This window comes from Achromobacter sp. ISS7, from assembly GCF_056523125.1.
The window spans coordinates 2254748-2311515 of sequence record NZ_JAWRZD010000001.1 but is presented as its reverse complement, the minus strand read 5'-3'; the positions used below and the strand labels follow the sequence as shown (position 1 = coordinate 2311515).

Annotated in this window: 46 protein-coding genes (1 of these 46 cut by a window edge); 18 read left to right on the top strand and 28 right to left on the bottom strand. The window is 69.8% G+C overall.

Annotation, left to right across the window (positions count from 1 at the left end):
* Window positions 1–30 precede the first annotated feature (30 nt).
* Both AC1HFW_RS10385 and AC1HFW_RS10380 read right to left on the bottom strand, forming a co-directional pair.
* The gene (locus AC1HFW_RS10385) at window positions 31–1434 is read right to left on the bottom strand and encodes a dipeptidase (RefSeq protein WP_061070957.1); all 1404 of its coding nucleotides are present in this window, start codon (window positions 1432–1434) and stop codon (window positions 31–33) included.
* A 75-nt stretch (window positions 1435–1509) separates the two neighbouring features.
* Window positions 1510–2484, bottom strand: coding sequence for a tripartite tricarboxylate transporter substrate binding protein (locus AC1HFW_RS10380; protein ID WP_479283138.1), 975 nt, complete (start codon window positions 2482–2484; stop codon window positions 1510–1512).
* 132 nt (window positions 2485–2616) lie between these two features.
* Between AC1HFW_RS10380 and AC1HFW_RS10375 the strand changes: the two genes are divergently transcribed.
* Both AC1HFW_RS10375 and AC1HFW_RS10370 read left to right on the top strand, forming a co-directional pair.
* Window positions 2617–3516 carry a LysR family transcriptional regulator gene (locus AC1HFW_RS10375; protein WP_479283136.1) on the top strand — a complete coding sequence of 300 codons (900 nt, stop codon included), beginning with the start codon at window positions 2617–2619 and terminating at the stop codon, window positions 3514–3516.
* A 141-nt stretch (window positions 3517–3657) separates the two neighbouring features.
* Window positions 3658–4707: a D-cysteine desulfhydrase family protein gene (locus AC1HFW_RS10370; protein WP_479283134.1), complete on the top strand. Its 1050-nt coding sequence runs from the start codon at window positions 3658–3660 to the stop codon at window positions 4705–4707.
* 58 nt (window positions 4708–4765) lie between these two features.
* Here the strand turns inward: AC1HFW_RS10370 and AC1HFW_RS10365 are convergent, their stop codons facing one another.
* Genes AC1HFW_RS10365 through AC1HFW_RS10340 form a run of 6 tightly spaced genes read right to left on the bottom strand, consistent with a single transcriptional unit; the run spans window position 4766 to window position 13444 of the window.
* Entirely contained in the window at window positions 4766–5752 is a 987-nt protein-coding gene (locus AC1HFW_RS10365; protein ID WP_061070961.1) for a tripartite tricarboxylate transporter substrate binding protein, read from the bottom strand.
* Window positions 5753–5792: 40 nt separating this feature from the next.
* Entirely contained in the window at window positions 5793–7748 is a 1956-nt protein-coding gene (locus AC1HFW_RS10360; RefSeq protein WP_479283132.1) for an acyl-CoA synthetase, read from the bottom strand.
* A gap of 17 nt (window positions 7749–7765) precedes the next feature.
* Complete coding sequence (locus AC1HFW_RS10355) at window positions 7766–8899, bottom strand: acyl-CoA dehydrogenase family protein (protein WP_479283130.1); 1134 nt, start codon at window positions 8897–8899, stop codon at window positions 7766–7768.
* A 9-nt stretch (window positions 8900–8908) separates the two neighbouring features.
* Window positions 8909–10105, bottom strand: a complete 1197-nt coding sequence (locus tag AC1HFW_RS10350; protein ID WP_479283128.1) for an acyl-CoA dehydrogenase family protein — start codon at window positions 10103–10105, stop codon at window positions 8909–8911.
* An 11-nt stretch (window positions 10106–10116) separates the two neighbouring features.
* Window positions 10117–11298: an acetyl-CoA C-acyltransferase gene (locus AC1HFW_RS10345; protein ID WP_006395444.1), complete on the bottom strand. Its 1182-nt coding sequence runs from the start codon at window positions 11296–11298 to the stop codon at window positions 10117–10119.
* A gap of 25 nt (window positions 11299–11323) precedes the next feature.
* Entirely contained in the window at window positions 11324–13444 is a 2121-nt protein-coding gene (locus AC1HFW_RS10340) for a 3-hydroxyacyl-CoA dehydrogenase NAD-binding domain-containing protein (RefSeq protein WP_479283126.1), read from the bottom strand.
* Window positions 13445–13724: 280 nt separating this feature from the next.
* Between AC1HFW_RS10340 and AC1HFW_RS10335 the strand changes: the two genes are divergently transcribed.
* From AC1HFW_RS10335 to AC1HFW_RS10315, 5 genes are all read left to right on the top strand, one after another.
* Window positions 13725–14651: a LysR family transcriptional regulator gene (locus AC1HFW_RS10335; RefSeq protein ID WP_006395441.1), complete on the top strand. Its 927-nt coding sequence runs from the start codon at window positions 13725–13727 to the stop codon at window positions 14649–14651.
* Window positions 14652–14704: 53 nt separating this feature from the next.
* Entirely contained in the window at window positions 14705–15262 is a 558-nt protein-coding gene (locus tag AC1HFW_RS10330; RefSeq protein ID WP_479283123.1) for an SMI1/KNR4 family protein, read from the top strand.
* Window positions 15263–15498: 236 nt separating this feature from the next.
* The gene (locus AC1HFW_RS10325) at window positions 15499–16809 is read left to right on the top strand and encodes a hypothetical protein (RefSeq protein ID WP_006395439.1); all 1311 of its coding nucleotides are present in this window, start codon (window positions 15499–15501) and stop codon (window positions 16807–16809) included.
* Complete coding sequence (locus tag AC1HFW_RS10320; protein WP_479283121.1) at window positions 16791–17408, top strand: hypothetical protein; 618 nt, start codon at window positions 16791–16793, stop codon at window positions 17406–17408. Before AC1HFW_RS10325 ends, AC1HFW_RS10320 begins: the two co-directional genes overlap by 19 nt.
* A 102-nt stretch (window positions 17409–17510) precedes the next feature.
* Window positions 17511–18242, top strand: a complete 732-nt coding sequence (locus AC1HFW_RS10315; protein ID WP_479283120.1) for a hypothetical protein — start codon at window positions 17511–17513, stop codon at window positions 18240–18242.
* 22 nt (window positions 18243–18264) lie between these two features.
* Here the strand turns inward: AC1HFW_RS10315 and AC1HFW_RS10310 are convergent, their stop codons facing one another.
* Together AC1HFW_RS10310 and AC1HFW_RS10305 are read right to left on the bottom strand one after the other, a co-directional pair.
* Window positions 18265–18720 (bottom strand): DUF2000 domain-containing protein, encoded by a 456-nt coding sequence (locus tag AC1HFW_RS10310; RefSeq protein WP_479283118.1) that lies wholly within the window; start codon window positions 18718–18720, stop codon window positions 18265–18267.
* Window positions 18721–18792: 72 nt separating this feature from the next.
* Complete coding sequence (locus AC1HFW_RS10305; RefSeq protein ID WP_479283116.1) at window positions 18793–19476, bottom strand: HAD family hydrolase; 684 nt, start codon at window positions 19474–19476, stop codon at window positions 18793–18795.
* 111 nt (window positions 19477–19587) lie between these two features.
* Here AC1HFW_RS10305 and AC1HFW_RS10300 point away from each other — a divergent pair, with 111 nt between their 5' ends.
* Window positions 19588–20397, top strand: coding sequence for an AraC family transcriptional regulator (locus AC1HFW_RS10300; RefSeq protein WP_479283114.1), 810 nt, complete (start codon window positions 19588–19590; stop codon window positions 20395–20397).
* Window positions 20398–20401: 4 nt separating this feature from the next.
* Here the strand turns inward: AC1HFW_RS10300 and eno are convergent, their stop codons facing one another.
* Window positions 20402–21682, bottom strand: a complete 1281-nt coding sequence (eno, locus tag AC1HFW_RS10295; RefSeq protein WP_479283112.1) for a phosphopyruvate hydratase — start codon at window positions 21680–21682, stop codon at window positions 20402–20404.
* Window positions 21683–21888: 206 nt separating this feature from the next.
* Between eno and AC1HFW_RS10290 the strand changes: the two genes are divergently transcribed.
* The 3 genes from AC1HFW_RS10290 to sodC all read left to right on the top strand — a co-directional run bounded on the left by AC1HFW_RS10290 (window position 21889) and on the right by sodC (window position 24888).
* Complete coding sequence (locus tag AC1HFW_RS10290) at window positions 21889–22758, top strand: LysR substrate-binding domain-containing protein (protein ID WP_479283110.1); 870 nt, start codon at window positions 21889–21891, stop codon at window positions 22756–22758.
* Window positions 22759–22915: 157 nt separating this feature from the next.
* The gene (locus AC1HFW_RS10285) at window positions 22916–24160 is read left to right on the top strand and encodes a DUF445 domain-containing protein (RefSeq protein WP_479286487.1); all 1245 of its coding nucleotides are present in this window, start codon (window positions 22916–22918) and stop codon (window positions 24158–24160) included.
* 200 nt (window positions 24161–24360) lie between these two features.
* Window positions 24361–24888, top strand: a complete 528-nt coding sequence (gene sodC, locus AC1HFW_RS10280; protein WP_006395431.1) for a superoxide dismutase family protein — start codon at window positions 24361–24363, stop codon at window positions 24886–24888.
* Between the two features lie 16 nt (window positions 24889–24904).
* On the opposite strand, the gene AC1HFW_RS10275 is transcribed toward sodC, so the two are convergent.
* The 6 genes from AC1HFW_RS10275 to AC1HFW_RS10250 all read right to left on the bottom strand — a co-directional run bounded on the left by AC1HFW_RS10275 (window position 24905) and on the right by AC1HFW_RS10250 (window position 29592).
* Window positions 24905–25546, bottom strand: coding sequence for a glutathione S-transferase family protein (locus AC1HFW_RS10275; protein WP_061070975.1), 642 nt, complete (start codon window positions 25544–25546; stop codon window positions 24905–24907).
* A gap of 148 nt (window positions 25547–25694) precedes the next feature.
* A complete protein-coding gene (locus AC1HFW_RS10270; RefSeq protein WP_479283108.1) occupies window positions 25695–26915 on the bottom strand; it encodes an MFS transporter in 1221 nt (406 codons plus the stop codon).
* Window positions 26916–27016: 101 nt separating this feature from the next.
* Window positions 27017–27808: a type I methionyl aminopeptidase gene (map, locus tag AC1HFW_RS10265; protein ID WP_116521673.1), complete on the bottom strand. Its 792-nt coding sequence runs from the start codon at window positions 27806–27808 to the stop codon at window positions 27017–27019.
* Window positions 27809–28054 carry a ParD-like family protein gene (locus AC1HFW_RS10260; protein WP_054434814.1) on the bottom strand — a complete coding sequence of 82 codons (246 nt, stop codon included), beginning with the start codon at window positions 28052–28054 and terminating at the stop codon, window positions 27809–27811.
* A gap of 89 nt (window positions 28055–28143) precedes the next feature.
* Window positions 28144–29304: a PAAR domain-containing protein gene (locus AC1HFW_RS10255; protein WP_479283105.1), complete on the bottom strand. Its 1161-nt coding sequence runs from the start codon at window positions 29302–29304 to the stop codon at window positions 28144–28146.
* Window positions 29305–29340: 36 nt separating this feature from the next.
* Entirely contained in the window at window positions 29341–29592 is a 252-nt protein-coding gene (locus AC1HFW_RS10250; protein WP_006395424.1) for a hypothetical protein, read from the bottom strand.
* A 176-nt stretch (window positions 29593–29768) separates the two neighbouring features.
* Here AC1HFW_RS10250 and tssA point away from each other — a divergent pair, with 176 nt between their 5' ends.
* Window positions 29769–30881, top strand: coding sequence for a type VI secretion system protein TssA (tssA, locus tag AC1HFW_RS10245; protein ID WP_006395423.1), 1113 nt, complete (start codon window positions 29769–29771; stop codon window positions 30879–30881).
* Window positions 30882–31008: 127 nt separating this feature from the next.
* On the opposite strand, the gene AC1HFW_RS10240 is transcribed toward tssA, so the two are convergent.
* From AC1HFW_RS10240 to AC1HFW_RS10220, 5 genes are all read right to left on the bottom strand, one after another.
* Window positions 31009–31803 (bottom strand): OmpA family protein, encoded by a 795-nt coding sequence (locus AC1HFW_RS10240; protein WP_479283102.1) that lies wholly within the window; start codon window positions 31801–31803, stop codon window positions 31009–31011.
* Window positions 31804–31805: 2 nt separating this feature from the next.
* Window positions 31806–32789, bottom strand: a complete 984-nt coding sequence (gene tagF / locus AC1HFW_RS10235; RefSeq protein ID WP_006395421.1) for a type VI secretion system-associated protein TagF — start codon at window positions 32787–32789, stop codon at window positions 31806–31808.
* Window positions 32786–36499 (bottom strand): type VI secretion system membrane subunit TssM, encoded by a 3714-nt coding sequence (tssM, locus tag AC1HFW_RS10230; protein ID WP_241069061.1) that lies wholly within the window; start codon window positions 36497–36499, stop codon window positions 32786–32788. Before tssM ends, tagF begins: the two co-directional genes overlap by 4 nt.
* A gap of 120 nt (window positions 36500–36619) precedes the next feature.
* Window positions 36620–38011: a hypothetical protein gene (locus AC1HFW_RS10225; protein WP_479283100.1), complete on the bottom strand. Its 1392-nt coding sequence runs from the start codon at window positions 38009–38011 to the stop codon at window positions 36620–36622.
* 70 nt (window positions 38012–38081) lie between these two features.
* Window positions 38082–38933 carry a M15 family metallopeptidase gene (locus AC1HFW_RS10220; protein ID WP_054434048.1) on the bottom strand — a complete coding sequence of 284 codons (852 nt, stop codon included), beginning with the start codon at window positions 38931–38933 and terminating at the stop codon, window positions 38082–38084.
* A gap of 190 nt (window positions 38934–39123) precedes the next feature.
* On the opposite strand from AC1HFW_RS10220, the gene AC1HFW_RS10215 reads away from it, so the two are divergent.
* From AC1HFW_RS10215 to AC1HFW_RS10195, 5 genes are read left to right on the top strand one after another with little or no spacing between them, the layout of a single operon-like run.
* A complete protein-coding gene (locus AC1HFW_RS10215; RefSeq protein WP_238889846.1) occupies window positions 39124–40050 on the top strand; it encodes a hypothetical protein in 927 nt (308 codons plus the stop codon).
* A gap of 26 nt (window positions 40051–40076) precedes the next feature.
* Complete coding sequence (locus AC1HFW_RS10210; RefSeq protein WP_479283097.1) at window positions 40077–42953, top strand: type VI secretion system Vgr family protein; 2877 nt, start codon at window positions 40077–40079, stop codon at window positions 42951–42953.
* Window positions 42953–43927: a DUF4123 domain-containing protein gene (locus tag AC1HFW_RS10205; protein ID WP_240320303.1), complete on the top strand. Its 975-nt coding sequence runs from the start codon at window positions 42953–42955 to the stop codon at window positions 43925–43927. Before AC1HFW_RS10210 ends, AC1HFW_RS10205 begins: the two co-directional genes overlap by 1 nt.
* A complete protein-coding gene (locus AC1HFW_RS10200) occupies window positions 43924–44703 on the top strand; it encodes a DUF3304 domain-containing protein (RefSeq protein ID WP_061070982.1) in 780 nt (259 codons plus the stop codon). Before AC1HFW_RS10205 ends, AC1HFW_RS10200 begins: the two co-directional genes overlap by 4 nt.
* Complete coding sequence (locus AC1HFW_RS10195) at window positions 44696–47002, top strand: DUF2235 domain-containing protein (protein ID WP_479283094.1); 2307 nt, start codon at window positions 44696–44698, stop codon at window positions 47000–47002. The genes AC1HFW_RS10200 and AC1HFW_RS10195 overlap by 8 nt, the downstream gene beginning before the upstream one ends.
* Before the next feature lie 17 nt (window positions 47003–47019).
* On the opposite strand, the gene AC1HFW_RS10190 is transcribed toward AC1HFW_RS10195, so the two are convergent.
* The 6 genes from AC1HFW_RS10190 to tssJ all read right to left on the bottom strand — a co-directional run bounded on the left by AC1HFW_RS10190 (window position 47020) and on the right by tssJ (window position 56222).
* Window positions 47020–47409, bottom strand: coding sequence for a hypothetical protein (locus tag AC1HFW_RS10190; protein WP_479283093.1), 390 nt, complete (start codon window positions 47407–47409; stop codon window positions 47020–47022).
* 37 nt (window positions 47410–47446) lie between these two features.
* Window positions 47447–48088, bottom strand: a complete 642-nt coding sequence (locus tag AC1HFW_RS10185; RefSeq protein ID WP_479283091.1) for a hypothetical protein — start codon at window positions 48086–48088, stop codon at window positions 47447–47449.
* Window positions 48069–53342: a type VI secretion system Vgr family protein gene (locus tag AC1HFW_RS10180; protein ID WP_479283089.1), complete on the bottom strand. Its 5274-nt coding sequence runs from the start codon at window positions 53340–53342 to the stop codon at window positions 48069–48071. The genes AC1HFW_RS10185 and AC1HFW_RS10180 overlap by 20 nt, the downstream gene beginning before the upstream one ends.
* A 25-nt stretch (window positions 53343–53367) precedes the next feature.
* A complete protein-coding gene (icmH, locus tag AC1HFW_RS10175; protein WP_225856627.1) occupies window positions 53368–54123 on the bottom strand; it encodes a type IVB secretion system protein IcmH/DotU in 756 nt (251 codons plus the stop codon).
* Window positions 54124–54184: 61 nt separating this feature from the next.
* Window positions 54185–55531, bottom strand: a complete 1347-nt coding sequence (tssK, locus tag AC1HFW_RS10170) for a type VI secretion system baseplate subunit TssK (RefSeq protein WP_006395409.1) — start codon at window positions 55529–55531, stop codon at window positions 54185–54187.
* 73 nt (window positions 55532–55604) lie between these two features.
* Window positions 55605–56222 (bottom strand): type VI secretion system lipoprotein TssJ, encoded by a 618-nt coding sequence (tssJ, locus tag AC1HFW_RS10165; RefSeq protein ID WP_081104960.1) that lies wholly within the window; start codon window positions 56220–56222, stop codon window positions 55605–55607.
* Between the two features lie 189 nt (window positions 56223–56411).
* On the opposite strand from tssJ, the gene AC1HFW_RS10160 reads away from it, so the two are divergent.
* On the top strand, window positions 56412–56768 hold the 5' end (the start) of the coding sequence (locus AC1HFW_RS10160) for a tetratricopeptide repeat protein (RefSeq protein ID WP_479283086.1). 402 nt of this gene lie beyond the right edge of the window; only the first 357 of its 759 coding nucleotides appear in the window; it begins with the start codon at window positions 56412–56414; its stop codon lies off the right edge, out of view.

Below are 56768 nucleotides of genomic sequence, written 5' to 3'. Positions count from 1 at the left end.
CCCGGGCGTGGCCCGGGCCCGCCGCCGCGGTCAGGCGCGGAACGCCGCTGGCTGATAACGGCCCAGGGCATCGAGCAGCCGGGTCCAGGCCCGCACGCCCTCGCGGATCGAACCGAGGCGGAAGAACTCGTTGGGCGCGTGCACGTCCTCGTCGGGCAGGTTGAAGCCGAACATCAGCGTGTCGATGCCCAGGGTTTCCTTGAATACCGACGTGATCGGCACGGTGGCGCCCAGCCGCACGTGGATCGGATCGCGGCCGTCCTCGGCCCGCAGCACCGCCTGAGCCGCGCGCACCAGCGGATGGTCCGGCGCCAGCGTCGAGGCCGGCGAGCCGTCGTGCATGGACACGACGTCCAGCGCGCATCCGGCCGGGCAGTGCGCCCGCAGGTGCGCCAGGACTGCCCGGATCACGCGCGCGGGGTCCTGGCCCTCGACCACGCGCACGGTCAGCTTGGCCGACGCCTCGCAGGCGATGATGGTCTTGGTGCCGGCGCCGGTGTAGCCGCCCCACATGCCGTTGACGTCCAGGGCCGGACGCAGCGTGATGCGTTCGCGCGGGCTGTAGCCGGGCTCGCCGTGGCTGGCCGCGCCCACGTCGCTGAAAAACGCCGCTTCGTCATAGGGAAACGCGGCGGTGTCCTGGCGCTGGCGAGGCGTGGGCGGCGTGGCGTCGTCGTCGAAGCCTGCCACCGCGACGCGGCCATCCGGCGTGTGCAGCGTGGCCAGCAGCGCGGCCATGTCGTGCAGCGCGTTGCGCACGCCGCCGCCGTAGCGGCCGGAATGCAGATCCTTGGCGGCCGTGCGCAGCCGCACCTCGAGCGCCGCATTGCCGCGCGCGCCGGTGTTGATGGTGGGCACCTGGGCGCTGGCGCGGCCGCCGTCCGCCGACAGCACCGCGTCGGCCGCCAGCAGGGGGCCGTGGCGCTCGATCAGCGTCCGCAAGGTGGGGCTGCCGGTTTCTTCCTCGCCCTCGATGAACACCTTGATATTGACCGGGCAATCGCGCACGGTGTTGAGGAAGGCGAACACGACTTCAAGCGCCACCGTGGTCGAGCCCTTGACGTCGGAGGCGCCGCGCGCGTACAGGCGGCCATCGATCTCGGCCGGCTCGAAGGGCGGCGTGCGCCATAGCGCCAACGGGTCGGCCGGCTGCACGTCGTAATGGCCGTAGATCAGCAGCGTGGGCCTGCCGGGCGCGCCCAGCCACTCGCCGTACACGGCGGGCTCGCCGCCGCCTTCCAGCAGCTGCACCTGCCGCAGGCCTTCCTGGCGCAGGCGCTGGCACAGGAATTCGCGGGCGTGCGCCATGTGATCGGCGTAGGCGGGGTCGGCGCTGACGCTGGGAATGCGCAGGAAGGCCTTGAGCCAATCCTCGATCAGCGGCTGGCGGGCGTCCAGGTGCGTCAGCACGGACTGGATGGCGGTGTCGGACATGCAAACTCCATCAATCGGGAAGAAAGGGGGCAGGTGGGAGGGGGGAGAGCGGTCGCGCCTGGCGAGCCGGGCCGGTCAGTCGGCCTTGAAGCCGCTGACGCGCACCAGTTCGGTCAGGCGCGCGGTCTGGTCGGCGTAGAAGGCCTCGCTTTCGGCCAGCGTCTGCGGCGGGAACAGGATCTTGCCCTGGGCCAGCAGCGTCTTGCGCGCGGCCGGGTCGGCCAGCGCGGCGGTGACCGCGTCGTGCAGCTTCTGCGCGACCGCGTCGGACGTGTCTTGCTTGACCATGTAGGCGGTCCAGATGGTGTAGTTGAAGTCCTTCAGGCCGGCGCTTTCCTGCACGCTGGGCACGTCGGGCAGCATCGGCAGGCGCTCGCGGTTGAGCGTGCCGATGATGCGGATGCGGCCTTCGCGGCGCAGGTCTTCGTAGTTCGCCTGGTACGGCACGATGGCGAAGTCGATCTGGCCGCCGGCGATATCGGTGAGCAGCGGCGAAGCGCCGCGATAGGGAATGTGCGTCAGCGTGACGCCGGTGCGCTGCGACAGCGCGGCGGTGATCAGGTGGATCATCGAACCGGCGCCGCCCGACCCATAGGTCAACGGAACCTTGCTTTGCCGCGCCAGGGCCAGCAACTCGTCGACGTTGGCCGCGCCCAGGTCGGCGCGGGTCATCACCACGTAGGGCGAGGTGGCCACCGGCGCGATCATCCGGAACGCCTGCGGCGCATAGGTGACGGACGCATTGGTCAGCCCGGCCAGGATCAGCTCGTTGGGCGACCCCTGGAACAGGTAATAGCCGTCGCCGCGCGCGCCCAGCACGCGGTTGGCGCCGAGCACGCCGTTGGCGCCGCCTAGGTTCTCGACGATGACCTGCCCGCCCAGCGCCTGCGTCATCGGCCCCTGCAACGCGCGGGCGGTGATGTCGCTGGCGCCGCCCGCGGGGTACGGCACCATCAGCGATACGGGGCGGACCGGGTAGTCGGCGGCGGCGGCGGGGCCGGCGCCCGTCAGGACAAGCAAGGTGGCGAGGGCGGTCAGCAGCTTTTTCATGGTGTCCCTTGTGATGTGGTGATGTTTTCTGGAATGCTAGAAGTGCCGGTTTCATCTGTCCAATCGATTGATTGGCTGATTACAATGTGTTTTATGCATGATTGATCGAGACACGGAGCGTCGGGAGTCCGCATGAATCTGTCGCAACTGGCCCACCTGGTGGCGCTGCTGGAAACCGGCTCCTTCACCCGGGCCGCCGAATCGCTGCATCTGTCGCAGCCGGCCTTCAGCCGCAGCATCCAGCTGCTGGAGACCGAGCTGGGCGCGCCCCTGGTGGACCGCATCGGCAAGCGCAACGAGGCCACGCCGCTGGGCCGCCAGGTGGCGCGGCGGGCGCGGCGGGTGCTGGCCGAGGTGCAGGAGATCCGGCGCGAGGCCGAACTGCTGGCGCAGGGCGAGGCCGGCGCGGTGGCGCTGGGCCTGGGGGCCGCGCCCAGTGCCCTGTTCAGCGTGCCGTTGATGCGCCACATGATGGCGGCCTACCCGCGCCTGCGCGTGCGGCTGTCGCGCGGGCCGACCGACGCGCTGCTGGCGAGCCTGCGCGAACGCGCGCTGGACGCGCTGGTGGTGCACGTGCGCACGCTGGACAACGAGGCCGATCTGGAGGTGGCGGCCATGCCGAGCCTGGCGTCGGGATTCGTCTGCCGGCCGGACCATCCGTTGCTCGCGGGGCCGGCGCCGTCGCTGCCGCAGGTGCTGGCGTATCCGGTGATGTCCACCGGGCTGTCGCCGGAGATCCGGCGGCGCGTCGCGGCCGCGCGGCCGGACGGCTTCGAACTGCACATGGAAAGCGAGGACATCGCCGGCCTGCTCGATATTGCCGCGCGCTCCGACGCGGTCTACCTCGGGGTGCTGGCGTCGGCCGCGGGGCCGGTGGCCGAGGGCTGGCTGGCGCAGGTGCCGCCGCCGCCGGATTTCGACATCGCGGCGCATTTCGCCTTCGTCACGCTGCGCGGGCGCAGCGAGAGCCCGGCCACCCGGATCGCGCGCGAGTTCTGTTTCGAGCAGATGCGGCAGGCGGCGCGGAGCTAGGCCGGATTCATGCCGCTTTCCGCACAATCGGCATGCCAGTCCTGATCAATCGGGCGCCTGTCTTGGCGTATCCTGCTGCGGTCAGCGTTTTCCACCGGCGGCTGGCGCCGTCGGTCCCCGCCCATTTTTCTGGAATTTTCCATGTCCACAGGCCTTTCATCCGCGTTGCAGCGCTTTCCCCGTTACGCCTTGCTCGACGGCCCCACGCCGATCCAGCGCCTGGCCGGACTGGAGGCGGCCCTGGGCGCCGCGGCCAACGGCGTGCGCCTCTATGTGAAGCGCGACGACCACATGTCGCTGGGCGGCGGCGGCAACAAGCTGCGCAAGCTGGAGTTCCTGCTGGGCGAGGCGCGCGAACAGGGCGCGGACACGGTGGTGACGGTCGGTGGCCTGCAATCGAACCACGCGCGCCTGACCGCGGCGGCCGCGGCCCGGGCCGGCATGGCCTGCGAGCTGGTGCTGGGCCGGGTGGTGCCGCGCGACGACGTCGATTACGAGGAAAACGGCAACATGCTGCTGAACCGCCTGCTGGGCGCGACCGTGCACGCGTTGCCCGCGGGCGCAGACGCCATGGCCGCGGCGCTGGAGCGGGTGCGCGCGCTGGAGCTGGCGGGGCGCCGCGTCTACCTGGCGCCGCTGGGCGGCTCGACGCCCGTCGGCGCCTTGGGCTATGCCGCCTGCGCGCTGGAGATCCTGGCGCAGTCGCGTGAACTGGGCGTGGATTTCGCCCGCATCGTGGTGGCCAACGGCAGCGCCGGCACCCATGCCGGCCTGGCGGCGGGCGTGGTCGCGGCGGGCCTGCCCGCCACCCGCGTGCAGTCGTTCACCACGCTGGCCGACGCGGAAGTGGCCAAGGCGAAGACGGTCGACCTGACCGCCGCCACGCTGGCGCTGCTGGCCCAGGGCCAGGCGGCCGGCTTCGCGGCGCCGGCGCCGGCGCCCAACGACATCCTGGTCGATGGCAGCCAGCGCGGCCTGGCCTACGGCGTGCCGACACCGGCCATGCTGGAGGCGGTCGGCCTGCTGGCGCGCAGCGAAGGGCTGCTGCTCGATCCGGTGTATTCGGGCAAGGCCTTCGCCGGCCTGCTGGCCGACGTGCGCGCCGGCTGCCATGCGCCGGGCAGCGACGTGCTGTTCGTGATGACGGGCGGCGCGCCCGGCCTGTACGCCTACAAGCCCGCGTTCCAATGAAAAAACGGGCCGGCCGCTGCGAGGCGTCCGGCCCGTCCTGGACGAAGCGAAGGGGGCGTCAGTCCTTGGCCATCAGTCCCAGGTATTCGATCAGGCTTTTTTCCTTGACGTAGGTGGCCTGGGCCCAGGCCTTGTAGTCGGCGCTGTCGCGATAGGCCGGCTCCTGGTTCAGCTGCTTCATGATCTCGATGCTGGCCGGATCGAACAGCGCCTTCTTGAAGGCGTCGTGCAGCGTCTTGACCACCGCCGGGTCCATGCCCTTGGGGCCGGCCAGGCCATACGGCGAGGTCGACACGACCTTGTAGCCCAGCTCCTGCGCCGTGGGCACGTCGGGCCAGCGCGTGGTGCGCTTGTCGCCGAACGTCACCAGCAGCCGCATCTTGCCCGAGTCCACGAACTGGTCCCAGCCGGTGGCGTCGCTCTGCGCCATCACGTGGCCGCCCAGCAGCGCCTGCTGCATGTCGGCATTGCCCTTGTACGGCACGTGGTTCAGCTTGACCTTGGCGTTGATGGCCACTTCCTCGATCAGCAGGTGCGGCGACGAGCCCACGCCGGTCGAGCCGTAGTCGACGCTGCCGGGGTTCTTGCGGGCGGCCTCGATGTATTCGTTGAAGGTCTTGTAGGGCGAGTCGGCGCGCACCGTGAAGCCGAAGGTATAGCCCGACAGCCCCAGGATGAAGGTGAAGTCGTTGATCGGATCCCACGAGGTCTTCTGCATGTACGGCATGCGCAGCATCGCCAGCGTATACAGCGCGACGGTGTAGCCGTCGGGCTTGGCGGTGCGCGACATGGTGGCCGGGCCGAGCGTGCCGCCGACGCCGGGGCGGTTCTCGACGACCACCGGCTGTCCCAGGTACTTGGAGGCGTCCTGCGCCACGATGCGCATGTGGCGGTCGGTGGAGCCGCCGGCCGGGAACGGCACGATCAGGGTGATGGGGCGGTTGGGAAAGGCGCTTTGCGCCGATGCGGCGGGCGCCAGGGCGGCGCCGGCCAGCGCCAGCAGCAGGGCGCCGACGCAGGCGCGGCGCAGGGGTTGATGGGCCATGGGGGCTTGTCTCCAGTGTGGTTTTTTTATGGGGCGCCGGTCAGTCGCGCAGGGCGACCTTGACCGGCAGGCGGTGCAATGCCTCGCGCAACTGCTCCTTCAGCGGCGCGGGGAGGGCGGCGTCGGCTTGCACGGCGACGTCGGGTTGCGCGTCGGGATGCACGCGCAGCAAGGGGCTGTCCGGCGGCAGGCCGGCCTGTTCCAGCAGGCGCGCCACCAGCGCCTGCACCGAGACCGCGGTGGCCAGGCGGCGCAGGTCGGGCTTGTAGATCTTGCCGACGTTGGTCATGGGCATCGTCTCGAGCACGATCACGCGCTTGGGCCGGGCCGGCGCCTCGTCCACGTGCGCGGCGGCATAGGCCACCAGGTCGGCTTCGGACACCTCGGCGTCCTCGGCCAGCGTGACGAAGGCGATCGGCAGTTCGCCGGCGTAGGGGTCGGGCGCGCCGACGGCGGCGCAGATGCGCACCGCGGGGTGCGAGGCCAGCGCGTCCTCGATGGTCTTGGGATCGATGTTGTGGCCGCCGCGGATGATCAGGTCCTTGGCGCGGCCCTGCAGGTGCAGGCGGCCTTCCGTGTCCAGGAAACCGACGTCGCCGCTGATGAGCCAGCCATCCTCGGTGAAGGCGCGGGCGGTGTCCTCGGGGTCGAGAAAGCCCGGAATCACGTTGGGCGACTTGAACAGCAGCATGCCGGCCTGCCCGGGCGCCAGGTCGCGCGCCGGCTGGCCGGCGGGCGCATCCAGGCCGACCACGCGCACCTGCACGTAGGGCAGCGGAAAGCCCACGCAATTGACCGGGAAGTCCGAGCCGGGCGGCGTGATCGAGGTGATGCCGGCCATCTCCGTCATGCCCAGGCTTTCGTTCACGTGCAGGCCGAACAGGCGCTCGAAGCGCGCCGCCAGTTCCGCCGGCAGCGGCGCGGCGCCGGTGCGGCAGTAGCGCAGGGTGGAGATGTCGGCGCCGTCCAGCGGAATCTCGGCCAGCGCCGCCAGGATGGTGGGCACGCCCTGCAGCGAAGTGGCGCGGTGGCGTTCGACCAGCCGCCAGTAGTTGCGCAGCACCTCGCGGTTGCGCAGCAGCAGCGTGGTCGGGATCACCGTCTGCACGCCGGCCGACAGCGCCGCCAGCGAGGCCGGCAGCACGCCGGCCACGTGGAACAGCGGGTAGCCGTTGATGACCACGTCGCCCGGCCCCGCGCCTTGCAGCTGCACCGCCGCCCAGGCCGTGAAGACCTGGTTGGCGTGGGTGTGGATGGCGAGCTTGGGGGCGCCGGTGGTGCCGCCGGTATGGAAGTAAGCGGCGATGTCGTCGGCGCGGATCACGCGTTGATTGTGCAGCCGGTCCAGCGGCTGGGCGGCGCGCGCGCTGTTGAAGTCGAGCGCGAAGTCCGGCAGCGCCGGGCGTTGCGATGGCGTCTCGTCGTGCGGCGCGACGCGCAGCAGCGTGCGCAGCGACGGCACCCGCTCGCGCAGCCGCAGGGCCTTGGACCAGGATTCGCATTCGGTGTCCGAGCCGTAGGCGATCAGCACCTTGGCGCCGGCGGTGGCCAGCAGCGAGGCCAGCTTGTCCTCGGTCAGCAGCGGATTGAGCGGCTGCACGATGCCGGCGGCCTCGCCGCCCCACAGCGCCAGGTGGTATTCGAGGCAGCCGGGCAGCAGCACCCCGACCGCATCGCGCGGGCCGACGCCCAGGCTGTGCAGCAGGTTGGCGGTCTGGTGGATGCCGGCCAGCAGTTCGTTGTAGCTCCAGCTGATCGCCGGCTCGTCGGGGTCGGCGCTGCGCAGGAACGTCAGCGCCCGGCGGTCGCCGAAGGCGGCGGCCGCGTTGCGGAAGATCTCGTAGGTGCTTTGCACCGTCAGCGTCTCGGCCAGCGGCCGGGCGGCCAGGCGCTGCACGTCGGCGGCGGTCCGGACCGGGAACGGCGCCGAGAAGGGCCGGCCGAGGGGCGGGGCGATGGGTGGGTCGATGGGTGGGTCCATAGGGGCCTGCGTCATGATGTGCTCCTTGCCGCTCAGGCCCGCCCCAGCGCGATGTAGCGCCGCAGGTGGTGATCCTCGTCGCCCAGTTGGTGGTCGATCATGACGAGCCGCTTGGCGTAGTGCGCCAGCGGCAGCTCCCAGGTCATGCCGATGCCGCCGTGCAGCTGGATGCTCTCTTCGGCCACCAGCGTGCCGATGCGGCCGATGGTGTACTTGGCGGCCGACAGCGCGCGTTCGCGCGTGGCGCGGTCGGGGTGGTCGAGCGCGGCGGCGGCGTTGATGACCGCCGAACGCGCCTGCTCGATTTCCAGCAGCACGTCGGCCATGCGGTGCTGCAGCGCCTGGAAACTGCCGATCGGCACGCCGAACTGGCGCCGGGTGCGCAGGTATTCCAGCGTCGCGTCGCGGGCGCAGTCCATCGCGCCCACGGCCTCGGCGCACAGCGCCAGGATGCCGCGGCCGGTGGCATGTTCCAGCAGCGCGAGGCCGGCGCCGGCTTCGCCCAGCAGGCTGTCGGCGCCCAGCGCCACGTTCTCGAACGTCAGCTCCGCGGCGCGGCCGCCGTCGATCAGTTCGTAGCCGCGCGCCGCCACGCCCTGGGTGCCGGCGCTGACCAGGAACAGGCTGATGCCGGCCTCGTCGTCCTCGGCGCCGCCGGTGCGGGCCGACACCAGCAGCAGGTCGGCGTGTTCGCCGGCCGCCACCACGGCCTTGGCGCCGTTCAGCACCCAGCCGTCGCCGCTGCGTTCGGCGCGAGTGCGCACCGCGTTCAGCGCGTAGCCGCCGTCGGGCTCGGTCGCGGCCAGCGCGGCGGTGATGCCGCCCGCGATCAGGCCGTCGAGCGCCTCGCGCTGCGCGGGGTTGCCGGCACGCGCGATGGCGCTGCCGACCATCAGCGCGTCCAGGAAGGGTTCCAGCACCAGGCCGCGCCCCAGCGCCTCGAACACCACGCTGATGTCGAAGCCCGCGCCGCCCAGGCCGCCGTGTTCCTCGGCGAACAGCGCGCCGATGGCGCCCAGTTCGGCGTAGCGGCGCCAGAATTCGGGGTTGTAGCCCTGCGCCATCTTGGCGTGGCGTTCGCGCGTGGCGAAGTCGTATTGTTCGGCGACAAAGCGGCGCAGCATGTCGGCAAGCATGCGCCGGTCTTCGGTGTGTTCAAAGTTCATGGCCGGCCTTTACAGTCCCAGGATCATCTTGGAGATGATGTTCTTCTGGATTTCGTTGGAGCCGCCGAAGATCGACAGCTTGCGGTTGTTGAAGTACTGCGCCGCGGCGCTGTCGGCGCCCTCGGGGCCGATCGGCGCGGCGTCGTGGCCCTCGTGCAGCGCCTCGGCGACGAACGGGCGGGCGTAGGGGCCCATGGCGCGGCGGTTGAGCGCAGTGATTTCCTGGCGGATCTGGGTGCCGCGGATCTTCAGCATCGAGCTTTCGGCGCCTGGCGCGCCGCCGCCGGCCACCGCCGCGACCACGCGCAGGTTGGTGGTGCGCATGTTGGCCAGCTCGATTTCCACCCGCGCCAGGCACGCCGCGAAGTCGGGGTCGTCGGCCAGCGGGCGGCCGTTCTTCTTCTGGCTGGCGGCCACCGTCTTCAGGCGTTCCAGCGCCGCGGTCGACTGGCCGACGCCGGCGATGTTGGTGCGCTCGTAGGTCAGCAGGTACTTGGCGCAGGTCCAGCCGCGGTTTTCCTCGCCCACCAGGTTTTCGACCGGCACGCGCACGTCCGAGAAGAACACCTCGTTGACTTCATGCTCGCCGTCCAGCGTGATGATGGGGCGCACCTGCACGCCGGGGCTGGCCATGTCGATCAGCAGGAAGCTGATGCCTTCCTGGCGCCGGCCCTCGTTCGAGGTGCGCACCAGGCAGAAGATCATGTTGGCGTACTGGCCCAGCGTGGTCCAGGTCTTCTGGCCGTTGACGATGTAGTGGTCGCCGTCGCGCACCGCGGTGGTCTTGACCGAGGCCAGGTCCGAGCCCGCGCCGGGTTCCGAATAGCCCTGGCACCACCAGTCCGAGCCGTCCAGGATGCGCGGTAGCCAGTGGCGCTTCTGCGCCTCGTTGCCGTACTTGATCAGCACCGGGCCCAGCATGCTCAGGCCGAACGGCACGATGCGCGGTGCGCCGGCCAGCGCGCATTCGTTGTCGAAGATGTACTTCTGCGTCGTGCTCCAGCCGGTGCCGCCGTACTCCACCGGCCAGTGGCTGGCGAGCCAGCCGTGGCGGTTGAGGATGGCGTGCCACTCGACCATGTCGGCGCGCGCCAGCAGCTTGCCCTGCGTGACCTTGGCCGACAGCCGCGCCGGCAGGTGGGCGGCCAGGAAGGCGCGGACCTCGTCGCGGAAGGCGTTTTCTTCGGGGGTGAATTCCAGATCCATCGGGCGATTCCTCAGTAGATTTCAAACAGGCCGGCCGCGCCCATGCCGCCGCCCACGCACATGGTGACGACCGCGTAGCGGGCGCCGCGGCGGCGGCCTTCCAGCAGCACGTGGCCGGCCAGGCGGGCGCCGGTGACGCCGAACGGGTGGCCCAGCGCGATCGAGCCGCCGTTGACGTTCAGCCGCTCCATCGGGATGCCCAGGCGTTCCTGGCAGTACAGCGCCTGCGAGGCGAAGGCCTCGTTCAGTTCCCACAGGTCGATGTCGTCGACCTTCAGGCCGTGCCGCGCCAGCAGCTTGGGCACGGCGTAGACCGGGCCGATGCCCATTTCGTCGGGCTCGCAGCCGGCGATCGCCAGGCCGCGGAAGGCGCCCAGCGGGCGGATGCCGGCGCGTTGCGCCTCGGCCGCCTCCATCAGCACGCAGGCGGCCGCGCCGTCCGACAGCTGCGAAGCGTTGCCCGCCGTCACGAACTGGTCCGGGCCGCGCACCGGCGCCAGCTTGGCCAGCGCCTCGACGGTCGTGCCCGGACGGTTGCAGGTGTCCTGGTCGACGGTGACCTCGCGTTCCGACACGGCGCCGGTGGCGCGGTCGGTGACGGCCATGGTGGTGGTGACGGCGATGATCTCCTCGCGGTAGCGGCCGGCGGCCTGGGCGGCCTCGGTGCGCGCCTGGCTCTGCGCGGCGAAGCGGTCCTGCGCCTCGCGGCTGATGCCGTAGCGCGCGGCGACGATGTCGGCGGTCTCGATCATGGGCAGGTACAGCTCGGGCTTGTTGGCGATGATCCACGGGTCCATGCCGCTGACGCCGTCGTCGCGCGTGCGGATTTGCGACACCAGCTCGACGCCGCCCGCGATCATGGCGGGCGCGCCGTCCATCACGATGCGCGCCGCGGCCGAGGCGATGGCCTGCAGGCCCGAGGCGCAATAGCGGTTGACGGTGGCGCCGCCGATGCTGACCGGCAGGCCGGCGCGGATCACGGCCTGGCGGCCGATGTTGCGGCCGGTGGCGCCCTCGGGGTAGCCGCAGCCGATGAAGGCATCCTCGATCAGGGCGGGGTCGATGCCGCTGCGTTCGACCGCGGCGCTTACCGCGTGGGCGGCCAGGGTCGGCCCGGCGATCAGGTTGAATTCGCCGCGCTGCGCCTTGGTGATGGGCGTGCGGGCGGTGGAGACGATGACGGCTTCGCGCATATCGGTTTCCGTTGGGTGAGTGGGGTCAGGCGGCCTGGTTCAGGCTGGCGAAATCGCGGCCGGATTCGGCCAGTTCCACCAGTAGCGGCGATGGCTTCCAGAACGCGGGGTCTTCCTTGGCGTAGGCGCGGATGTCGGCCAGCACGTTGGCCAGCCCGACGCGGTCGGCGTAGTGCATCGGTCCGCCGCGATGGCGCGGAAAGCCGTAACCCGACAGGAACACCATGTCGATGTCCGACGGCCGCAGCGCGATGCCCTCGCGCAGCACGTTGGCCGCCTCGTTGATCATGGCCGCGAGGTAGCGGCGCTGGATGTCCTCGGCGCCGAAGGCGCGCGGCGCGACGCCGGCGCGCTGGCGTTCGGCAGCGATGATGGCCAGCACTTGCGGATCGGGCGTGCCGTGGCGCGCGCCGTCGGGATACAGGTAGAAGCCGCGGCCGGTCTTCTGGCCGAACCAGCCGCGCTCGCACAGGCGGTCCGGGATCTGCACGTAGCGCAGCGCCGGGTCGCGGGTGACGGCGCGGCGCTTGCGCGTGGCCCAGCCGATGTCGCCGCCGGCCAGGTCGACCATCTGGTATGGACCCATGGGATAGCCGAAGTCGCGCACGGCCGTGTCGATGTCGTACGGCGAGGCGCCATCCTCCATCATCATGTCGGCCGCCTGGCGGTGCACCGCCAGGATGCGGTTGCCGATGAAGCCGTCGCAGACGCCGGCGCGCACGGCGATCTTGCGCAGGCGGCGCGCCAGCTCGAAGCCGGTGGCCACGGTGTCGGCCGCCGTGTCGCGGCCGACCACCACTTCCAGCAGCTTCATGATGTTGGCGGGCGAGAAGAAGTGCAGCCCGAGCACGCGGCCCGGGTCGCGCGTGGCCTGGGCGATGCGGTCCACGTCCAGGTACGAGGTGTTGGTCGCCAGCACCGCGTCGGGCCGGACCACGCGATCCAGTTGCGCGAACACGGCCTGCTTCACGTCCATGTCCTCGAACACGGCCTCGATGACCAGGTCGGCATCGGCCAGCGCCGCGTAGTCGGTGGCGCCGGCCAGGCGCGCCAGGCGGGCGGCGCGCTCGTCGGCGCTCATGCGGCCCTTGCCCGCCAGCAGGTCGTAGACGTGCTCGACCCGTTGGCGGCCGCGCGCTAGCGCGGCGTCGTCCTGCTCGACCATGACCACCGGCAGGCCGGCGTCCAGCAGCGCCACGGCGATGCCGGCGCCCATGGTGCCGCCGCCGATCACGCCGACGCGCTCGAGCCGGCGCGGCCTGGCCTGTTTCAGTTCGGGGATCTTGGCGGTTTCGCGTTCGGCGAAGAAGGCGTGGATCAGGCCGGCGCGCTGCGGGCTGTCCAGGCATTGCAGGAACAGCGCGCGTTCTGTGCGCAGGCCTTCGTCGAACGGCAATTCGACGGCGGCGCGCACCGCCTCGAGGATCTTCGCCGGCGAGAACAGGCCGCGCGTGGTGGCGGCGATGCGCTGGCCGGCGGCGTCGATCGCGGCCAGCGCGGCGGCCTTGTCCGCCAGCGCCTGGCCGTCGCGGCTGCGGCGCGGCGCGGCGTTGCGCGCCAGCAGGCGGCGCGTGTAGTCCAGGCCAGCGGCCAGCGGGTCGGCGCCGGCCGCCAGTTCATCGGCCAGGCCGGCGGCGACGGCGGCCTGCGCCGTCATCGGCTTGCCCGACAGCATCAGGTCCAGCGCCGCGGCGGCGCCGATCAGGCGCGGCGCGCGCTGCGTGCCGCCAGCGCCGGGCAGCAGGCCCAGCGTCACTTCGGGCAGGCCCAGCTTGGCGCCGGGCAGGGCCACGCGGTAGTGCGCGGCCAGCGCCACTTCCAGCCCGCCGCCCAGCGCCGCGCCGTGCAGCGCGGCCACCACCGGCTTGGCGCTGGCCTCGATCCGGTTGCAGACGTCGGGCAGGGCGGGCGGCCGCGGCGGCTTGCCGAATTCGCGGATGTCGGCGCCGGCGATGAAGTTGTTGCCGGCGCCGGTCAGCAGCACGGCCCGCACCTGCGGATCGGCCTGGGCCTGATCGATGGCCTGGAGCAGGCCGGCGCGCACCTCGGCGCTCAGGGCATTGACGGGCGGATGGTCGATGGTGACGACGAGAACGTCGGCGTCGCGGCGCGTGTGGACCGCGCCGGCGGGGCTGCTGGCTGCCATGGGACAGTGTCTCCGGTAGGGTCGCCGCCCGCGCCGGCCAGGCCGGGATGGCGCGGCGAGGCGGAAAGGCCTCTGTGCCGGCGGGTCCCGGGGCGAACGCGGCGCTGTCGCGGCGCCTGGCGGGCCAGGAACGGCCCGTCTTGTATCCGTCTATTCTTTCCCAGCAAAGAAGTCTTGACAATGGCATCCATAATTGACAATGACGATAAGATAATTTGACAATGCCACCGGACCGCCGGGATGCAATGGACAACGCCAGCGCGGGTCCGGGAGATTCGACATGGATACGAAAGCGCTGACCCTGCTGGTGGAGATCGTGGACGCGGGCAACCTGAGCGAAGCGGCGCGCCGGCTGAAGATGACGCGCGCCAACGTCAGCTACCACCTGACCCAGCTCGAGCGCGCCGTCGGCATGCAGCTGCTGCGGCGCACCACGCGCCACGTCGAGCCCACTGAAATCGGACTCAAGCTGTACCAGCACGGCCGCAGCATCCAGGACGAACTGGCGGCGGCGCGCGAGGCCGTCGAAACGCTGGGCAAGACGCCGCAGGGCAAGGTGCGCTTGAGCGTGCCGAGCGGCTATGGCCAGTTCGTGATGATGCCGTGGCTGATCGAGTTCAAGCAGGCCTATCCCGACATCGTGCTGGACGTGCTGTTCGAGAACAGCGTCGATGACCTGCTGCGCGACGAGGTCGACATCGCCGTGCGCATCATGTCCGAGCCGCCGCACAACCTGGTGGCGCGCGAACTGGGCCAGGTGCGCTACGTGGCCTGTGCCTCGCGCGATTTCGCGCGCGCCCGCGGCCTGCCGGACAAGCCGGCGGAGCTGGCGCGCCTGCCCATCATCAGCGCCGCCGTCATCGGCCGGCCGCTGCGGCTGTCGGCCTACTACGGCGGCCAGCCGCGCCAGCACGTGGTGCTGGAGCCCACCGTCATTTCACGCAACTACGCCTTCCTGCGCGAGGCGACCCTGGCCGGGCTGGGCATCGGCGTGGTGCCCGATTACGTGGTGCATGACGACATCGCGCGCGGCGACCTGCTGCCCGCCTTGCCACAATGGCGGCTGAGCATCTTCGGCCGCGCCATGTACATGCTGTACATGCCCAACCGCCATCACCCGCGCGCGATTTCCATGATGATCGAGTTCATCCAGCAGCGCGCGCAGGCGGCGCACGAAGGGCGACCCGGGCTGCTGGGCGCGGCATAGGGGCCGGCCGCGCCCGCCGGCTATCATCGGCGTCCCTGCCTCTGGATGCCGCCATGTCGACTGCCGATTGGAGTTTTCTCGCGCCCGCCCGGCGCCTGGCCTGGGATTTCACTCAGGCGCGGGCCTTGACCGGCCTGGCGCTGCCGCCGAGCTATCGCAGCTTCAGCGAACAGGTCGGGCCGGGTTCGGTGGGCGGCCTGTTCTATGTCTGCCCGCCACTACCCGTGCCGCCCGGTGGGGCGGCGCTGGCCGGGCACCACGCGCACTGGCGGGCAAACCTGGCCGAGATGCGCGCCCATTGGCGGGAAGAGGGCGTCGAGATCGGCGAGGACGAGGCCTTGGAGCAGGATCCCGCCTTCCCGCCCGTGGAGCTGGATCGCCTGTTCTTCTTCGGCGGCGGCCACAACGGCGAACTGCTGTGCTGGGACACCGCGCGGCCGTTGCCGTCCGGCGAGTTCCCGATTCATGTGATCGGCATGCGTTATGCGCGGATACGGCGCGTCGCGGACGACCTGCAGGGCTTTTTCCGGGCCATGATGCGGGCCGACGCCATCCAGCGCGCGCTCGGCCCCGGCTACGCGCCGATCCGGGCCACCTTCGAACCGTGGTGATACCCGCCCGGCGCCCAGCCGCTGGCGGCGATGCGCGCCCGGCGGCAGGCGCGGCATGCCTTGCGCGAGAGTTTGACAAAAAGAAACATAATGATAAAAATGCCGACCATTCCCGCCCGCCGTCCTGGCGGGAAGCTTTGGCCGAGGAACGGGCAGCGTGTTGAGCGCCGCCTGACCGCCGCGCCGGGCTTGGGCGTTGTTCCGATCCATTGCGGGCCTTTTCTTGCGGAGCAAGTATGGCTTTCGTATTCATGCGCCGGCGTCGGGCCGGCCTGCGGCGGCAAGGCGCCGTCTTGCGGTGGGGCATGTTGGGGCTGGTGGCGGGATTGTTGGCGGGATGCGCGGGAGGCGAGCCGCGCATCGGCGATGCCTACACCGTGCATACCCCGATCTACGCGGACAACCGCATCTTCTATCTCAAGCCCGGTGACGACGAACGCGCGCGCGTGCTGGAGCAGGCCGGCGCGCCGGCGTCTTCGGATGCGGAACGGCAGCTGGCGGTGCCCGCCAACGCGCCGCTCTCGATCATGATGCGGTCGGTCGAGATCCCGGCGCTGAAGGACGCGGCCGGCGTCAAGACCGCCGGCATCGACGGCCCGGCGGACTACGCGGTGATCCTCGACATCGCCGCCAAGGACGACGGCAGCAATCAGTCCATCGTGGTCTGGTATCAGCGCGGCGTGCAGCCCGACCAATCCCTGAACTTCTCCAACCTGCTGGTGTACTACGTGCAGCGCTGGGACGAGCGCGTGGCGCCGTCGTTCCGGCTGCGCGTGATGGACGTCACCACCGAACGCAACGCCGAGACCCTGCGCGCGCTGCAGCGGGCGCAGGGCGTGGCCAACGGCGCGGCGAGCCTGGCCAACAATCCGCTGGTGTCGCCGCTGGTGGGGGTGGCCTTCACCGCCGCCGAGCTGGTGCTGGCGAACCAGCGCAACCGCATGGTGCTGGACTACAGCGTGCAGCTGTATTCGCAGTCGGCGGTGAGCCAGTCGGCCGGCTCCAACCTGGGGCTGCTCAAGCAGGGCACCTATGTGGTGGTGGGGCGCCCGGTGGCCGGCACGCGCGGCTTCTGGGAAAAGGCGCTGACCTACAACACCCGCACCAACCAGGTGATGGATGGCGCCGCGCCGCTGAACGTGCCGACCGCGCTGGTGTCGGTGGGCACCTTCGAGAGCATCGTGCCCAAGTCGGTGCTGGAAAAGTCGGTGGCGCTGACCTCGCTGCTGGGCAAGGTCGGCACCAGCGCGTCGATCGAACAGGTCAGCGATGCGCAGGACCGGCTGCAGGCTGCGTTGACGGCGTATACGCTGGGCGAACGGCTGGCGCGTTATCGGGATAAGAACACCCTGAACGATATTTCCCTGAAGCTGGCGGATGACAAATTCTCCAAGACCCTGGGTGGCGAAGAGCGCTTCCTGTTGCTGCGCGGTTTGAACGCGTGCTTCCAGCTGGAGAAGCGCAACCTGAAACCGCTTGCCAATCTGGATGAATTCCGAGATCTCCACGACAAACCGGAGGGCCAGGAATGCGTCGATCGATCCTAGCCTGGCCGCAGGGAGCGGGCGGCGGCTTGTGGCGGCGTCTGCCCAAGCTGTTGTTGCCGGCCCTGGCCGCGGTGCTGTTCGGGGGTTGTGCATCCACCGGACAGCAACCGCGTACCGCGGCGGTGGCGCCAGCGGGCGCGCCGATGCCGGCCCCGGCCTCGGCCCCGGCGGGGGGCGCCGTGTGGCTCGGCACGGCAGGGATTGTCGTGCCTGACGCGATTCCCTTGCCGCGCCTGTTCTCGCACCGCCTGCTGACACCGCCGCTGCAACTGGTGCAGATCGCCCTGGGCGGCGGCATCCCGACTCCGCTCGCGGCCATGCGGCGCTTTGCCGATGCCGCGCCGCCCGCGCTGGCGCAACGCGGCCTGCTGCGCGCGCGGGCCATGCTGGAACCCGAGGCGGGTTGGGTCACGCTGGTGGCCAGGGCGCAGGGCGTCGATTGGGTCTTTGGCATCCAGTTCACCGCCGAGGATGGCGGGCTGTTGACGCTGCGACTGCGCACTGCCGGGGCGGGCAATATCGACGACCCCCGTCCGCAAGAAATGGACGCGCACATCGCCAACCTGGCGGCGGTGGCGGAAAGCCTGCTGACCGATTGAACGTGATGCGGCCGGCGCGCGGGCGCGGTCCTCTGGTATAAGGCCTGGAGTCGTCATCGGCCGCAAGGCCGGTCGTCCTGACCTGACCGAGAGAGGTACACCTTGCCGCATTCGATCACCGCGCGCCGCCTGCTGGCGCTGGCGGCCCGCCAGTTCACGGCACAGGTTCCCGGTATGGTCGCCGCCGCGCCGTGGGCCTGCGTGGCGTTCGCGTTGTCGTTGCCGGGCGCGCTCCTGCTGAACCAGGCGGGCGCTCCGCGCCAAACGTGGTTCCTGCTGGCGGCGGTGGTCAATCTGCTGGCCCTGGCGCGCATGGCGCTGGCGTGGCAACGCCAGCTGGCGGGCGCGCCGCGCCAGGCGCCGCGCCTGGATGGTGCCCATGCCAGGGTGTTGGGCCTGGTGTTCGGCGCGATCGTCTGTATCGCCGCCTTGAAGGCGGTCAGCGGCAGCCTGACGCTCACGTTGTACTTCCAGATGCCGGACACGCCGAGCACGGTGTTCCTGATGATCGCGCTGCTGGTATTGCTGATCCTGTGGCTGCCCGTGATGCACCTGCTGGGGGGCTGGTCCCTGGCGCTGCCGCGGGCCGCGCTGGCGGACGGCTATGGCTGGCGGCAATCGCGCCAGGCATTGCGCGGCGCGGTCTGGCCATTCTCCGCCGTGCTGCTGTTGCTGACGGGCCTTACCGAGGTGACCGGCGCCGCGTTGCGCGAGGCGCTGTCGCTGTACAGGCTGGATGCCATCGTCACGGCGACGGGCGGCCTGCTGCTCACGCTGGCGTTGCTGTTGTTCCTGTCGATCCTGTGCGCCACGGCGTACCGCGAGCGCGCCTGACCGGTTCCCCTGGCGCGGGCGTTCAACGCAGCATCGGCAGGCTGCCGGTCAGCGCGTTGATCCAGCGCCTGGCCCCGGCCAGGCCGACGCCGAGCAGGGGCTGGTCGCGATGCGACGTCTCGCGGTGCCGCGCCCAATACTGGACGGCCTCATGGATCTCGCGGGCGTAGGCCGGAAACACGGCCAGCCGCGCGCCGTCGGGCGGCGCCAGCGCCAGCCGTTCGCGCAGTTGCGCCATGCGCACCGCATCGGCCGAGAGCACGATGATGGGCAGATGCGAGATGGCCGACGACGCCATGCCGTCCGGATCCCGCAGCGGCGCGCCGGCCCAGCCCGGCGAGGCGGCCGCGAGGCCTGCGGCCAGGCAGGCCGAGACGTTGGCGGCCTGGCCCACGCCGAGCGTTGCCGCCAGCACGATCACGATTTTCTCCGGCAGGGCGGGCGCGGACGGGACGACAGGGGCGGTGGGGACGGACATGCGCGGTTCCTCGGCGAAAACCGCCATCGTCGACGCTTGCGCCGGCGCTGTCTTGAACGCCAGTGAACGCGTTCAGGCCGGCGCCGCCGCCAGCCGCGTCAACGCGGCCGGGGCGCCGGTCAGGTCCGGCAGCACGGTGGCGCCGCGCTCGGCCAGCAGCCGCGCCTGCGCCGTCGCGCCCACGCCCAGGAATCGCAAGCCCAGCCGGGCGGCCACTTCCAGGTCCCAGCGGCCATCGCCCATCGACAGCGCCAAGCCATCGCATGCCCGCGGATGCATCTGCCGCGCATGGGCCACGGCGCGCGCCACCAGGGCGTCGCGCGCCGGCTCCTCGCTGGCGGTGAACAGCGCATCGGGCGGGTAGGCAATGCCGGCCGCGTCCAGTTTCAGGCCGCTGACCGCGCGCACGCCGCCGGTGGCGTAGACCACCGCCCAGTCCGAACTGTCGAGCCAGCGCGTGAAGGCCGCCGCGCCGGGGATTTCGCGGATCGGCGCGGCCGCCATGCCGGCGCGAAAGCGCTCGGCCAGGTCCTGCTCGAACCCGGCCTGCATCGCGGCGGACGGCGCCGCCAGGCCATGGCGGGCCAGCGCGTGCCGCAGGATGCCGGTGTCGGTGTGGTGGGGGTAGCCGCCCCAGTCCGTATCCAGCGACGGCAGCGCCAGCGCCTGCATCGCGCCCAGGAAAGCGCGCTGGTGCAGCGCCACGGTGTCGGTCAGGGTGCCGTCGATGTCGAGCACGAGGATGTGTTTTTTCATGAAGGGCCGTGGCAATGTCAAAATCCGGATTCTAGGAACGGGCGACCCTGCCGGTGGCGGGGATCCGGACAATGACTACGCCGTTTCGGACAACCCGGCGGCGCACCGACGATGACGGCGCAAAACAGCACCCGCGGCACCCGCAAGAGCACCAACCAGGTCGACTATCAGTGGCTCGACCGCCCGGTGGGCGCGATGCCCAAGGATTACCCGGACGGCCATCACAGCCGCCCGCACCAGCACCCGCGCGACCAGCTCATGTACGCGGTACAGGGCGTGATGCAGGTCAGCGCCGCCGGCAGCGTATGGCTGGTGCCGCCGCGCAGCGCGCTGTGGATGCCGGCCGGCGTGACGCACGAAACCCGCATGCGCGGCCGCGTGTCGCTGCGCACCGCCTACATCGTGCCCGGCCTGGGCGCGGGCCGCGGGCCGGCGCTGACCGGCGTTTCGCCGCTGCTGCACGAGCTGCTGCTGCGCGCCGCCGACATGCCGATGGACTACGACCCGGCAGGCAAGGACGGACTGATCGCGCAGCTGCTGATGCGCGAGATCGATTGGGACGGCCTGGCCCACCTGGACATGCCGTGGCCGGCCGACGCGCGCTTGCGCGCCATCCACGAACACCTGCTGCGCCAGCCGGCCGATGGCGACGGGCTGGCGGCCTGGGCCGCGCGCCTGGCGCTATCCGAACGCACGCTGGCGCGGCTTTTCCTGCGCGACACCGGGCTGGGCTTCACCGCCTGGCGCCAGCGGGTGCGCCTGATGGTGGCGTTGAGCCGGCTGGCGCAGGGCGCGCCGGTGGGCGTGGTGGCCCATGAAACCGGCTACGCCACGGCCAGCGCCTTCGCCGCCATGTTCAAGCGCCTGACCGGCGCCTTGCCGAGCCGCTATCTGGCGGCATCGTCGCCGGCCGCGCGCTAGACCGTCAGCCGCGCCGCACGATCGCGCTGGCGCCGGCATAGACCGCGGCCGCGCCCAGCTCGCGCTCGATGCGCAGCAGGCGGTTGTACTTGGCGGTGCGGTCGGCGCGCGACAGCGAGCCGGTCTTGATCATGCCGCAGTTGGCCGCCACCGCCAGGTCGGCGATGCTGGTGTCCTCGGTTTCGCCGGAGCGGTGCGACATGACCACGCCATAGCCGGCCCGGCGCGCCAGCGCCAGCACCCGGCCGGTCTCGCTGAGCGTGCCGATCTGGTTGATCTTGACCAGGATGGCATTGGCCACGCCCTGTTCGATGCGGGCCTGGAACAGTTGCGGGTTGGTGCAGAACACGTCGTCGCCCACCAGCTGGCAGGCGCCGCCGAGCGTCGCGCCCAGCACCTTCCAGCCGATCGTGTCGTCCTCGGCCATGCCGTCCTCGATCGAGACGATGGGGTAGTCGCGCACCAGTCCGGCCAGGTACTGCACCTGTTGCTCGGCGCCGCGCAGCAGGTTCTCGCCGTGGTAGCGGTAGCCCTCCGGACCATGGAATTCGCTGGCGGCCGGATCCAGCGCCAGCGCGATGTCGGCGCCGGGGCGCAGGCCGGCGCGCTCGATCGCGGCCATGATGAAGTCCAGCGCCTCGGGCGCGTTGCGCAGCATGGGCGCAAAGCCGCCTTCATCGCCCACGTTGACGCTGTGGCCGGCGGCCTTGAGTGCGTGGCGCAGCGTGTGGAACACCTCCGCGCCCATGCGCAGGGCTTCCCGGAAGCTGTCCGCGCCCACCGGCAGGATCATGAATTCCTGGAAATCGAGCGGATTGTCGGCATGCGCGCCGCCGTTGATGATGTTGATCATCGGCACCGGCAGGGTCTGCGCCTGCACGCCGCCGATGTGGCGCCACAGCGGCAGCCGCTGGCTGTTGGCGGCCGCATGGGCCACCGCCAGCGACACGCCGAGCAGGGCATTGGCGCCCAGCCGGCTCTTGTCGGGCGTGCCGTCCAGCTCGATCATGACCTGGTCGATATGGGCCTGCTGGTCGGCGGGCAGGCCCAGCAGGGCGGCGCGCAGCTCGGTATTGACCGCGCCGACCGCGCCCAGCACGCCCTTGCCCAGGTAGCGGGCGGCGTCGCCGTCGCGCCGCTCCAGGGCCTCGCGCTTGCCGGTCGAGGCGCCCGACGGCACCAGGGCCAGGCCCTGCGCGCCGTCGGCCAGGCGGACCTCGACTTCGACGGTGGGATTGCCGCGGCTGTCCAGCGCTTCGTGGGCGGCCAGGTGGGTAATGTGCATGGGGGGCTCCGGAAAGGATTTCGGGTTGGGATGATCGTCAGTTAATTCAAACAAGCGGAAATCGGCACAGGCACGCTGGCGCCGGATATGTACGCCGGTGGAGCGGGCGGTTAGCGATTGCAATGCCGACATGCTAAAAACGGGCCTTGGATCCGACAATGCAGTTTTTCTGCCCCTTCGTCAGTTTTCCTGACAGATGACCCGCCATGCGCCAGTTGCCGCCCCTGTCCGCCGTCCGCGCCTTCGAAGCCATCGCCCGCAGCGGCTCGGTCACCCGCGCCGCCGAGGAACTGTGCCGCAGCCACGGCGCCGTCAGCCGCCATCTGCGCCTGCTGCAGGAACACGCCGGCGTGGCGCTGTTCGAGAAGGACGGCACCGGCCTGCGCCTGACCCAGGCCGGCGCCACGTTCTACGCCTCGGTGCGCGCGGCCTTCGACCAGCTTGAAAACGCCTACGAGCGCCTGGCGCGCGAATCGCAGGCGCCGGGACTGCACGTGGCTTGCAGCGCCACCTTCGCCATGCGTTGGCTGGTGCCGCAACTGGCCGTGTTCTATCGCAAGCACCCCGAGATCCGCATCCGCCTGTCGATGACCTCGGCGCGCGAAATGCGCAACGAGGGCGCCGACCTGATCCTGGCCTGGGACCTGTCCGGTTACGCCGAGGCCGACCGGCGCCAGGCCCTGGCGCTGGCGCCGGTGCGCTTCGGCGCGGTCTGCACGCCGGCCTATGCGCGCAAGAAGCCGACCACGCGCGTGCGCATCGCCCATGAATACACCTCCAGCGCCTGGAACCAGTGGGAGGCCATCACCGGGCAACCGGCGGCGCAAGGCGACACGCTGGCGTTTCCGCACACTCACCTGTGCATCGAGGCCGCGCTGTCGGGCCTGGGCGTGGCGCTGGTCGAACGGCGGCTGATCTCGCGCGAGTTGCAGGAAGGGCAGCTGGTGGCGCCCTACGGCTTCGTGCCGTTCGACGGCGGCCTGCGCGCGGTGCCGGCCGCCGGCCGCGCCCGCACCGCCCATGCCGATGCCTTCATCGCCTGGCTGCGCGGCGCGCTGGCCGGGCCCGAGGACTGACGGCCGCGCGGCGTGGCCGCCCGGCTTGGTATGCTGGGCGGGCATTCCCGCCGGAGACCCCATGACCGATACGCCGCCTTCCGCCAGTCCGTCCTCGCCGGCCTTCGCCACCCGCTCGGCGCTGGCGTCGCAAGCGCGCCGCGCGCAATTGCGGCGCATGAAGATCGCCGCGCTGGCCCTGCTGGTGGCGATGATCAGCGGCTTCATCGCCAGCCACGTCATGGGCGGGCAGGGCGCCTGGGCCTGGGTGCGGGCCTTCTGCGAGGCCGCCACCGTGGGCGCGCTGGCCGACTGGTTCGCGGTGGTGGCGCTGTTCCGCCGGCCGATGGGCCTGCCGATTCCGCACACCGCCATCATCCCCAGCAACAAGGACCGCATCGGCGACAACCTCGCGGTGTTCGTGCGCGACCATTTCCTCGACCCCGATACGCTGATGGCGAAGCTGCGCGGCTTCGACCCGGCCGCGCGCCTGTCGCGCTGGCTGGCGCGGCCCAAGCAGGCGCACGCGCTCAGCGATGGCGCGCGGCGCGTCGCGCTGCAGACGCTGGACCTGCTGGACGACCACGCGGTGCGCGGCGTGATCCAGGAATTCGTGGTGAAGAACCTGCGGCGCTGGGACGCGGCCGGCACCGCCGGCGAAGTGCTGGGCCTCCTGACCCGCGACGGCCGTCACCAGGAATTGCTGGACGCCGCCATGGAGCGGCTGGGCGGCTACCTGGGCGACGAAGACGTCAAGGAACGCGCCTCGGCGCTGCTGGTCAAGTTCGCCCGCAAGGAATGGCCGCGCATCATCGCGGCCGTGGACGTCATCGCCTCGGTCGACGGCATCGCCGACAACCTGGCCGACCGCCTGGCGCGCGCGCTGGTGCAGGAATTGCGCGACGTGCTGTCCGAGCCCGACCACCCGGTGCGGCGCGACTACGAGGCCTGGGTGCTGGACTACATCGCGCGCCTGGGCACCGATCCGGCGCTGGCCGCGCAGGTCGAGGCCATGAAGCAGCGCGCCATCGACCACCCCAAGGTGCAGGAATACGTGCAAGGCCTGTGGGACGACATCCACGCCGCGCTGCGGCGCGACCTGAGCGACGAGCATTCGGCCCTGGCCGCGCACCTGGAAAGCGCCTTGCTGGCGCTGGCGCGCAAGCTGGGCGAAGACCCGGACCTGCGCGAGGCCATCAACAGCCACGTGCTGGGCGCGGCGCGGCGCCTGACCGGGCGGCTGCGCATCGGCGTCACCGAGCACATCTCGCGCACCGTCAAGCTGTGGGACGAGCGCCACCTGGTGGACGAACTGGAACTGAGCGTGGGGCGCGACCTGCAATACATCCGCTTCAACGGTACGTTGGTGGGCGGCCTGATCGGCGTGCTGCTGCACGCGGCGGTACTGCTGGCGACGGGCTAGGGCCGACGCGCGGATGCCAAAGGGGCGCGCGCCGGAGTTGCGGACGTGTCCGATGTATCAGGAACGAAGATTGCTGGCGAAGCGCCCTGGCGCGGTGCTATTGTCTTTGGCAGTCTCCGGGCCCGCCGTCAGGCCCCCGGAACGCTCTCCGCCCAGCCGGGCGGTTCGTATCACGCGCATCTCTCCCAGGAGGCAAGTCCATGAAGAAATTCTCGATTCTCGTTGCAACGCTGGCGCTGGCCGGCATCTCTGCCGCCGCCCAGGCCGAGAGTGTCACGATGTCGGTCCTGAACGAGGACGGCAGCGTGGGCAAGAGCGCGGGCACCATCACGCTCGAACAAACCAAGGCGGGCCTGAAGTTCACGCCCAAGCTCACCGGCCTGCCGCCGGGCGAGCATGGCTTCCACGTGCATGAAAACGGTTCCTGCGCGTCGACCACGGTCGACGGCAAGGTGATGCCGGGCGGCGCCGCCGGCGGCCACCTGGATCCGCAGGGCACCAAAGCGCACAAGGGCCCGCTGGCCACCGACGGCCACCTGGGCGACCTGCCGTTCATCACCGTGGGCGCCGATGGCAACGCCAAGACCGCCGTGGTGGCGCCGCGCCTGAAGCTGGCCGACGTCAAGCAGCATGCGCTGATGATCCACGTCGGCGCCGACAACTACAGCGACACGCCCAAGCCGCTGGGCGGCGGGGGCGGCCGCATGGTCTGCGGCGTGGTGAAGTGACGCGCCGGGCCGCCTGCTAGGCGGTGCCGTTGCGGCCGTGGGCGCGATAGCCCGGCCGCTCGGCCAGCCTGTCGTAGTAGGCGGCCACCGCCGGCAGTTCAGGCCGCAGGGCGCCGTCCAGCGGCGTGGCGAACCAGCGGTTGACCGACAGGCCGATGGCGATGTCGGCCAGCGTAAAGGCCTCGCCGGCCACGTAGGCGCCGGTGTCGCGCAGGCGCTGTTCCAGGATTCCCATGAAGTGCGCCCAGTCGCGGCTCGAGGCCTCGATGGCGGCGGCATCCCGGTGCGCCGGCGATTGCCGCGCCAGCGCCATGAAAGCGTAGCTCCAGGACCGGTTCAGATCGGTCGCCTGCCAATCCATCCACTGGTCGACCCGGGCGCGAAGCCTGGCGTTGGCCGGATACAGCGGATGCACCGCGTCGCCGCCATATTGGTTGGCCAGGTAGCGGATGATGCTGTTCGATTCCCACAGCACGAAGTCGCCGTCGCGCAGCACCGGCACCATGGCGTTCGGATTGAGCGCCAGGAAGGCCGCGTCGGCCGTCGGGCGAAAGCCCGCGCCCCAGTCCTCTCGCGTGAACGGCAGGTCCAGTTCGACACAGGTCCAGAGGACCTTGCGGACGTTGATGGAGGAGGCTTTTCCCAGGATGTTCAGCATGATGGCGGCAAGGGGGAGTCGGGCGAGGCGCCGCGGGCGGCGGCCTCGATGGCAGGCCAGTCTAGCGGCCGCCGCCCGCCGCCGCCAGATACAGATCCGGCCTGGCGGGACCGCAACAGAAGCCCTCGCCGCCGCGGCATGGCGCCGTTCAGCCCGCCACGGCTTCCGGCTGGCGGCGCAGCCGCGCCACCGGCGAGGCCAGCAGCACCACGAACTGGGCGGCAAAGCCCGCGCTGGACAACCACAGGCAGGCGTCCATGCCCAGTCGCGCCGCCAGGGTCGCGCCGATCAGGGCGCCCACCGGCCGCGCGCCGAACGTCGCCGTGACGATCACGGCCGAGACCCGGCCCAGCAGCGCGTTGGGCGTGACCGCCTGGCGCAAGGTGGTGGTGGCGATGGTCCACAGGATCGGCCCGGCGCCGAACAGGAACAGGCCGACCCCGGCCCAGGCGCCCGCCGGCCACGCCAGCGTCGACAGCAGGATCAGGCTGGCGGCCAGCGCGCAGGTCGGGCCGGCCGCGATCAGCGCGCCGAACGACAGGCGCGCCGCCAGCCACGGCGCCGCCAGGGCCCCGGCCAGCATGCCCGCGCCGTAGATGCCCAGCGTCATGCCCACGCCGGCGGCGGTCAGGCCCAGCCGCTCCACCGCATAGACCACGTATACGGCCTGCAGCACGAACCAGGCGGTGTTGAAGCACACCGCCGTCACCAGCACCGGCCGCAGCAAGGGATGCGCCGCCACGAACGCGGCGTCTTCGCGCAGTTCGCGCCCCAGGTGGCGGCGCGCCGCCGCGCGCGGCGGTTCGGGCGGCAGGCCCGCCAGCAGTCCCGCCGCCAGCAGCGACAGCAGGGTGGCCAGGCCGTAGGCGACGGCGGCGCCGATGCCGCCGACCAGCGCGCCTCCCAGCGCCGGCCCGGCCGAGAACGCCGCGCTGCGCGCCAGTTCCAGCCAGCGGTTGGCCTGCGCCAGTTGGGTCGCCGGCAACAGCGTCGGCACCAGCGCGGGCGCGGCGACGTTGTAGGCCACCGTGCCGACCGCGCCCAGGAAGCCCAGCACCGCCAGCGCGGCCAGGTTCAGTCCGTCCACCGCCAGCAGCGCCAGCAGGCCCAGCAGGCTGGCGGCGCGCGCGCATTCGGCGGCGGTCATCAGGGCGCGGCGCGCGATCCGGTCGGCCAGCACCCCGGCGGGCAGTGACAGCAGCAGGAAGGGCAGAGTCTGGGCGGTCTGCAGATAGCCGGTCTGGGCGGCGTTGGCGCCCAGCGCCAGCACCGCCACCAGCGGCGCCGCCGCCAGGGCGATCTGTTCGGAGCATTGGGCGGCCAGATTGGAGGCGGCCAGGCGGCGGAACGCCGCGGGCAGGGCGGGCATGGAGGCAGCGGCCGGCGGGGCCGCGAAAACGACGAGGGCCCGATCATGACCGGGCCCCGCGCGCGTCGCACTCCGTTAATTGCCGTCGCCGGCCAGAGGCGTCAGGGAATCGGCGGGTAGTCGCCGAAGCCGTCCGGCCAGGACGTCAGCACTTCGTAGCCGGTGTCGGTGACGACCACCATGTGTTCCCACTGGGCCGACAGCGAGCGGTCCTTGGTGACCACCGTCCAGCCGTCGGGCAGCTGCTTGCTCTGCGGCTTGCCGGCGTTGATCATGGGCTCGATCGTGAACATCATGCCCGGCTGCAGCACCAGGCCCTCGCCGGGGCGGCCGTAGTGCAGCACCTGCGGCTCGTCGTGGTAGATCTGGCCGATGCCGTGGCCGCAGTATTCGCGCACGATGCTGAAATGCTCGCGGTGCGCGACCGTCTGGATGGCGTGGCCGATGTCGCCCAGCGTGGCGCCGGGCCTGACCGCCATGATGCCGGCGCGCATGGCCTCGTAGGTGGTGGCGACCAGGCGCCGCGCCAGCGGGCTGGGCTGGCCGACGAAGTACATGCGGCTGGTGTCGCCGTACCAGCCGTCCTTGATGACGGCCACGTCGATGTTGAGGATGTCGCCGTTCTTGAGCACCTTGGCCGACGGGATGCCGTGGCAGATTACGTGGTTGGCCGAGGCGCAGATGGTCTTGGGAAAGCCGTGATAGCCGACGTTGGCCGGGATCGCCTTCTGCACATTGACGATGTAGTCGTGGCAGATGCGGTCGAGCTCGTCGGTGGTGACGCCGGGGCGCACGTGCTCGGCGATCATGTGCAGCACGTCCGCCGCCAGGGCGCCGGCCTGGCGGGCCATGGCGATGTCGGCGGCGGATTTGATGGAAACCTTGCGCGCCATTTACGCGGCCTCCTGCTGGCCGGTGGGCGCCTGCCCCTGGGACAGGGCCGCGATGCTGAAGCCCTCCGCCTGCTCGATGCGGATCAGCAGTTGGCAGATGTCGGCGTGGCGCAGCTCGGGGTAGAGCTCGGACAGCATGCCGATGCGCATCCAGTGCTCGGCCTGCGAGTTGATCGAGCGGCTCAGCGCGCTGCTGGCCACGCGCAGGTTCTCGTGCATCTGCTCGGAAATCTTGACGATGCCCATAGTGAGTGTTCCATATATGGTTTGTATATGGAACGTATGTTATCTCACCCTCGGGCCCGGACGCAAATCGCCCCGCCGTGGCGCGCCCGTCAGGCGGGCTGGGCGGCGGGGGCCTTGTCCAGCAGGTTCATCGCGTCCAGCTGGCGGTAGCGCGCCGGGTAGATCGAGCGCGCGTAGTCCTCGCAGGGGGTGCCCTGGGTGGCGATGGCCATCACCACGAATTCGGCGAAGTCCTCGGGCGGACCGGCCTTGGCGTAGTCCGACGGAGAATTGCCGTCGGATTTGGCGGCGGCGCCCCAGGCCTTCATGTCGACGCGGGCGTTGTTGGCGTAGCTGTGGGCCAGCTCGTGCAGCACGGCGTGGTCGATCATGGCCTGTTCGCCCGACATGCTGTAGAGCGTGATGCGCGAGAACATGGTCTCGCCCACGGTGTGCGCCGCGCGCGTCGGGTCGGCCCAGGGCGGGCCTTTCACCACCTGCGCGTTGAGCCGCGTGATGCGGTCTTCCAGCGCCATGCCCTTGGCCAGTCGGATCTGCAGATCGCGCCCCTGCAGCATCGCCTTGGGGGCGATGCCCAGGCTCTTGGCGACCTGCTCCGGTTGCGGTTGCGGTTCCTCGGTCAGGCGCTCGGTGAATTCCTGCGGCCGGCGCTGCATCAGGTCGCCGGTCCAGAGCGGATCGCGCGGTTCCAGCACCACCGGCACGCGCTGCCCCGCGGGCCAGGCTTCATACATGACGCACTTGTCGTCCCCCGCGCGTGCCAGGTTGGCGGGCGGCTGGTAGGCCGACGGGCCGGTCAGCTTCACGGGCGCGCGCTTGGCGTCGAACATGGCCTCGGTCAGCTTGAGTGTGTCCTGCACCTGGGCGCATTTCACCGGCGCGTCCTGCGCCGCCACGGGTTCGATCGCGGCCAGCGCCGCCGGCGTGCCGGCCTGCAAGGCCTGGGGCGCAGCGTTCACGCCCGAGCCGCCGCCGTCGCCGCCGCCATGTTCGAGCTGGTAGAACTGCTGGCTGGCGATGAGCGTGGCGCCGCAGGAGGTCTTCATGCCTTCCAGCGCCGTGCGGCGGTCGGAGCTGACGCTCTGCACGCCTTCGACGATGGTGTGCTGGCCCGCGCACTTGGGGCAGGTGACGCGGTCGCCGACGCGCGCCATGGGCTGGCCGAAGATCTGCACGGATTCATCCCCGGTCACCACCACGCCGCCGTGCGACGTGCGGTCACCCTTGCGTATTACGGATCGCTGCGCCATGGCCGCCCGTTGCTCCTGAATGAAGGTTAAGTCTGCTTACAGATAGGTGCCGTCCGGCGCCATGCGCGGCGGGCCGACGACGAAGCTGCCATCGGGCGCCATGCGCACCGGGCCGCCGCTGCCGAGGTAGCGGCCATCGGGCGCGCGCTGCGGCGTGCCGGCGACGTAGGTGCCGTCCGGCGCGCGGGTGATGGGCCCGCCGTCGCCGACGTAGGTGCCGTCCGGGCAGCGCCGCGGCGTGCCGTTGATGAAGTGGCCGTTGGGCATCATGTGGAATGATTTGTTCATCGCGACTCCCTGTGTTTGGAGAGCTTGCATGATAGCGATGGTCCCTGATGCGTTTTGTAATAGGGCGTGTCATGTTCCAACGTAACGCCGTTACAGATATGGGATCATCGCTGCTTTCGCCGCCGGGCCATGCGCCGCTTGCGCATGGCTCGCCACCCGCAACGACACAAGACACTATGAGCGATATCGACGCACTGCTGCAGCCCATTCCGGGCGAGGCGCCTTGTGGCGCCGACATGGTCTTTTCGGCCGAATTCGACGCCATCCGCGAGGCCCGCCGCCATGATGACCCGCACCTGGACCAGGGCGACTGGGTCATCGATATCAAGGAAGCCGACTGGCCGCAGGTGATCCGCATCTGCACCGAAGTGCTGACCGAGCGCAGCAAGGACGTGCGCGTGGCCGCCTGGCTGGCCGAGGCCTGGGCCAAGACCCGCGGCTTTGCCGGCCTGCGCGACGGCTTCCTGCTGGTGGACGGCCTGTGCCGGCGCTATTGGGAGGGGCTGCATCCGGTGCCCGACGAGGGCGACGTGCAGCAGCGCGTGGGCAACCTGGCCTGGCTGCTGGCGCGTTCGCAGCAGCTGGTGCGCGAACTGCCGTTGACGCAGTCCGAGGGCGGGCGCTTCGGCGCGGTGCTGTGGGACAGCGCCTCGCAACTGGCCAACGCCATCAAGCGCACGCCGCAGAACGCCGCCGACATGTCGCGCGGCAAGGTCACGCTGGAGCAGTTCGACGCCGCGCGCCGCGATACGCCGCCGGCGTTCTACTCCGAGCTGGAAAGCCAATTGCAGAGCTGCTTCGGCGCGGTCGACGTGCTGGAGTTGACGCTGACCGAGCGCCTGGGCGACGAGGGCCCGGCCATCACGCCGGTGCGCACCGCCCTGAAGGACGTGACCGAACTGGTGCATCGCTTCGCCCGCGAGGCCGGCCTGCTGGTGCGCGCCGACCTGGCGCCGGCGCCGGCCGCGCAGGCCGCGCCGTCCGCCGGCGCGCCCATCACCCGCATGGAGCCTACCTTGACCGCTGCCGACCTTCCGCCCACGGCCCCCGCGGCCACGCGCGGCCCGCTGCAAACGCGCGACCAGGCCCTGGCGCAATTGCGCGAAGTGGCCGAGTTCTTCCGCCGCACCGAACCGCACAGCCCCGTGGCCTATCTGGCCGACAAGGCCGCCAGCTGGGGCGAGATGTCGCTGCACCTGTGGCTGCGCACCGTGGTCAAGAACGGCGAGGCGCTGTCGGGCCTGGAAGAGCTGCTGGGCGTGCCCAAGCCGCCGGAGAACAACGGCTGAAGGCAAGCCCCGGCGCAGCGGCGCAATCGCCAGCGCCAGGGATGAGGGATGGCGGGGGGCGGGGCGTCGGTACGCAATGGAACGCGTGCCAGGCGCCGCGGGCCGGCAGTCAGCGCGCGACCGCCGCTTAGCGGCTGGCGCGGAATTCGATGCGGCGGTTCTTGGCGCGGCCCTCGGCCGTGGCGTTGGTGGCCACCGGCTGGTCCGGCCCCGCGCCCAGCGTCTCGAAGCGGCCGGGCGGCAGTCCCTTGTCCACCAGATAGGCCCTGACCGCGTCGGCGCGCGCCTGGCTCAGCGCCAGGTTGGTGCTGCGGCTGCCGGAGCTGTCGGTATGGCCGATGATCTGCACCTTGTCGCTGTGCAGCTTGGGAATCACGTCGGCCACCTGGTCGAGCAGCTCGCGTCCGCGCGCCGTCAGCGTGGCGCTGCAGGTCTCGAATTCCACCACGCGGTTGGTCAGCACTTTGTCGAGCAGGCCCTGTTCGTCCTTGCCGGCGGCCACGCGCAAGCCGTTGACGATCTTGTAGGTCGGATTGAGCGAGGTGGCGAAGGTGCTGGCGATCTGCTGGCGCGAGGCCTCGTTCTGCACTTCGCCCTGCAGGCGGATCTGGGTGCCGTCGACTTCCAGCTGGCCGCGGTTGATCTGCTTGAGCGGCTGGCCGATCAGCTTGCCCACGTGTTCGGACCAGTTGGGGGGCGCGACCACGCCGCCGACCTCGATCTGGTCGATGACGTTGCCCACGCCGTAGACCTGCTGCAGCCGCGCCAGCACGTCGGCCTTGGTGGCTTCGTCGGGAACGGCGCCGCTGGCCACCACCTGGCCGGGTTGTGGAATCACGTTGGCGGGGACGACGGTGGCGGCGTCCTGCGCCGCCGCGGCGCACGAGAACAGCGCCGCCATGATCAGGAGAGAGACGCGCATGGTCAGGCTCCGGTGAAGACTTCGAGATAGGTGTCGAGCGCCATGCGCAGGGACAGCCGCGGTTGGTCCAGATAGCTGGACAGCTTGGCCAGGCCGTGGCTGGCCGACACGTGGTTGCGCACCCAGGGCGCGTCTTCCAGCACGATGTGCTGTTCCGCGAAGGCCTGCGGCGTCGACAGCAGGCTGGCCAGGGTTTGCGGCGAGGCGCCGCGAAAGCCCGCCACCAGGCGATGCTTGCCGCCGATGCGGCCGATGAACACCGCGATCTCGAAATCCGCGCGCGCCAGGAACGGTGCGATCAGCGTCATCCAGTACGACGCCACCAGGTTGATGTAGAGCGGATCGTCGGGCAGCGGCAGCGCCAGCCCGCGATCGAGCTGCGACGAGCCGCTGGACATGACCGGTTCGAGCAGGATGCCCAGCGCCAGGACGATGTCGTGCACGTTGGCCGCATGGCCGTTGCCGCGCAGCATGGCCTGCAGCCGTTCGACGGTCTGCAGGTCGACGAAGGCATCGAAGCCGTCGTCGGCCTCGGTGCGGATCTCGCCCTCCAGTTCGTTCAGGGTCTGCAGCGCCGGGCCGGGATCGGCGTCGGTCATCAGCAGCGAGGCCGCGCCGCTCATGCGGTTCCACAGGCGGCTGAAGGCCATCGGGCTGCGGGCGATGAACGCCAGCGGCCGCTGCACTTCGACCGAGGTCGCCGACAGGAACGGAAAGCGCCGGCCCGACTGGTCGCGGCTGGGTTGCAGGTGGCCGGCGATGGCCAGCTTGCCGCGCGAGCCGAGGATGGCGAACGGCATCGGCTCGGCCTCGTCGTACAGCGTCTTCCAGTGCGGGTCCTGGGCCAGCAGCTCCATGGTGTTGGCGACCCAGCCGTCCAGCGTGCTCATCAGCTGCGGATGCGAGGTGTTCTTGACGAAGTCGCCGCGCGCCGGGATCTTGCCGAAGTAGGCCGTGCGGAACAGGGGGGACTGCAGGTTGCTCATTGCGGCGCTCCGGGTCGCGTCTGGGCGGAGGAGGATTCGGACGTGGCGCCCACCACGGAGGAGGGCAGGCGCAGGTTGCGCAGGCCCTGGCTGCCGCCGGGCTCGCTGCCGCCGGCGCCGGGCGCCTGGGCGTTGCTGATGATGCGCAGCTTGACCGGCACGGTCACGTTCGACTTGCCCCAGCTCATGTTGAAGCTGCCGTCGGCGTTGGAGGTGCGCTGGGCGGTCGCGATCAGGCGTTCCAGGCCGAAGCGGCCCGGCTCGTTGACGATCTCGACCACGCTGCCGTCGAAGGTGGTGGCGGTGATGCGCGCGCCGGGCGCGCCCTGCGCATTGGGCCAGACGAAGTTGACCCATTGCGGCGGCGTATTGCGGTAGCGCAGCTGCTGGCCGTCGATCTCGATGGTGTACTCGGTCACGCCCGAGGCCGGCTTGGGCTGGATCTGGAACAGCGTCTGCGGCTGGCTGGCCGCGCCGGCGCCGGCCGCGCCGCCGGACAGCGGCGCCACCCATTGCGCGAAGTTGGCGGTGAAGGTCGGCTGCAGGCTGACGCCCATGTCGCCCCAGGTGCGCGCCGTCAGGATGTCGCCGCGGCGCACGGTCAGCGGGCCGAGCGTGTCGTTGACGTACTTGGCGATGCTGCCCTGCGGGCCGAACACCTGGCCGATCTCGTCGCTGCTGGCTTCGACGCTGGCGCGCGAGGCGAACGGATACTTCTCGGCCAGGGTCTGGTTGAACGGCTGGTAGATCTGCGCGTTCCAGACCTTGTTCAGTTCGGACTCGGCCGGCTGCATGGCCACGGCGTAGGCCTGGATCAGCGGCCGCACCAGCAGCGGGCGCAGCGTTTCGCGCTGGGTCGCCGACAGGCCCGCCAGCATCTGCTCGTCGACCAGCTTGAGGGCATCGGCCAGTTCCGAATCCTTGCCTTCCAGTGTCTGGCGCAGCAGCACCAGCGAGCCGGGGCCGGGGTCGCCCTGGTTGTTGAGCAGGTTGAAGCGCGTGCGGATCTTGGACAGCGCGCCCATGTAGTTGCCCAGCAGCGACTGGTTCTCGCGCGTCACCACCAGGCGCGCCACGTCCGAGAACTCGCGGCCCACCGGGCCCATCGGAATGGCCTCGCCGTTGGCGGCCGTGGCCGCGGCGGGTGCCGGCGGCGTCTGTCGCAGGATCACGCGCTTGAACCAGCCGACCACGCCGCTCTGCGCCTGTTGCAGGCCGGCGTTGACCAGCGAGGGGTTGTCCCACGAGGTCTGCTCATAGGCAGTGTTGATGAGCTTGGCGATGGGCGAGGTCTGCGGGTCGCCCAGGCGGTTCATCGCGCCCACCGACTGCTCGAAGCTGGTGAACGGCTTGATGGTCACGCCGCGCAGGAATTTCTGCCATTCCTGGGCGTATTCCATCTTGTACATGGTCGCCAGGCTCTTCTGGATCTGCTCGGGACTGCCGTCCAGCGTCAGGTCATCGCGCGCGTTCACGCCCAGCACCCAGTCGCTGGTCTGCACTTCCTTCTTGGCGGCCTCGTTGATGGCGGGCTGGATGTACTGCTCCCAGGCCTCGCGGGTGAAGGTGCCGGGGATGGCGTAGCTGCCGGCCACCACGCCGGCGTCGTTCTCGCCGACGATGCGCGCCACCGTCATGGTCTGGAAGCGCGTGGCGGCGCGCGCCTTGAGCGTGGCGTAGGCGCGTTCGCGCGCCGGCATGCCCTGCATCACGGCGCGCAGGCTGGCGCGGGTCTTCTCGACCAGCGCCAGGTTGGTGTCGATCTGCGGCCAGCCGGCGTCGGGGGCGCGGCTGACGTAGAACGAGATCAGGCGCTCGGCGCTGCGGATCAGCTGGTCGCGCGGCATGGCGCCACGGTTGGTCTCCAGCCAGCCGCGCCAGAAGCGCGTGATCTGGTCGGACAGGTGGGTGGGGTCGACGTGCTGGCGATTGGCCATCATCAGGTACGTCTTGAGCGCGTTGTAGGCGTCGTCGGCGTTGGTCGGCGAGGCGTCCTGGAACAGCGTGTCGCCGCCCGCGGCATGCGCGGCGCGCAGCGCCTGCGGCGCCGGCTTGGGCGTGCCGCCGGCCGCCGCCGCGGCGCCGGACATGTCGACCTTGGCCAGGAAGTCCTCCAGGCTGACCTTGACCGGGCTCAGCATGAACTGGCGCGCGCCGTTGTAGTACTCGGCCAGCAGGCGTTCCTTGAGCACGTCGCCCTGGTACAGGCCCAGGCCCAGCGACCACGGGCGGCTGGCCGAATAGCGGTCCAGCTGCTCGATGCGGTCCTGCAGGATCTCCATGGCCTCCAGGCGGCTCTGCAGGTCGGTGCGTTCGCTCTGCAGCCGCACCACCTTGTCCAGGTCGGCCTGCACGTTCTGCGCCAGCTGGCGGTTGCCCAGGTACGACCAGCTCCAGCCGCCCAGCACCAGCCCCAGCGCCAGCACCAGGCCGAAGAAGGTCAGGTAGCGCATGCGGGTCTTGGCCGGGCTGGCGTGCTGGCGCACCAGTTTCTTGTCGGCGAAGATCACGCTGGAAAACAGGTCGCGCAGGAAGAAGCCGTTGTGCGAGGACACGTTGCGGGCCTGGCCACGCGCGGCCGGGCGCAGGTCGAAGCGCTCGGCCAGCCGCTCGGTCGAGGTGCTTTGCGACACGCCTTCCTGCAGTGCGCTGGTGAAGTAGAAGCCGCGGAACACGGGCTTGTACTGGAACGGGTTGGTCTCGAACAGCGTCGACAGGAAGGTGCGCAGCGCCGGCTTGATGCCGGCGAATTCCAGCGGGAAGGTCAGCAGGCCGGGGGGCAGTTCGCGGTTGTTGCGCAGCGAGATCTGCGCCGTGCCCATTTCCTTGAGGCCTTCGTACAGCTCGTCGAAGCGTTCGTCGAACAGGGCCAGCACGTCGCGGTTCTCTTCCGCGCCGTAGGGCAGGGTGGCGCCCCAGACGCGGTCGCGCTCGCGCTGGTCGCTGTCCGAGAAGAACTCGCTGAAGCCCGAGATCAGGTCGGCCTTGGTGAAGATGATGTAGACCGGCGCGAACACCTCCAGCCGGTCGGTCAGCTCCTGCACGCGCTGGCGCAGGTTCTTGGCCAGGTTGATGGCGAACTCGGGGCCCGCGCCGGTCAGTTCGTCGATGCTGGCGGCGACGATGATGCCGTTGATCGGCGCCTTGGGGCGATGGCGCTTGAGCAGGTCGAGGAACCCCATCCATTCGTTGCGGTCTTCCTCGTGCACCGAATAGCGGCCGGCCGTGTCCAGCAGGATGCCCTCGGTGGTGAAGAACCAGTCGCAGTTGCGGGTGCCGCCCACGCCGCGCACCGCCGCGCCGTTCTTGTCGGCGAACGGAAACTGCAGGCCCGAGTTGATGACCGCGCTGCTCTTGCCCGCGGCCGGGTTGCCGATCACGATGTACCAGGGCAGCTCGTAGAGAGCCTCGTTGCCCGAGACCTGGCCGATCTTGGAGGTCTTGATGGTGCGCACCGCCTGCACCAGCCGGGTGCGCAGCGCGTCCACGTCACCGCGATTGGCGGCCGCGGCGCCGGTCTGCACCTGCTGCTCCAGCATGTCGCCCAGGTTCTTGTTGGCGCGCCGCGCGCGTCGCCGGCGCCACAGGTAGGCGCACAGCCACAGGAACAGGAAGATGCCCAGCGCGATGCCGGCCCACGCCAGGCCGATCTCGACCGTGTCGGCGAACAGGAACAGGAACACGATCAGGGCGATCAGGCCAAGCGCCATGAACAGGCGCGGGCTGCCGAGCGCGCGCGATGTCCAATGTCGGCCTTCGCTCAGGGCGCTGGAAATACCGGAGAAGAAACCTGAAGGGCTACGCATGATTCTGGCTTTTTTTTATGGGGGTCAGGCGGAGGGGGAAGGGGACAGCAGGGCGAGCGTGCGCAAGGCGGGGTCCTGGGTCATGACGGCGATGACGGGGGCTTCGGCTTGCGCGCAGGCCTCGCTGGCGACCGCGAGCGTCAGCAGGTGCGCGGCCGCGCCGGTGTAGCCGCAGGCGCCGCCCACGGCCAGGCAATCCTGGTTCGGGTCGAGCGCGGTGAACAGGGTGCTGGCGAGGCCCGCGGTTTCGAGCGGACGGCTGCCACGATGATCGGCGTCGCTGACCAGCGCGCGGATGTCCTCCACGCGCCGGTCCTGTTGTTGCAGGAAGCGGTTGGCCAGCTCGGCCAGCATCGGTTCGCTGGCGGCGCCGCGGGCATCGGCGCCGGTGGCGCGGTGCGCCATGGGCGACAGGGCCAGCGCGAAGGCGCCGGCCGGCGGCGCGGGCGGGGCGTTGGCGCCGGCGTCGGCCAGGTTCAGGTCGAGCAGCAGGCCGGCGGCCGCTTCACCGGGCACGCGGCCCTGCGGATTGGCGCTATCGACCAGCAAGCCGTCCGCGTCCCAGTCCTGCACCACGTGGGTGTCGATATAGGAATCGGCCGACGCCACGATGCGCAGCGGCGCGCGCGCCGGCGTGGCCGGTTCCAGCGCCAGTTGCCGCAGCAGGCCGTCGCTGGCCAGCGCGTCGCGCGCCTCGTGTTGCCGCAGCGTCAGGCGCGAGGCGGGCCAGGCCGCGATGAGGCGGGCCTGCGCCAGCGCATGCTCGCGGGCCGCGGGCGGCCATTGGGCCGGCAGCAGCAATTCGACCTGCAGCAGCGGCCAGTCGTCGTCGCGTTCCGGCGTGCCGTGTTCCAGCACGTGGGCGCGGGCGTCGCGTGACAGGCTCTCGACCACTTCGCACAGCAGGGCGGTGGCGCGCAGGCAGTCCTCGGCCTGCGCGGCGGCGGGCGCGGCGTGCGTTTCGGCGGCCTCGCGCAGCATGTCGTTGTCCAGGTGCGCCGCGCGCGCGCTGAAAATGGGAAAGCCGCGGGCGTTCTTGAGGATGTCGTCCAGGTCGGGCCGCTGCTGTTTCGCCAACGCTTCGTGGATGGCGGCCGCATCGCTGCCGGGCGCGGCGCGCGCGGTGCTCGCCAGCACCACCAGCCGGGTCGCGGCCGGCGGCGCCACGGGCGCCTGGTCGCCCGGCGCGGCGGCAGGCGTCGCCGCGGCCGCGGCGCGGGCCTCGCGGCGGGCGCGCGCGATGCGCAGGCCCGCCCACCCGGCCGCGATCAGCGCCAGCGGCAACGCGAACAGGTACAGGCCGATGTCCACGCCGGTGGGCAGCGTGCGCGACTCCTGCCACCAGATGATGACGGCCAGCCAGACGACGCCGAAGACCAGGGCCAGCAGCAGGCCGGTTTTGAGAAAGCGGGTCATGAGAGTTCGAAGCGGTGATCGGTTGGTCGGGGGAACGGCTGGGTCAGGGTAGTCGCGCGAGATGATCGGATCATTGCGCGGCTCCCGCGTCGCGTCGCATGACGCCCGGACGCCGCAATTCGGTGTGGCCGAAGTCCATCAGCTTCCAGCGGCCGCCCCACGTCAGGCCGACACGCTCGGCGGTCTCGCCGAACAGCTCGTAGCCGCGCATGGCCCAGGGGTCTTTCTCCGAGACCACCACCTTGCCGTCGCGCAGGAACGCGCTGTCGGCGGCCAGGCCGTATTGGTGATAGCTCTGGTAGGCGCCGGCGTTGGTCACGTGCGAACCCTTGCTCGCCAGTTCTTCCTGGCGCTCGGGGCTGCGATAGCCCTCGATCAGCACCATCTCATAGCCATGCTCCTCGCGCATGATGCGATACGCGGCCAGCAGGCGCTGGCGGTAATCGGCGTCCAGCAGGTTCCAGTCGCGGCTCGCGCCGCCCAGGTTCGGGCGCACCAATTCCACTTCGCGCGTGGTGAAGACTTCGGGCGGCAATGGCGGCGGCGGCACCAGTCTTTCGCCGGTCAGCAGGGCCTGGATACGAGGGTCCGGACCGGCCATCCGATCCTCGTAAATAAATGTGTGATTGTGTCGCATGACGAAAGCGAAAAGGGACGGAAGCAACACGACCGCGAGGCCCGCGGCGATCTGCCAGCGGTAGGCGGAAAACGTATTGCCGGCCCGGCCAACGCCCGCGCGCACCACCTGCGCGGAGCCGCCGACCACATCGCCCGCCTGACCCGCGCCGCGCGCCACGCGGCGCCGCATTCCCTGCGCGAACGCACGCACGCTCCGCGCGGTTCCCGCCCGGAAGGACGGGAAGACCAGCAGCGCGGAGACGCCAATCGCGAGCAGAAAATATAGGGGCAGTAGAACTAGCAACGGTATCCCTCAATCACGAAGGCGTAATCTTTTGTTCTATTCGGGATTGAGGCAAGCGCTTGGGCGTTGCAGACGGCGTCGATGCTTTAGGAATCGTAACAACAAGCCGTGATCTAAAAGATGTCATCAGGTATTCTCGGACACCTTGGTTAAAGGGGCTTCGTGCGCCCCTGCCGACACGGGACCTCGCATGGCAGAAGACGAAAAAAGATCGCGACCACCGCCCTCTATTCCCAGCTTGCTAGCCGGACGCTCATCCTCCGCGGATGAGCCGCAGTCGTCGCGCATTCTCGCCACGCTCGAGGGCCGCGTGCCCGAGGCCGAGGCCAAGCACCTGCCGCCCAGGCAACGTTCGAAGACGCCGCTGCTGGTGTTGCTGGTGCTGTTCCTGGGATGTGTCGGCGCGGGGCTGTGGGCGGTCTATGACACGGCGGAATTGCCGGTCGTCGTGGCGCGCATGGAGCCGGATGCCCGGCCCGCGGGCAACGCGCCCGCCACTGCCGCGGGCGCGACACCGGCCAACGCACAGGGCAATGCGGCCGCGGTCGCGCAGGCACGCATGCCGGCGGACGCGCAAGCGCCACCGCCGAGCGCGGCCGCCATCATCGACGATCATCCCTTGGCGCAATTGACGCAGTCCGCCGACCAGGGCGAACCCGCCAATCCGCTGGCGGCGCTGGCGGTCACGGCCGCCGCGCCCAAGCCCGCCGCCGCGCCGCGGGCCGCGCAGCCGAAGGCGCCCGGTCCGACCACGCAGCGCGCCGAGCGTTCACGCGAAGCCACCGTGGTGGCCGCGGCAACGCCTGGCGCGCCGGCATCGACGTCGAAGACCGCGCCGGCGCGCGGCAAGGCGACGCCACGCAATGACAGCGACGCGGCTTTGCTGGCGACGCTGATGGCCTACGGCCTGCCGCCGGCATCGCCGCCTGGCACCAAGGTCTACAAGACCGACGGTATCTTCGTGCGCGAGTTGCCGGGATCGTCGCTCGCCACCCGCCTCGGGGAATGCCGCAAGCTCGGCTTTCTCGAAAGCGAACAATGCCGCCTGCGCGTCTGCGCCGGCCACTGGGGCACGGCCCCCGAATGTCCCAATGCGCAATCCCACGTTGAACCGTGACCGCGCCTGACCAAGGTTTTTCCCCGATGGATCCGACCGCAACCGCCGGCCTGTTCAATGCCGATGCCCGACTCTACCGTTTGCAAGGCGAGGGCGCGCTTGCGTCCTTGCAGGTGGAGGGCTGGATCGCGCGTGAGGCGCTTTCCAGCGTGGGCCAGTTGCGCGTGGTGGCGCTGTCGGACAACGCCGGCCTGTCGCTGCAGGACATGATCTCGCGTCCGGTCACGTTGTGGACCACGCGCGCCGATGGCAGCCGCGCGGCGCGCAGCGGCGTGATCCGCGAGGCCGAGCTGCTGTCGGGCGACGCCGGCCTGGCGCGCTACCGGCTGACCGTGGCGCCGTGGCTGTGGCTGGCCACGCAGCGGCGCGCCAGCCGCGTGTTCGAAGGCAAAGCCGTGCTGGACATCGTGCGCCACGTGCTCGATGGCTATGAAGGCTATGTCTACCGGTTGGCGGCCGACGTCGAACCAGCATTGGCGGGCCTGAAGCCGCGCCCCTACACCACCCAATACCGCGAGACCGATTACGACTTCCTGGCGCGCCTGTTGGCCGAGGCCGGCCTGGGCTGGACCGTGCTGGAAGACGACAGCGTGCCCGCGCGTCACGTGGTGCAGCTGTTCGCCGACAGTCGCAACCTGGCCGAGGACGCCGAGTCGGCCGGTGGGGGCATCCGCTTCCAGCGCGCCGCCGCGACCGAATCGCGCGACACCGTGCAGGCGCTGGCGCGCCAGCGCCGCCGCACGCCGGACAGCATCACCGTGCTGGGCTGGCACGACAGCGGCAAGCGCGCCGTGGCCGCGCAATCGCTGGTCAACGCGGCCAGCGGCAGCGGCGACGAGCATGGGCTGGACTGGTACGAGGTCGCCGGCCACGGCGGCTTTGGGGATGAGACCCAGGCCCGCCGCCAGGCGGACCTGGCGACCGAGGCGCTGCGCGCCCGCGCTGAAACCTTCGTCGGGCTGGGCGTGGTGCGCACGTTCCGCTCGGGCACGCGCTTCACGCTGCAGGACCTGTCGTCGCTGGGCCCTTCGGGCGAGTCCGGCTTCGAACCGGAGTTCGCGCTGGATCGCGTCGAGCACGTGGGCATCAACAACCTGCCGCCCGAAACGCGGGCCTCGCTGGTGCAGCGTCTGGGCGGACTGGACCGGCACCTGGCGCTGGATGGCGACGCCTTGGCCGAACCGGGCGCGCAACCGCATGACGACACCGCCCTGTGCGCCGACGCGGCCGTGCTGGCCAAGGCGCGCGAGGTCGGCTACGCCAACCGCTTCGAGGCGGTGCGCTGCGACCGGCCCTGGCGGCCCGCGCTGGCGCGGCAGCGCGGCGCGCGCCTGACGGGCGCGCCGTCGGTGCACGGCGTGCACACCGCGGTCGTCACCGACGCCGAGGGCGGCACGCAACCGAAAGAGAATGACGAGATCCTGCGCAACAAGCGCGGCGATGTGCGCATCCGCTTCCATTGGCAGGCCGGGGCCGCCGACGGCGAGGCCGCCAGCCGCTGGGTGCGGGTGGCGCAGCGCCAGTCGGGCGCGGGCATGGGCATCAGCTTCGTGCCGCGCATCGGCCAGGAGGTGCTGGTGCGCTTCCTGGACGACGACATCGACCAACCCATCGTGGTGGGCGCGCTGTACAACGGCCGTGGCGAAGGCGGCACGCCCGCCACGCCGGGCGGACGCCAGGGCGCCAAGGCCGACACGCAGGTCTATGCCGCCGCGCGCGACAACGCGCCCAGCGCCCAGGCCAACCTGGCCTCGGGCAACGCGCCGGCCTGGCACGGCGCGGCCGGCGGCGACGAGAACCACCGCAACGCGGCCGCGTTGAGCGGCTTCAAGAGCAAGGAGTTCGGCGGCGCGGGCTACAACCAGATCGTGTTCGACGACACCGACGGCCAGCTGCGCATGCAGCTCAAGAGCAGCGCGCAGGCCAGCGAACTGAACCTGGGCCACCTGATCCACCAGGCCGGCAACTACCGCGGCGGCCTGCGCGGCCTGGGCGCGGAGCTGCGCACCGATGGCTATGGCGCGGTGCGAGGCGGCGCGGGCGTGCTGCTGAGCACCTATACCGCCACCGGCGGCAATGCCAGCGCCATCGGCGATGCGGCCGGGGTGCAGGCGCTGGCCAGCCAGACCGAGCAGATGGCGCGTTCGCTCGATGGCGTGGTGGGCGCGCACCAGGGGCTGCGGCTGGCGACGGTGCAGGGCACGCGCGGTCCGGGCGCCAGCGCGCTCGATGGCGACAAGGCGCCGCTGGCGGCGATGCACCGGACGGTCTCGGGCACGGTGGCCGGTGACAGCGTGGATGGCGCGCTCGGCGACGCCTCGGCCAAGCATACCGATGCGGCGCAAGGCAAGGTGGCGCATCCCACCGATCCGGTGGTGCTGATGGCGGCCCGCGCGGGCCTGGCGCAGGTCGCCGGCCAGCACCTGCAGTACACGGCCGGCGAGGCGGTGCACTGGTCCTCGGGCAAGGACCAGAACCTGGCGGTGATGGGCGCGCTGCGCCTGCACACGGGCCAGGGGCTGGGCATCGTGGCGGGGCTGCAGCAGGGCGGGGCGGAGTCCGGGCTGGACCTGATCTCGGCCAAGGGCAACGTCGACATCCAGGCGCAGCACGACATCCTGCGGGTGCAGGCGCAGCAGGACATCACGATCGGCAGCGCCAACACGGCGGTGGAATACGCCGCGCCCAAGCGCATTCGCATCGCCACGGCGGCCGGCGCGAGCATCGTACTCGAGGGCGGCAACATCACCGTGACCGCGCCGGGCCGCATCGACGTCAAGACCGGCAACAAGCAGTTCGCCGGGCCGGATCGGCTGCCTTACGCCTTTCCGCAATTCACCGTCTGCAAGCAATGCGTGCTGGATGCGCAGGATGGCGTGCAGTCGATCACGGACAAGGCTTGATGGTTGGCATGATGGAGTGGGAGTCGCGCCTCAACGACACGCTGGCCCAGGCCGGCGAACGGGCTGCCGACCTCGGCGTCCCATTGAATACTTTCCTGCTGGTGGATTTTCGAGGCCACGCCGATCTGGCAGATCCAATCCGAGCCTGTGCGGAGCTCAGCCACGGCTCGATCTGGGTCGGCAACGAACTCGCAATTTACGAAGACATCGCGCCGTTGCTGATCGAGGTCGATGATCTGACCCGCTTCGAGTTGTGGCGCGGCCCCGGCGAACCGCGTACCTCGGAACTGCTGCGCCTGTTGAAGCGGCTGCACCAAACCGACAGCGGGGCGTACGCGCTGACGCATCTCGTGTCGCCCTTGCCGTTGGCGGAACTGATGGCGCACTTCGCGTATTACGTGGATTACGGGCTGCCCGATGGCCGCGAGTACTACCTGCATCTGTACGACAGCCGCATCCTGGAGCGGGCCTTGCAGGTGTGGACGGCGGCCGAGCGTGCGCGCTTCCTGACCCCATTCAATCTGCTGCGCTACTCCCGCCGCGATGGCACCATGGCGCAGTGGACCGGACCGGGCCGCCGGCCGGCCGCCCAGGCGCCTAGACAACAGCCGTTCACACTGGCGCAGCACCAGGCGCTGTTGGACCTCGACTATCCAGACAAGCTGGCGGTGCAGATCCGCCGCATCTACCTGGGCGTGCTGGGCGAATTGCGGCAGGACGAACTGGTTGAACGCGTGGCCGAACAGATGGCAAGGGCGCGCGCGTATGGCATCGCAAGCGAGCGTGACATGCTGGACTACGTGGCATGGGGCATCACCATTTCCCCGCGCTTTGACGAACACGAGGCGATCGCGCCGGCGCTGCGCGTCTTCCAGGGCGAGGGGCTGTCGCGAGCGCTGGAACATGTGCCCGACGCGGTGTGGGATGCGTTGCTGCGGGCGGAACAGGAACAAGAAGAGGGGAGTGCGGTATGAAGCAGTGGTTTGTGAGTGTATTGCTGAGTCTCGGGTTATTGGCCGGATGCAATGGTGAGCCGGTCTACAAGGGCCTGAATGTCGTCACCTACAACTACACGCCCTGGGACCTGGATTGGGTACAAATCAAGGACAGCGAAGGCGGGAAGGCCGCTTCCGGTGCAATCGGATCGGGCGGGGGCGAAGGTTCGGTGACGTGCTGCTATACGCTCAAAGGGAAGGACTTCAGCGTCTCGTGGTCCGGAATCGACGGCGAAGAGGCGATCAAGCATCTCACCGACGGGAAAATGGACGAGTTGGCGTTTAACAGGGAAGGCAACGTGCACTTCGATCCGAAGGGAATCCCGGCGGGAGAGGGCCCTTTGTATCTGGAGTTGCACATTTACCCCGATGAGCACATGGAAATGGCCCTGAGCCGTGAGCTTGTCGGGCAGACCCGTATTCCGATCGCAGATACCGCCGACTGGCTCTACAAGAACCATCGAGAGGCGTTCGGTGGCTATCGCGATATCTACGAAGTGATCCGGGTTGTGGGGAAGGTCACGAAAACGGCCTGGACCAAATACCGGATCGAAGAAAAGCGCGATTTTCAGCAATATATGCTTTTCTATTTCACCGTGGCTTCGAATTTCGATTCCGATCCGCAGATCGCGGCCCTGCTGTCGGCGCCGGCGCGAAAGCCTGGCGATTTGGGCAAGGCATTGGCCGAATTGCCCGAGGAGAAAATCGCGCAATTGAAGAAGGCCGGAACGCCGCCTGGAGACAAGAATGGCTGATCAGGGCGTACAACTGCCGCCGGTTGACCGAACACCGGCTTCCGTGCTGAAGGCGATGGTGGAGCAGGACGCCGCCTATCCCAAGGACGATTGCCTCGAGTGCGGGGCGGTGATTCGCATTGGTTTTTTCTTCGACGGTTTTGGTCGCAACCGGGATGCGGACGTGCCGCACCCGACGCTGTACTCGAATATCAGCCGGCTGTGGGAAGCACACTATGCGCCGAAGGATGGCGGACGTCCGGAAAAGCAGTACTGGTTTCGATTCTATTGTTCCGGTCTGGGTACCGAGCTGAACGAGGACGCCACGGACGACAGCCTGTTCTATGGCGTAACGGTCGCTGGCAACAAGATGCTGAGCGAGGCGGCAAAGAATCTGAAATCCGCGGGCAAGAACATCTCCCGCATGGATGAGATCCCCGAGCATGACGTGGTCAAGCGTCTTAGCAGCGCGACGCAGAAGATGATCAAGGAAGGTTCCTTCCAGCCCATGGTCAAGGCCTACAAGGACGTGGTCAAGGACGTCAAGACGCTGCCGGACAAGGTGGTTCGCATATGGAATTCCTGGGATCCGGAGCGGATGGTCAATCGCGCAAAGGGAACCGTGCGGGGATTCTGGGCAGGATTCAAGAAGAATCCGCTGAAAGTGGCTTGGACCGCGGGCAAGGAGACCGTCAAGACCACTGTTCTTGAAGGCGTGCCCGTCATTCGCGACAACGAGACGGTCGCCTATCTGATGGGAACCGGCGTGGACGTGCGTGTCGACGCGGCCTTGGCGCAGTTGAAAAAGGCGTACGACGTCATTAGGGCCGAAACCAGTGTTCGGCACATCGAGATTTCGGTTTTTGGCGCTGATCGTGGCGGCGTCATCGCACGCCAGTTCGTTAATGACGTCGTTAAGAAATACCGGCGGCGGCACGATCGCGATCTGGCGATCCTCGGGGAAAAGGGTGCGCCGGACGCCGCGATCCGCATCCGGTTCCTGGGACTGTTCGATTCGGTGGCATCGATCATGGACGAAAACGCGTTCCTGAATTTCCTGCCGTTTACCGATCTGCTAAAGCAGACGTACAAGGATCGCACGCTGACCGTCCCTGCCGCGGTGGAAAAGTGTGTCCATTTCGCCGCCGGACACGAGTTGCGTTCGAATCAACGGCTGGACAGCCTGGAAAAGACGCGCGGCGAACAGTATCTGTATCCGGGATCCAGCGGAGATGTGACCGGCGTCAGCCCAGAAGGCTCGTTGGGCGCCAGAACCGAGCTTTCGCGCGTCCCCTTGCGCGATATGCTGAACCTGGCCTTGGCGAATGGGGCGGCGCTTTACAGCATGGAAAAGCTGGCTGTTGCCAGGCCCCGTACGTATGGCAAGTTCTCACTGGCGGCCGGCGTCAAAGAGGGCAATCAGACTTACAACACGATGGAACTGGTCGAGGCCTATCGCGGTGTCGTCAAGTATGAACCCGGCGTCGATTTCGTACCGCACATGGAAGTCTTCCTGCGCTGGCTCGCCGTCCGCTACCAGGACCCTGTCTTCAAGAGCGAGCTGTCCGATCCTGCGGAAAAATGGATCAAGGACCGCGATTTCTTTACGCCGGAACAGGAATACAACGAGGAATTCCGCCGCGTGCTGGGGTTGTCCCGCGAGGAGCAGGCAAAGCCCGAAAACACTGCCCGCCTGAAAGAGCTTGAGGCCCTGAAGGATGAACGCTGGGAACGCGCGGTGGCCAGCCGCGGCGAGTTGCCGCCCAAGCGGTTCAAGCCGCTGTGGCAACGACTGGAAGAAGAATACCGGGCGCTGGAAGACGCCGAACGGAAGGACGCCGAGACCGAACGGCACAAGGAAGAAATCCGCCGCACCAACCCAGAGCTGGTGCGTCGCATCGACCAGGTGAACCAGATGCCGCGCGATATGCAAAAGATGCGCAACGACCTCATCGTGCGCAATGGCGGCACCTTGACCGCGGAAGACCAGCCCAAGGATCCGCTTGCCGACATGAAGGCCAAGCGCGCCACCGAGCAGCGCCTACTGAACGTCTGGCGCGAAGCCAGCGCTGGCAGCAATCCGCTGCCGCCCAAGGTCATGGCGCTGTTCGACTTCCTGGTGCACGACGCCATGCTGAGCAGTTGGCCGGACCACCTGCTGGCCAGCACCACGCTGTACTTCCGAACGCGTGACAAGGACATTTTCGGCAAGACCGACTTCAAGGCCGAGGAGGCCAAGATGAAGACCGACACCGCCTCGGCGGCGCGCGTGGACCAGATGCGGGCGAACCTGGACGGGTTGACGCCGGCACGGCCGTGATGCTCGGGCGAATGCCCTCAGGCTTCGGATCGCGCCTTCGAACGCCGCAGCCGTCCAAGCAGCGCGTTCCAGAGCCGGTTCTTGAGCCTGCCTCCATAGACCCAGGACAGCACCATCAGCGCCAGCATGGCCACCACGTAATACTCGATGGCCCAGGGCGGCACTGGATTCAGGTCATGAATCCGGTCCATGACCGGGTGGAGTGGCAGGATTTCGCTGGCGGCCAGCAGGCTGAACACCAGCGCCAGCAGCGGCCCGGTGAAATGCGGGCGTTCGCCGTGGGTTGCATCGTCGGCCCAGTACCCCCAGTAGATGAATCGCAGTACCTGGATCGCCACCACGAGCACGGCGACGCCGACCACCAGCGCCATGGCGCCCATGATCAGGAGGGCTTCGATCGGGATCATGGCGGGCCGCTAGGGCAGCGCGAAAGCGGCGCCTGGCCTACTTCGCCGCCTGCACCTCGATCGTGACGGTGTTCGAGCGCACGCCGTTGGATTCGATATACACCTCGTACTTCGCCGGCTCCCTGGGCAATCCCACCTGCGCCGCCAGGTCGGTGCTGAACTGCGTGCCGACGCTGATTCCCGGGCTGATCGGGATGCCCTTGGGCGGGCGCGAGCCCGGGATCTCGTCGACCTCGACGCCGGCGCGGGGCGGACGGCGCTTGTATTCATAGGCCACGCCTTCGTAGACCGCCCGGGTCTGGGTGTCGACCGCGACGAAGCGCGGCAGCTTCTGGTCCTGCGAGACCGGGATGATGCCCTGCGCGCAGACCGGGATCACCAGCGCGCCCGTGGCCTGCGGCCGCACCCGCGCGGGCGCGGCGATGTTCAATTGGTCGTCGCTGCCGTGGTTGGGCGGGATGCAGGCGTGGTCCAGCACGGTGCCGATGGGGGCGGTGGCGAAGGCGGGCGGGTCGGTCCAGTCGGTGGTCATGGAAGCGGTCTGGGTAGCGGGTTGAGAGGGAGCGCGCGGACCGCCCACGGTCCGCGCCGAAGCGGGCAGGGCGGCCAGCGCGGCCGCGAGCAGCAGGGCCAGGGCCGGCGCCGCGTGGCGCCGGCGGTCAGAACGTGGGCCAGCCACCGGACATATCCACTTTGCGCACGGCCTTGGCGCAATGGACGCAGAAGCGGATGCTCATGCAGTCGGCGCCGAACATGACGCAGGCGCCGGTGTCGGCGTCGCTGAAATTGTTGGCCGCCAGGCCCTGGTGGCAGTGGTTGCCCCACTTGGAATAGAAGAACGGCCCCTTGTCGAGCTTGGACGAGTCCATGTCGGCTTCGTCCGGATGGGCCTGGACCCATTCCGGGCCGCTCGGCGTCATGCCGATCAGGTGGCCGATTTCATGGACGAAGGTCTCCTGCTGGTAGTCCATCGTCACCGGGTCCCAGGGCGACATCGCGGCCACGCAGAGCAGGTTGGTGTTGTAGAAGGCGATGCCCGCCGCCGCGCTTTCCATGAGCCGCACCCGCAGCACGATCTTGCCGGCCGTCGGCACGGGCAGCAGCCCCTCCAGGCGGATGTTCACGGCATGGCAGGCCTTGGGCTCGGCCGGATCGTAGGGAACCGGCGTGACCCGATCGCGCGGCACCACCGCGCGCCGCACGCCGGCGGCGGGGTCGGTGTACTCGAACAGGCATTCCAGGAACCAGTCCTGGCCCGGGTCGATGTTGTACCAGAGGAAGCTGACGTCGCCGGCGGCATCGGCGAACTGGACCTGCGTGCTGCCCGCGCCCGGACCCGCGTTGGCGCGGATGTAGAAGGGCTGCACCGGCTTCGGCGTGGCGAGCCGGTCCACGTGGCAGGCCACGATGGTGTAGGGCTCGCGCGCCGCGCCTTGCGATTGGGCGTACACCGAGCGGGCAGCGCTGCGCAGGCGCGGATCGTCCGCGCTGTTGTCGTAGATCACATCGTAATTGGGCTGGCCGCGCGTGGTCAGCGGCGGCAGCTGCACCACGTCCACGCCGTGCCGCGCGTACTCGGTGGCGGTCGGCTGGAAGCCGTGCGGGCGCTGCATCGGCTCGGGGCCGGGCAGCATGATTTCCTGGATGTACAGGCGCCTGACCGTTTCCACGACTTCGGTGGAGATGATCTGGTTCTTGTCGTTGACCACCTCGAACAGATAGGTGTTCAGCCCGGCGGCCGGCAGCGTGATGTCGTCGACGATCTTGGTGCCGTCCGCATCGGTGACGTAGCTGTAGGACCGCTGGTTCGGTTCGCGGTAGAGCGGCTGGCGGCTCAGCTCGCGCGCCGAGTACTGCGCATTGCCCGGGCGCGGGCTGACCTTGACCGTGAAGCGGTGCAGGCCGGCCTTGTCGAAGCGCACGCGGATCTTGGGCTTGTTGGTCTGGCGGTCCAGGCTGGTGAGCGCCTGGCCGTCGTTCCAGCGTTCCTCGGCCTGTGGCAGGTTGACGTATTGCAGCTTGGCGCCGCTGCGCGCCTGGTAGGGCGAGGCCGCCGTGGAGGCCGGCGTCGGCGTGTCGCCCACCGGTCCGCCGGCGGCGTCGCCGGGTACCCGCGCGGCGCCGGGCAGGTTGATGCCGGCCGCTTCCATCACGCGCCGGGCCAGGCCCGGATAGGGCGAGTTGGCCACCGCCGGGATGTTCATGATGGTTTCCGCCACCTTGGGCAGCGTCACGCTGGAAATGCTGGGCGACTGCAGGATGGCGCCCACCACCGTCGGGACCGCGGAATTGGTCAGCCCCGGCGTGCTGAGGATGGCGCCGGCCACGGCGGGCAGGTTGCCCTGGGTGACGTCGGGCATCGACAACAGCGTGTTCACGGCGGAGCCGAGCGCCGCGCCGCGGTCGCCCATGACGCCCATGGCCTGCGTCATCATCGGGCCGATGGCCGCGCCCACGCCGCCGCCGCCCGCGGCCGTCAGGCCCGAGGCGGCCGACAGCGCCGAAGCGGCCGAGGCGTTGCCCATGGCGCCGGCCGCCTGCGCGGCCATGCCGGTGGCCGACGACGCCATGCCGGCGGTCTGCGCGGCCAGGCCGGGAGAGGCGGTTGCCGCCCCGCCCGAAGCCGCCGCTCCCGAAGCCGCCGCACCCGAAGCCGCCGCGCCCGAAGTCGTCGCGCCGGCGCTGCCCGCGGCTGCCGATGCGCCGGACAGCATGCCGCCGGCCTTGGAACCCAGCGCGGCGGCCTGGGAGGCCATCGCCGTGGCCTGGTCGGCCATGGCGCCGGCCTGCGACACCGCGCCGGCGGCGTTGGCCAGGCCGGCAGGCATGGGCACGGCGCTGGCGAGCGCGCTGCCGGCGCCTTGCGTCAGGGACGCGGCGCCATCGCTCACCAGGGATTGCGTGGCGTTGCCGGCCGCCGAAGCGGCGCGCCCCATCAGCGACGGGGTGCCGCCGCTCATCAGTGACGGCGTGACCGCGCCCACCGCGGATTGCGCCATGCCGCCGGCCTTGGCCGCCACGCCCGAGACCAGGCCGGAGCCGGCTTCGGTGACGGCGCCCATGGCCTTGCCGGCCATCGCGCCCAGATCCTGCACCGGCTTGAGCGCGGCGCCGGCCATGGACTTGGCCTTGTCCAGCATGCCTGAGGCGGCCGTCAGGCCGCCCGACAGCGCGCTGGCGCCGCTTGCCAGGGCCGAGCCGATACCGCTCGAGGCGGAGGCATCGGCGGCGGCCGGCGCGGCGGCGAGGGCGTCGGACGCGCCAGCGGCGTTGAGCGCCTTGCCCGAACCATTCAGGGCCTGGCGCAGCGCGTTGGGCCGGTGCACCAGTTCGGCCGTCACCAGCATCGGGTCGCCGACCTGGCTGGACGGCAGCGCGGGCAGGGCCGCGGCGTCGCTGGCCGGGCCGATGAGGTTGTGCGAGGCGCCCTTGACGGAAAACATGCCGGGGCCCTTGAAGAGGATGTCGCCGCCGACCATGACGATGCTGCCGCCCGCCGCCTGCAAGGTGATGCGGGTGTTCGCCAGGATCTCTATGCTGTCGGTGGTGGACGTGATCGTGACGTCCTGGCCCGCCAGCATTTCCAGCATGTCTGTGTGCGCGTGGATCGACACCGGCGCGTTGGCGGCGATGGCGCGCAGGCCGCCGTCCTGCACGAACAGGCTGGAGGAGCGGCCCGAGGCGCTGGCGAAGGTCTGGCGCGCCGATACGTGGCCGTCGGCCTGGGCGGTCGCGTGCAGGTTTTCACTGGCGTGCAGGATGGCGCTGGCGGGCGTCGCCAGGTTCAGCGACGAGGGCGCGTCGACCACCAGCCGGGCGCCGTCGATGCGTTCGACCGGATCGCTGCCGCTGCGCTCGTTGGCGCTGGCCTTCACCGCCTGCTGGCCGCCGACACTACCGGTGTAGCGGCCGTCGGCCTTGGGATCCAGCGCCTGGATCAGCGGGTTGAACTGTTCGTTGGCCGCCAGGGCGCGCGCCTGGCTCTGGGTGGCCGCATTGTCGATGCGCTGCGCCGCATGTTGCGCGCCGCGCAGCAGCGTCAGCGCTTCCTGCGTATCGGCCTGGGTGGAGCGGGCGCTTTCGCGGGCGTTGGCCGACAGCAGCATGCCCTGGCCCGATCGCACCACGGTCCAGGCGTCGGAACGCAATTCGAAACCCGTGCCGCGCCATTGACCGCGCGTCGATTCGTCCGCGCCTTGCTTGACCAGGTAGCCCAGCCCCAACTGCGAGGCGGCGATGGAACTGGACAGGCGCGTGCGCACCTGGCCGGCCGTGTCATCGAACAGCCATTGGCTGTAGCCGCTGCCATCCAGGCCCTTGCTGTGCCAGCCGCTGAGCGTGCCGGGATGGTTGGCGTCGCCGTCAACACCGGCGGTCCAGGGCGGCAGGTCGGTGTCGTTGTACAACTGCGCCACGACCACGGGCTGGTCGATGTCGCCGTCCAGGAATTCCACTAGCACCTCGGTGCCCTGGCGCGGCAGGTGATGCGCGCCCCAGTTGGGGCCGGCCTGCGCGCCGCTGACGCGCAGCCAGGTGCCGGAGCGATCGTCGCCCGGCGCGTTGCCGGCGTCGTCGCCATGGCTGCGGTGGCGCAGGCCGCCCGCCAGCGGGCGCTCGCCGCGCTGCCACGGAAACTGGACTTTGACGCGCAGGTCGCGGCCGGTGGTCAGGGCGGCGTCCTCGGCCGTCACGACGACGGCGGTCGCGCCCTCGGGCGCGGTTGGCTTGGCGCGCCAGGCGGGCAGCAGCGGGGCCGCGGCCGGCTGCGCGCTGAACGTGTTGCGGTAGGCGCCGCGCTCCAGGTCGGCCTCGCCCAGCACCTGGGCGGCCTGGCTGCCCAGGTTGTTGGCGGCCTCGTGTTCGACGCGCAGCAGGGTGTAGCGGTTGCCGCCGAGCTCGTCCACGGCGTTGCCCGAACCTTCGGCGTAGCGGTCGTGCTGGGTCAGCGCGAAGCGATGGCCCGGCACCATCTGGCGCGCCGTGCCGCCGCCGTCGAACCGCAGCATGCGCGCTTCGAACGCCTGCAGGCTGCGGGCGGCCTGCTGCTCGGCCGAGTCGTCGCCGCCGTGGCGGCCGTGGCCGTCATAGTCATAGTCTTCCAGCGCCGGCACGGCGCCCGCGTCCAGGTCGGAAGCCGCGTGGGCGCCGTGGGCCAGCAACGTGCGGTCGTTCCAGGCCAGGCGCGTCACCGCGTTGGGGCGCACGTCGCGGGCCGCGCCAAAACGCGTCACGCTGTCTTCGGATTCGGTCGCGTCGCTGCGGTGAAAGCGCAACGACGCCGCGGGGTTTTCCGGGCGCGCGGCGCGGGTGTCGAACACCACCAGCCGGTGTTGCGCGCCGCCGCCACCGGCCTGCTGCCCGCCTTGCTGGTGGTCGAAGCGGAAACTCAATCCCGCCTCGGCCATCAGCCGCGTCACGAAGTCCAGGTCGGTCTCGCGGTACTGGGTGCGCACGGGGCGCGCGGCCTGCAGTTCGGTGATCTCGAAGGCGAACGAGGCCAAAGGGTAGTCCGCGAAGACCTCGGTCAGGATGTCGGTGACCGACTTGTCCTGGAAAACGAAGCTGTCGCGCCGCAGCCGCAGCGTCGCCAGCCAGGGCGCGGCATGCAGGCGGTAGCGCGCCAGCCCGCCGTCGGCGCCGAGCGCATCGACGCCTTCCACCACCGCGTGCCAGTGGCGCTGGCCGCCATCGGCCAGCAACAGGCTGACGCTGATCTCCTTGCCCAGCAGCGGCTCGACGTCCAGTTCGGCGGACGAGGCCAGGCAGTCCAGTGTCAGGGCGAACAGCTCGGAGACGCCTTCGCACAGGCGCATGCGCTCGACCACCAGCGCATCGCCAAGCGGCGTCTGCACCTGCAGCAGGCGGGCGTTCTGGGACAGGGCGGCGACGTTCAGGCTGCTGTAGCCCGCGGGCGTGGGGGAACGATCGATCATGATGCGTGGCGGTGTGCGTGGGCCGTCAGGGCAGCGAGATGGTCAGGTGGGCGGCGCGCGGGCCGAGCTTGACGATGTCGTGGTACGGCGCCATGGCCGTCTGCATGTCGCCGTTCAGGAAATGCGCCATGCCCAGATAGGCCAGCAGTCCCAGCAGGGCGAACAGCGCGCCGATGCTCCACAGCGGCACATCGCGCTTGAGCGTGTGGGCGATCTTGTCCGGCAGCGGCCAGTGCGGCGCGAAACCGGCGCGCTTGCCGCGCAGCAGCGCGATCTCGTCGCCCAGGCGCGCGGTCAGGTAGCCGAGTTTTTCCTGGCCCTCGATCATGTACTTGCCCTGGAAGCCCAGCAACAGGCACATGTAGAACACCTCCAGCGACTGCAGCCGCGGCGCGCCCTGCGCGCGCAGGTCTTCCAGGCGCGAGAAGAAGTTCTCGCCCGCCAGTTGCTCGCCGAACAGCGTCAGCTGCAAGGGCTGCAGCATCCAGGCGTCGCGGATCGAGAACTGCGAGTTCAGCACGGTCTCGTCGACCGCGGCGCAGAACGCGTACTTGGTGGCGTAGACATCCTCGGCCGGGATGTCCATCTTCTTGGCGCTGCGCTCGAAGTCCGCCAGGAACTGCTGCACCCGCGCCGAGAACGAGGCGGGGCTGGCCGGCTCCTGGCCGCTCTTGAGCAGGAACAGCATCAGGAAGCCGTCGTACAGCAGGTCCAGCAGGGATTTGGCGGGGCGCGTGCCGTAGAAGTCGGCGGCGCGGGGCGGAAGCGAGGCTGCGGTCATCAGAGAGGGCGCGTCGGCGGTCATGGCGGCTCTTTCGGTTGGCGTCTTGTATCGGGGCCGGTCAGCGGGTGACGGCGATCAGGTCCAGCTTGAGTTCGGGAATGCCGGAGGGCGCGTAGATGGCGATGCTGCGGGCCTGCAGCATGCGGTCGTACAGCGAGCCGCGCGTCTGCAGCGTGAAATAGCACGCGCCCGGCTTGACCGGCACGGCCGGCGGCACCTGCGGCGTGTAGACCAGCTGCACGCCGGGCATGGCCGACAACACCAGCTTCTCGACGTCGTCGGGCGCGCCGACCTTGAAGCGCAGCGGCACCGTTTCCGCCAGTTCGCTGGCCGGCGTCGCGGCCGACACCGACAGGTACAGCGCGGTGGTCTCGTCGAGCTTGTCGGAATCGAGCCGGCCAACGTGGAACGACGGCCGCAGTTCCTCCAGCACGATCGAGAAGTAGCGGGTCGAGATGACGGTGTCGAGCAGGTCGCGCAGGATCGTGTCCAGCTGCGCGAACGCGGCGCCGGGCTGCTCGTGGCGATACACCGGCAGGTCGGCCAGCGTGTGCACCTTCGAGAAGGTCATGAGCGCGCCGGCCAGCCGCAGCATCTCCTGGAACAGGCGCTCGGGGTGCAGCTGCGGGTTATGGAACAGGTGCGACAGCGCCGAATAGGCCTCGTTGGCGGTGTGAAGCAGCCAGAACGAGGCCACGTCGCCCGAGCGGAATTCGATGATGTTCTTGCTGGGCTCGCGGTGAAAGCCATAGAGCGCGTTGACCTTGGCCTGCAGCGCGTCCAGCAGGCGGCGCAATTGCTCGAACAGCGCGCCGCAGGCCTGCACCGTCAGGCTGGGGGCGATGAAGCTGGTGTCCAGTTCGTAGCCCGCGCTGGCGGTGCGGCGCACTCGCGCCACCGGGATGGTCAGCAGCGCGTCGCGCGGCTCGTGCTCGGACAGCAGACGCACGTTCTTGCGCAGGAACGCCAGCTCGGCGGTGCTGGCGTTGGTGTACAGGTCGGGGGCGGGGCGGTCGTGGTGCGCGTAGCGCGAGTCGAAGCCCTCCGCCTGCTGCGCATCGCGGTAGTTGCCGCCGATGTCCTTCATGGGGTGCAGCGCCAGGTAGAACACCGCTTCGCTGGCGCCGTCCAGGCCATCCAGCGCCACCGCGGGCGGCAGATCGTCGTTGTGGGGCGCGTTGTAGATTTCGCCGTCGGGGAAGATCGCCGACAGCTCGGTGGCGCGCAGCATGCCGTTGGCAAGCGCCGCGGCATCGAAGCGCACGGTGCGCAGTCCCCACGAATACGGGTGCAGGGCCCGGCTCATTTCCGCCAGGCGGGCCTCATGGTAGGCGTCCTGTCGCTGAAAATGCTGGGGCCGCAGGAACAGCCCCTCTCCCCACAAAATCTTCGCTGAATAACTCACGTTGGCGGGCTCTCGTTTATGTGTCTATATGAAGAGGACGTTTCACGTACCGGATCCAGGGCGAACGCTGGATTCAGTCAGGGCATTGCAACGAGCCCAGCCTGGAAGGATCGAATGCCGGCATGCCGGGCGGCAGCACGATCTTGCCGGTGGCGACCGTCATGGCGCACGCGTGTGCGCCCAGGACGATGCCGCTGTCTTCGACCGATTTGACCTCGAACACGTATTTCCAGCGCTGTGGCGCGGGTGCGTAAAACAAGGCGGCAACGGCGATATAGGTGGCGCCCTTCGGCACTTTTTCGACGTTTTCGAAGCGCTGGCCGGGAGTCAGTGTGATCTCGCGCGAAGCAATGAGACTGTCGCCCAATGCCGCCTTTTCGTGCTCAGTATCAACCAATTGCGTGAGCGGTGCGCGCTGAAATGCCTCGGCATTCTTCAAATAGTATGCTTTCGTAACGACAGCCGTTGGCTGGCCGCTGCTCGCATTCAAATTTTCTCCGGCGTGTATCGCCAATTTCACATCAGTGGGCGCATTCGGGTCCTTTTTCAGGCCTGCCGCATCAAGTGCCGTGCCGGTGATTCCGGCGACCGCGCCAAGGGCGGAAACCGCTGCACAACCCGTCATGACCGGGGCCACCGCGACCAGCAATGAGGCCGCCAAGCATCGCGATAAATTGAGATGTTTTGACATGGCTCTTTATACCGGATCATTGCGACAACATACAGATGAAGGCACGTTGAGCGATATTTCGTGGCGAGTTACATGACGTAATGCACTGTAGTGGTGTACTAACAAAAAGTTGTTGAAATACGCGGCCCTTGGTTACATCGGACACGTTCCCCAAAAATGCAACTTTCCCGGTATTTCCTCATAGGCGGTATGGTGGCCTTGATGGCCGGTTGCGCCACGACCAGCAAGCCCCAGACGGACGCCGAATACAAGCAATCGATCACCCGGGCCACCGAGACATTGGCCAACAAGGGAGGCGATGAAGCCGTGGCCCAGTTCCAGGAAATCGCGCAGCGCAATCCCTCGCGCGGCGAGCCCTGGTCGTATATCGCCAAGATCCGTTTCGATGAACAGAAATACGGGGAAGCCATCGTCGCCGCGGACGAAGCACTGAGCCGCGACGAGAACGATTTCACCGCCAAGACGGTGCGCGCCGTGGGCGGCCTGCGCGTCGCCATGCAATCGCTGGCGGACCTGCGCGCCGATGCGCTGCTGGCCGGCAACGCC

Excerpts from the sequence above, each read along its gene's own strand:
- AC1HFW_RS10385 (WP_061070957.1), bottom strand. The coding sequence starts at position 1,434 with ATGTCCGACACCGCCATCCAGTCCGTGCTGACGCACCTGGACGCCCGC.
- AC1HFW_RS10380 (WP_479283138.1), bottom strand. The coding sequence starts at position 2,484 with ATGAAAAAGCTGCTGACCGCCCTCGCCACCTTGCTTGTCCTGACGGGC.
- AC1HFW_RS10375 (WP_479283136.1), top strand. The coding sequence starts at position 2,617 with ATGAATCTGTCGCAACTGGCCCACCTGGTGGCGCTGCTGGAAACCGGC.
- AC1HFW_RS10370 (WP_479283134.1), top strand. The coding sequence starts at position 3,658 with ATGTCCACAGGCCTTTCATCCGCGTTGCAGCGCTTTCCCCGTTACGCC.
- AC1HFW_RS10365 (WP_061070961.1), bottom strand. The coding sequence starts at position 5,752 with ATGGCCCATCAACCCCTGCGCCGCGCCTGCGTCGGCGCCCTGCTGCTG.
- AC1HFW_RS10360 (WP_479283132.1), bottom strand. The coding sequence starts at position 7,748 with ATGACGCAGGCCCCTATGGACCCACCCATCGACCCACCCATCGCCCCG.
- AC1HFW_RS10355 (WP_479283130.1), bottom strand. The coding sequence starts at position 8,899 with ATGAACTTTGAACACACCGAAGACCGGCGCATGCTTGCCGACATGCTG.
- AC1HFW_RS10350 (WP_479283128.1), bottom strand. The coding sequence starts at position 10,105 with ATGGATCTGGAATTCACCCCCGAAGAAAACGCCTTCCGCGACGAGGTC.
- AC1HFW_RS10345 (WP_006395444.1), bottom strand. The coding sequence starts at position 11,298 with ATGCGCGAAGCCGTCATCGTCTCCACCGCCCGCACGCCCATCACCAAG.
- AC1HFW_RS10340 (WP_479283126.1), bottom strand. The coding sequence starts at position 13,444 with ATGGCAGCCAGCAGCCCCGCCGGCGCGGTCCACACGCGCCGCGACGCC.
- AC1HFW_RS10335 (WP_006395441.1), top strand. The coding sequence starts at position 13,725 with ATGGATACGAAAGCGCTGACCCTGCTGGTGGAGATCGTGGACGCGGGC.
- AC1HFW_RS10330 (WP_479283123.1), top strand. The coding sequence starts at position 14,705 with ATGTCGACTGCCGATTGGAGTTTTCTCGCGCCCGCCCGGCGCCTGGCC.
- AC1HFW_RS10325 (WP_006395439.1), top strand. The coding sequence starts at position 15,499 with ATGGCTTTCGTATTCATGCGCCGGCGTCGGGCCGGCCTGCGGCGGCAA.
- AC1HFW_RS10320 (WP_479283121.1), top strand. The coding sequence starts at position 16,791 with ATGCGTCGATCGATCCTAGCCTGGCCGCAGGGAGCGGGCGGCGGCTTG.
- AC1HFW_RS10310 (WP_479283118.1), bottom strand. The coding sequence starts at position 18,720 with ATGTCCGTCCCCACCGCCCCTGTCGTCCCGTCCGCGCCCGCCCTGCCG.
- AC1HFW_RS10305 (WP_479283116.1), bottom strand. The coding sequence starts at position 19,476 with ATGAAAAAACACATCCTCGTGCTCGACATCGACGGCACCCTGACCGAC.
- AC1HFW_RS10300 (WP_479283114.1), top strand. The coding sequence starts at position 19,588 with ATGACGGCGCAAAACAGCACCCGCGGCACCCGCAAGAGCACCAACCAG.
- eno (WP_479283112.1), bottom strand. The coding sequence starts at position 21,682 with ATGCACATTACCCACCTGGCCGCCCACGAAGCGCTGGACAGCCGCGGC.
- AC1HFW_RS10290 (WP_479283110.1), top strand. The coding sequence starts at position 21,889 with ATGCGCCAGTTGCCGCCCCTGTCCGCCGTCCGCGCCTTCGAAGCCATC.
- AC1HFW_RS10285 (WP_479286487.1), top strand. The coding sequence starts at position 22,916 with ATGAAGATCGCCGCGCTGGCCCTGCTGGTGGCGATGATCAGCGGCTTC.
- sodC (WP_006395431.1), top strand. The coding sequence starts at position 24,361 with ATGAAGAAATTCTCGATTCTCGTTGCAACGCTGGCGCTGGCCGGCATC.
- AC1HFW_RS10275 (WP_061070975.1), bottom strand. The coding sequence starts at position 25,546 with ATGCTGAACATCCTGGGAAAAGCCTCCTCCATCAACGTCCGCAAGGTC.
- AC1HFW_RS10270 (WP_479283108.1), bottom strand. The coding sequence starts at position 26,915 with ATGCCCGCCCTGCCCGCGGCGTTCCGCCGCCTGGCCGCCTCCAATCTG.
- map (WP_116521673.1), bottom strand. The coding sequence starts at position 27,808 with ATGGCGCGCAAGGTTTCCATCAAATCCGCCGCCGACATCGCCATGGCC.
- AC1HFW_RS10260 (WP_054434814.1), bottom strand. The coding sequence starts at position 28,054 with ATGGGCATCGTCAAGATTTCCGAGCAGATGCACGAGAACCTGCGCGTG.
- AC1HFW_RS10255 (WP_479283105.1), bottom strand. The coding sequence starts at position 29,304 with ATGGCGCAGCGATCCGTAATACGCAAGGGTGACCGCACGTCGCACGGC.
- AC1HFW_RS10250 (WP_006395424.1), bottom strand. The coding sequence starts at position 29,592 with ATGAACAAATCATTCCACATGATGCCCAACGGCCACTTCATCAACGGC.
- tssA (WP_006395423.1), top strand. The coding sequence starts at position 29,769 with ATGAGCGATATCGACGCACTGCTGCAGCCCATTCCGGGCGAGGCGCCT.
- AC1HFW_RS10240 (WP_479283102.1), bottom strand. The coding sequence starts at position 31,803 with ATGCGCGTCTCTCTCCTGATCATGGCGGCGCTGTTCTCGTGCGCCGCG.
- tagF (WP_006395421.1), bottom strand. The coding sequence starts at position 32,789 with ATGAGCAACCTGCAGTCCCCCCTGTTCCGCACGGCCTACTTCGGCAAG.
- tssM (WP_241069061.1), bottom strand. The coding sequence starts at position 36,499 with ATGGCGCTTGGCCTGATCGCCCTGATCGTGTTCCTGTTCCTGTTCGCC.
- AC1HFW_RS10225 (WP_479283100.1), bottom strand. The coding sequence starts at position 38,011 with ATGACCCGCTTTCTCAAAACCGGCCTGCTGCTGGCCCTGGTCTTCGGC.
- AC1HFW_RS10215 (WP_238889846.1), top strand. The coding sequence starts at position 39,124 with ATGGCAGAAGACGAAAAAAGATCGCGACCACCGCCCTCTATTCCCAGC.
- AC1HFW_RS10210 (WP_479283097.1), top strand. The coding sequence starts at position 40,077 with ATGGATCCGACCGCAACCGCCGGCCTGTTCAATGCCGATGCCCGACTC.
- AC1HFW_RS10205 (WP_240320303.1), top strand. The coding sequence starts at position 42,953 with ATGGTTGGCATGATGGAGTGGGAGTCGCGCCTCAACGACACGCTGGCC.
- AC1HFW_RS10200 (WP_061070982.1), top strand. The coding sequence starts at position 43,924 with ATGAAGCAGTGGTTTGTGAGTGTATTGCTGAGTCTCGGGTTATTGGCC.
- AC1HFW_RS10195 (WP_479283094.1), top strand. The coding sequence starts at position 44,696 with ATGGCTGATCAGGGCGTACAACTGCCGCCGGTTGACCGAACACCGGCT.
- AC1HFW_RS10190 (WP_479283093.1), bottom strand. The coding sequence starts at position 47,409 with ATGATCCCGATCGAAGCCCTCCTGATCATGGGCGCCATGGCGCTGGTG.
- AC1HFW_RS10180 (WP_479283089.1), bottom strand. The coding sequence starts at position 53,342 with ATGATCGATCGTTCCCCCACGCCCGCGGGCTACAGCAGCCTGAACGTC.
- icmH (WP_225856627.1), bottom strand. The coding sequence starts at position 54,123 with ATGACCGCAGCCTCGCTTCCGCCCCGCGCCGCCGACTTCTACGGCACG.
- tssJ (WP_081104960.1), bottom strand. The coding sequence starts at position 56,222 with ATGTCAAAACATCTCAATTTATCGCGATGCTTGGCGGCCTCATTGCTG.